This window comes from Massilia atriviolacea (genome assembly GCF_003953935.1).
GTDB classification, from domain to species: domain Bacteria; phylum Pseudomonadota; class Gammaproteobacteria; order Burkholderiales; family Burkholderiaceae_D; genus Telluria_A; species Telluria_A atriviolacea.
This window is the reverse complement of sequence record NZ_RXLQ01000003.1, coordinates 513,627-570,394: the sequence shown is the minus strand read 5'-3', so window position 1 is coordinate 570,394 and position 56,768 is coordinate 513,627. Positions and strand designations below refer to the sequence as shown.

The window sequence follows — 56,768 nt, the reverse complement described above, 5'->3', positions numbered from 1 at the left end:
CGTTTCCGGCAACAGGCGCACGATGTCGGGGTTGGTGTTGTAAAACTTGAGGTTAATATAAGGAATGTCGAGCTGCTTGGCCAGCGCGCCGGAGATCTGTTCCTCGGTGACGAAACCGTTTTCGATAAACACGCGGCCGAGCTTGCGGCCGGTGCGCTTCTGGTCTTGCAACGCCGCACCCAGTTGATCTTCGGATAACAGCTTTTGCTGGACGAGGATTTCGCCGAGGCGAACTTTTTCTGGCCGTGCCATGAAGACCCTTGTTGAATGCTTGTCGAGTGAATAAGACGGCCTTCGCTATCGTTCAAACCGTCATTCCCGCGCAGGCGGGAATCCATTCGTTTCCCGACTGAGCGGCCAAACCTGGACCCCCGCCTGCGCGGGGGCGACAGTTCTGCAGTTAGCGGTGTTCTGCATGCGCAGGCGCGAGACCGTCGAACTATTCTATTCCAGAAACACTCGTTTTTTACATTCAGAATGATTTTGTGTCGTAGTGATGTGCAACCATTGTGCAAGCGACACTGAATGCGCTACAGTCGGAGCCTCGTTCCCTGCTCAACCTTGCCAGACTCGCCAACATTGCCAACATGAGCACACCCGCGCTGCGCTTTCGCCAGCTAGTCAAACGCTACGCCGGCACGCCGGTGCTGGAAGGGATCGACCTCGACATCGCGCCCGGCGAATGCGTGGGCCTGGTCGGGGTCAACGGCGCCGGCAAGACCAGCCTGCTCAAATGCCTGTTCGATTTTGTCGGCGTCGACAGCGGCAGCATCGACATCTTCGGCCGCAGCCACCGCGAACCGGGGGCGCGCAGCCCGCTCGCCTTCCTGCCCGAACGCTTCATGCCGCCCTACTACCTGAGCGGCGCCGAATTCCTCAAGTACATGGCGAGACTGCACGGCCGCCGCTACGATGCCCAGGCCGCCCACGCCATGCTCGACGCGCTCGACCTCGACCATGCGGCCCTGTCCCTGCCCGTGCGCAAGCACTCGACAGGCATGACCCAGAAGCTCGGCCTGGCCGCCTGCTTTCTCGCCAACAAACAAGCGTACGTGCTCGACGAACCCATGAACGGACTCGACCCCAAGGCGCGCGCCTGCCTGAAAGAGCGCCTGTTGCACGCGCGCAGCGGCGGCGCCACCGTGTTCTTCAGCTCGCACGCCCTGGCCGACATCGAGGAACTGTGCGACCGCATGGCCATCCTGCACGGCGGCAAGCTGCGCTTCACCGGCACCCCGGCCGCCTGCCGCCACGCCTATGGCGCGGCCACGCTGGAACAGGCCTTCCTCGCATGCGTCGGCTGAACTCCATGTACCACAAACACTTCGGCCTGCACCAGTCCCCCTTCGGCATCACGCCCAACCCGGCCTTCTTTTATGCCGGCAACACGCGCGGCGAGATCCTCGACGCCCTGCTCTACGCGGTCGAGCACGGCGAAGGCATCGTCAAGGTCACCGGCGAAGTGGGCAGCGGCAAGACCATGCTGTGCCGCATGCTGGAACACCAGCTGCCCAAGCGGATCGACGTCATCTACCTGGCCAATCCCACCCTGAAGAACACCGAGGTCGCCTACGCCATCGCCGGCGAGCTGGAACTCGATGTGAGCGGCAAGCGCATCGACGAAGTCACGCGCCTGCTGCAGGCGGACCTGATCGCCCGCCACAGCGCCGGCAGGCAGGTGGTGCTGCTGGTCGAGGAAGCCCAGGCCATGCCGCTGGCAACGCTGGAGGAAGTGCGCCTGTTCTCGAACCTGGAAACGGCGCGCCACAAGCTGCTGCAGATCGTGCTGTTCGGACAACCCGAGCTCGACGAACACCTGGACCTGCCCGGCATGCGCCAGTTCAAGGAACGCATCACCCACCACTTCGTGGTGCCGGCCATGCCGCCCGACGTGATTCCCGACTTCCTGGCCTTTCGCCTGCACGCGGCCGGCTACAACGGCCCGGCCGTGTTCAGCGCCGCCGCCACCAGACGGATCGCGCGCGTGTCGCAAGGCATCGTCCGCCGCATCAATATCCTGGCCGACAAAGCGCTGATGGCGGCCTACATCGACGAGTCCGACAAGGTCGAAGCGCGCCACGCCCAGGCCGCCATCGCCGACTGCGCCTTTGCCAGCACACAACGGCGCCCGGGCAGGACGCTGGCCCTGTCCGTCGGCGGCCTTGCCACGCTCGCGTTGCTGGCATGGCTGGTTTCGCGCAGCATCTTCTTCCATTAGGCGTGTGCCAATTGCCCCACGCTTACTTTTCGGCCATTATTGTGCCTTGGCACTCAAGAGCGCACCAATGACCCTGAAAAAACCCGTTTCCTCGCTGGGCACCGCCGGCACCGCCATTGTCTGCGCCGTCTTGAGCGCGTGTGCCACGCCCACCATGACCGGTTCTCCCTCGCATGTGACGGAAACGCCGCGCGCGGCCGGGCGCATTCCCGACCCGGTGCTGCACAGCGCGCCGCTGCCGCCGCCCAGGGCCACGCCCAAGGTCGAAACCTACAGCGTGACGGTGCACAAGGTGCCGGTGCAGTCGCTGCTGTTTGCGCTGGCGCGCGACGCCCGCCTGAACGTGGACATCCACCCCGGCATCGAAGGCACGGTCACCCTGAATGCGCTCGACCAGACCCTGCCGCAGTTGCTGACCCGCATTTCGCGCCAGGTGGACATGCGCTACGACATCGACGGCAGCACCCTGACCGTCTTGCCCGACACCCCGGTGTGGCGTAATTACAGGGTCGATTACGTCAACATGGCGCGCAGCACCAACAGCAGCGTGAATATCGCCACCCAGATTTCGACCGCCGGCGGCGGTTCGAGTTCCCCGACCCTGACCAACGCCAACGGCACGACGAGCGGCGGCGCGGCGGCCGGCGCTGGCGGCTCGGGCAACAACAATTCGACCACCTCGGTCACCAACCGGTCCGAAAACAACTTCTGGGGCAGCCTGGAAAAGAATATCCGCGACATGCTGCGCGAAACGACGTTGAACGATGCGCCGAGCACGATCTCGTCGCTGCCGCCGCCGGCGGTCCAGGCCGCGCCCGGCGCGCCGCCCGCGGCGCCGAATCAGCCAGCGCAGGCGGCGCCCCAGCCGGTGCCCGACAATGTGCTGGCCGCCTTCAACGCATCGTCCGGCGAGCGCCAGCGCAATGCGCCGTCGGTGATCGTCAACGCCGAAGGCGGCTTGCTGGCCGTGCGCGCGACCGGACGCCAGCACGAAAAAGTCCAGCAATTCCTCGACGTCGTGCTGGGCAGCGCCAAGCGCCAGGTGCTGATCGAAGCGACCATCATCGAAGTGCAACTGTCCGACCAGTACCAGCAAGGCATCAACTGGAGCCGCCTGCGCGAGGGCACGACCGGCTTTTCCGTGAACCAGAACAAGGTCGGCACCGGGCCGCTGTTGTCGAACGTGGCGGTCGGCACCTCGCCCGGCGTGTTCAGCCTCAATTACGTCAACCCGGCCTCGGCGCTGGGCAATATCAGCGCCGCCATCCAGCTGCTCGAATCGTTCGGCAAGGTCAAGGTGCTGTCCAGCCCCAAGATCAGCGTGCTGAACAACCAGACCGCGATGCTGAAAGTGGTCGACAACAACGTCTTTTTCACCATCAAGGTCACGCCCGCCGTGATCGGCGTGAACGGCAACGTCACCACGCCGGCCACCTACGAATCGAAACTCGAGACGGTGCCGGTCGGCTTCGTCATGAGCGTCACGCCGCAGATTGCCGACAGCGACGAAGTGACCCTCAACGTGCGCCCGACCATCACCCGCATCGTCGGCTACGTGCAGGACCCGAATCCGGCCCTGGCCGCCGAAAAGGTCACCAGCCAGGTGCCGGTGATCCAGGCGCGCGAAATCGAATCGATCCTCAAGGTCTACAGCGGCGATATTTCCGTGCTGGGCGGGCTGATGCAGGACTCGGTCGACAACGCCAAGGATGCCGTGCCGGGCGCGGGCAAGCTGCCGCTGTTCGGCCAGCTGTTCGCCTACCGCAACGAAAAAGTCAGCAAGACCGAACTGGTGATTTTCATCCGCCCGGTGGTGGTCAAGAATGCCAGCGTGAATGGCGACTACAAGGATTACCGCTACCTGCTGCCGGACAGCAACGCCGCCTCCGAGCCCTACTCCGAACCCGTGCGCGTGAAGGTGAACTGAGATGAGCCTCCTGATGCAGGCGCTCAAGAAAGCCGAGCGCGCCAAGCAAAACCATGTTCCCGACGAGGAACTGGCCAAGCCGTCCGAAGCCTACGACGAGGTGCTGGCGCTCGCGCCCCAGGAGGAAACCCGCGCGGCGAGCGAACCCCTGACCCTGTCGCCGCTCGATGCCGCGCCGGCCGCCGGGCCGTCAGGCGCGCGCGCCGAGCCGTCGATCGGCGTCACGCCCGAGCCGCCGCCGCGCATGGCTGCGCCCGATCCGCAAGCGGAGCCGCCCCGGCGCTCGCGCAACGCCGCGCCGCCGCTGCCGCCCCGGGTCAAGGCCCAGAAGCGCGCGATGGCGGCGCGGATGGACGCGCGCACCATCCGCATCGCCGTGCTCGGCAGCATCGCCCTGCTGATCGGCGCCGTGTTCGGCTACATCTACTGGCACGCGGTGTACGGCCCCGGCTCCAGCCGGGGCTTGCCGATGGTGCCGATGCCGGGCCAGAACCAGCCGCTGGCGAGCTCCGCCGATGCCCCCGGGGTGCCGGTCGTGGCCGCCCAGCCAGGCGCGGAGCTGCCGCCCCAGCCAGTCCAGGCCGTCGTGCCGGACACGCCGCCGCCCTCCTCGCGCGACCGGATTCCGCCGGACGAGGCGATGCGCCTGGCGCAGTTGCAGCAGCAGGCGACACAGAATGCGGCAGCGCCCGCGCCGCCACCGGCCAGCCCGCGCGCCACGGTAGCGGCCGAGTCGGGCGGGATCCGCGTCGCGCGCGCCAGCAAGCCCGAGCAGGTCAACCCCGCGCTCCAGAATGGCTTTACGGCCTACAACAACGGCGACCTGCTTGCCGCGCGCCAGAGCTACCAGACCGTGCTGCGGCAAGACCCGAACAACCGCGACGCCCTGCTCGGCATGGCCGCCCTGGCCGCCCGCGACAACCAGGCCGAACAGGCCGCCGGCATCTACACGCGCCTGCTCGAACTCGATCCCAACGACAACGACGCGCTGGCCGGCCTGTCCAGCGTGCGCCAGGGCGACCCCGGCCAGTCCGAAGGCCGGCTGCGCCGCATGGCCGAGCGCAATCCCGACTCCGGGCCGCTGCTGTTCGCCCTCGGCAACCTGTACGCGCGCCAGGGCCGCTGGCCGGAAGCCCAGCAGCACTACTTCCGCGCCTATTCCGCCAATCCGAACAACGCCGACTACGCCTTCAACCTCGCCATCGGCCTGGACCGCCTGAACCAGGGCAAGCTGGCGCTGGGCTACTATCAGCGCGCGGTCGAGCTGGCGGCGCAGGGCGCGGTCAATTTCGACCGCGCGGCGGCGGCCACGCGCGCGCGCGAACTGGGCGCGCCCTGACCGCATGAGCGAACCGGCGAAATTCCCCCTCGGTAAACTGCTGATCCAGAAAGGGGTCATCAGCGAAGACCAGCTGCGCATCGCCCTGATCGAGCAAAAGCGCAGCAATGAGCCGCTCGGCAAACTGCTCATCACGCTCGGCTTCGTGACCGAGGCGACGGTGCGCGAAGCGCTGTCGGAAAACCTGAACCAGCAAAGCGCCGACCTGACCAGCCTGGTGGTCGACGCCATCGCCCTCAAACTGATCCCGAAAGACGTCGCCAAACGCTACCGCGTCTTCCCCATCGTGTACGAGCGCGATACCGACAACCTGATCCTGGCCATGGCCGACACCAGCAACATCGTCGCCCTGGACCAGATCAGCGCCATGCTGGTCAAGGGCATCACGATCGAGGCCATGCTGGTCAACGAATCGGACATCGCGCGCGCCATCGACCAGTACTACGGCTTCGAGCTGTCCATCGACGGCATCCTGCTGGAGATCGAAACCGGCGAAGTCAATTACGCCGCCATGGCCGCCACCACCGACGAATACAGCCAGCCGATGGTGCGCCTGATGGACGCGTTGCTGGCCGACGCGGTGCAGAACGGCGCCTCCGATATCCACTTCGAGCCGGAACAGAGTTTCCTGCGCATCCGCTACCGCATCGACGGCATCCTGCGCCAGATCCGCAGCCTGCACAAATCGTACTGGCCGGCGATGGCGGTGCGCCTGAAGGTGATGAGCAATATGAACATCGCCGAATCGCGCGCGCCGCAGGACGGGCGCATCTCGATCAAGTTCTCGGGGCGCCAGATCGACTTCCGCGCCTCGGCCCAGCCGACCACCCACGGCGAGAACTTCGTGCTGCGCGTGCTCGACCGCCAGAAAGGCCTGGTGCCGCTGGACGGCCTGGGACTGGGCGCAGACGAGCTGCATCTACTGAAGCTGATGATCGCGCGCCCGCACGGCGTGATCCTGGTGACCGGGCCGACCGGCAGCGGCAAGACCACCACCCTGTACTCGATCCTGAACCACATCAACACCGAGAGCGTCAACATCATGACGCTGGAAGACCCGGTCGAGTACCCGATGAACATGATCCGCCAGACCTCGATCAACGAATCGGCCAAGATGGGCTTTGCCGACGGCATCCGCTCGATGATGCGCCAGGATCCGGACATCATCCTGGTGGGCGAAGTGCGCGACAGGGAGACCGCCGAGATGGCGTTTTCGGCCGCCATGACCGGGCACCAGGTGTATTCGACCCTGCACACCAATTCGGCCATCGGCTCGGTCTCGCGCCTGCTCGACATCGGCATCCTGCCCGACATCATGGCCGGGAACATCATCGGCATCATCGCCCAGCGCCTGGTGCGGCGCCTGTGCCCGACCTGCAAGACCGGGTCGGTGGCCGACGCCATGGAACGGCGCCTGCTCGGACTGAAGGGGGACGATCCGCCGGCCACCATCTGCCACGCGGCCGGCTGCGAAGCCTGCGGCCACCAGGGCTACAAGGGCCGCATGGCGATCATGGAACTGCTCAAGGTGAACGCCGACATCGACGAAGCCATCGCCCGCCGCGCCTCGCTGCGCGAACTGAAAGAGACCGCGCGCGCCGCCGGGTTCCGCTCGCTGGTGGACGACGGCATGCGGCGCGTGCTGGAAGGGACCACCTCGCTCGACGAAGTGGCGCGCGTGGTCGACCTGACCGACAGGCTGGCCTGATGCCGCTGTACGCCTACCGTGCGATGGACCCGGCCGGCCAGCTGGTCCCCGGCGCCATGGACGCGACCAACAGCGCCGACCTGGAACTGCGCCTGCGCCGCATGGAGCTCGACCTGATCGACTTCCGGGTGGCCGGCCAGAAGGCGGTCGCCTTCGGCAAGCGCGTGGTCAGGCGCGCCGATCTGATCAACTTCTGCTTCCACATGGAGCAGTTGACCGCCGCCGGCGTGCCGATCCTCGAAGGCCTGGGCGACCTGCGCGACTCCACCGACCACCCGCGCTTTCGCGAAATCGTCACCGACCTGATCGAGAGCATCGAGGGCGGCCTGACCCTGTCGGAGGCGCTGCGCCACCACGACGAAGTGTTCGACAACACGTTCACGAGCCTGATTACCGCCGGCGAATCGAGCGGCAAGCTGGCCGAGGTATTCCGCAACCTGTCCGACAGCCTGAAATGGCAGGACGAACTGGCCGCCCAGACCAAAAAAATCGTCACCTACCCGATCGTGGTGGCCGTGGTGGTGCTGGCCGTGACCTTCTTCCTGATGATCGTGCTGGTGCCGCAGCTGACCTCCTTCATCAAGAACATGGGCGGCGAACTGCCGTTCCACACCAGGGCGCTGATCGCGGTGTCGAATCTGTTCATCCACTACTGGTACCTGATCCTGGCGCTGCCGCTGCTGGCCTGGTTCGGCGGGCGCGCATGGCTGCGCCGCAGCGACAGCGCGCGCATGCTGGCCGACGGCCTGACACTGCGGCTGCCGCTGATCGGCCCCGTGCTGCACAAGATCATCCTGGCGCGCTTCGCCACCTTTTTCGGGCTGATGTACGGCTCCGGCATCACCATCCTCGAATGCATCCGCCTGTCCGAAGGCATTGTCGCCAACCGCGTGGTGGCGGCCGGCCTGCAGCGCGCCGCGCAACTGATCTCCGACGGCCAGAGCGTCACGCTGGCGTTCCAGAACAGCGGCATCTTCCCGCCGCTGGTGCTGCGCATGCTGCGCGTGGGCGAATCCACCGGCTCGCTCGACAGCGCCCTGCGCAACGTCAGCTACTTCTATAATCGCGAAGTGAAGGAAATGATCGAGCGCGTGCAATCGCTGATCGAACCGGCCATGACGGTCACGCTCGGCCTGCTGCTCGGATGGATCATGCTGTCCGTGCTCGGGCCGATCTACGACACCATGAGCCAGTTGAAAACCTGAGGACGGCTGTGCTGCCTAAACACTTATTCTATGTGACGAACGACCGGCTGTGCGCCTTCGACTGGCGCGCCGGCGTCCTCACGCCCGGCCCCTGCTTTAGCGCCGACCGCGACGGCATGGACGCCTTCGCGCGTCATCTCGAGGGCGCGGCCGACGCGCGCGCCTACCTGGTGGCCGACCTGGTCGAAGAAGACTTTGCGCGCTGCCTGCTGCCGCACGTGCGCGGAAGCGCGGGGCGCAGCCTGGTCGAACGGCGTCTCTCGCACGCCTACCGCGACACCCCCTTGCGCCACGCCGACATCCAGGACCGCGACAGCGAAGGCCGGCGCGACGACCACGTCCTGTTCTCGGCCCTGACCAATCCCGCCATGGTGCAGCCGTGGGTGGCCGTCATGGAGCAGCGCCAGGTGCCGCTGGCCGGCCTGTATTCGGCGGCCCACCTGTCGGCCCAGCTGGTGCGGCGCATGGGCATCGCCCAGGACCACCTGCTGCTGATCGCCGAAGAAGGCGGCGGCCTGCGCCAGAGCTACTTCCAGGGGCCCTACCTCAAGTTCAGCCGCCTGACGGTGCTGGCCGCGCACGACGACCCGGTCGACGCCAGCGCGCTCGAAACGGCCAAGATGCGCCAGTTCCTGACCAGCACCCGCCTGCTGGAACGGGGCGAGACGCTGCATGTGGTGGTGCTCGCGCCAGCCGAGCGTGTGGCGGCGCTGGAACGGCGCTGCGAAGACGACCCGGAACTGGCCTTTCACTTCATCGACATCGACAGCGCCTGCGCGCGCCTCAAGCTGGCCGCCGACCAACCCAGCGCCGAACAGCTGCTGCTCGGCCTGCTGGGACGGGACGCGCCGGCCAGCCAGTACCCGCCCGGCGCGGCCGGCCGCTTTTACCGGATCTGGCGCGCGCGCCTGGCCCTGAACTGCGCCAGCGCCGCGATCGCGCTGACCGGCGCGCTCTGGCTCCTGGGCAGCGTATGGAGCGGCGTGCGCGACGGCCAGGAGGCAACGCGCCTGCTGGCCGAGGGCGCGCAGTTGGACGCGCGCTACCGCGCCATCATGGCGACCCTGCCGCCGACGGCAGCGCGCAGCGCCAACATGAAGGCCGCGGTGCGGCTCGACGGCCTGCTCGCCGCCAGCGCGCCCGCCCCGGCGCCGCTGATGGCCCTGGTGAGCCGCTCGCTCGAGCGCGCACCCGCGATCCGCCTGCTGGCGCTGGACTGGCGGGTGCGGCAGCCGGCGCAGGCGCAGCCGGGGATGGATGCCGGGGCACTGACGCCGGGCGCCGGCGATGGCGCCGCCGAACCGATCCCCGCCAGCGTGGCCGGGTTGCCGGGCGCGCCGGCGCAGGTGCTGCGGATCGACGGCGAAGTCGAATTCGGGCCGTCCGATTACCGCGCCATCGTCGACAGCGTGAACCAGTTCGCGCGCGACATGGCCGCCAATCGCGGGGTGGCGGTGCACATCGTCGAAGCGCCGGTCGACGTGCGCCAGAGCGTCAAACTGAGCGGCAAGACCGACAGCGGCGACGCCGCGTCCGTGAAACCGCGCTTCGCCATCAACGTGACATGGACACCATGATGGCCAAACCGAACTCCCTGCGCGGCAGGCAGGCCGACACCAGCGCCCCTACCTGGCGCGACGAACTGGCCCTGGTCGCCGCCCCGGCCAGGCTGTGCGCCGGCGTGCTGCTGGTGAGCGCGCTGCTGGCCGGCGCCGCATCGTGGCATGGCGCGCAGCAGGCGGCCGCGCTGGCGCAGGCGGCCCAGGTGCGCGGCGCGGCGGCCGGCCGCTACCAGAACGTCGAATCGGAAAAGCAGGACATCGCCATCTACCAGCCGCGCTTCGTGGAATTGCAGGCGGGCGGCCTGATCGGCGACGAAAACCGGCTGGCCTGGATCGAAGCGATCAAGTCGATCCAGGGCACGCGCCGGCTGGTCTCGGCCAGTTACGACATCGAACCGCAGCAGGCGCTGGTCTTCGCGGCCCCGATGGCGCTGGGCGACTACCAGCTGCGCGGCAGCCGCATGCGGATCGAACTGGGGCTGGTGCACGAACTGGACCTGTTCCACTTCATCGACGACCTGCGTGGCGCCGGGCGCTTTACGGTCCAGGACTGCAACATGAAACGCACCGACGCACCGGCCGAATCGATCGGCGTGGCGCGCCTGACGGCCAACTGCACGCTGCTGTTCCTCACGCTCGGCAACGCCGCGCCGGCGAAAGGAGCGCCATGAAATCGGCCATCGCCGCCTGCCTGCTGCTCGGCGCAGCCACGGCCGCCCACGCCCAGATCGGGCGCCTGTTCACCACCCCGGCCGAACGGGAGCAGCTCGACATCGCGCGCGGGCTGGTGGCACCGCCGGCGCCGCCGGCAGCCGCAGCGCCCCCCGAACCGCAGCCGGTCACGGTCGACGGCTTCGTGCGGCGCAGCAGCGGCAAAGCCACCGTCTGGATCAACAAGGAAGCGCAGGACGGCGCGCGCAAGCGCTTCAGCGGACCGGCGCAGGCGCCGCGCGTGACAGTCACGCTGCCGTCGGGGCGGACCGTCTCCGTCAAGCCCGGGCAGACTGTCGACGCCAACGCCGGCACCGTCACCGACGTGGACGAGGGTCGGCCATGAAGCGCGCGCAGGAAGGATTCAGCCTGGTCGAAATGGCCGTGGTGCTGGTCATCGCCGGCCTGATGATCGGCGGCTTGCTCACGCCGCTGGCGGTGCAACTGGAGCAGCGCAAGATCAGCGATACCCGGAAGACCATGGAGGAAGCGCGCGAAGCGCTGATGGGATTCGCGCTGCGCAACGGCTACCTGCCCTGCCCCGCCGTCTCGCCCACCAACGGCCTGGAAGACCGCAGCGGCGGCGGCTGCCGCGACGGCAAGCGCCAGGGCGTGCTGCCGTGGGCCACGCTCGGCCTGCCCAAGCTCGATAGCTGGGGGCGCGCCTTCCGCTACAGCGTCGCGCCGGCCTTCAGCAACAGCCAGGCCATGTTCACCCTGCAAAGCCCGCGCGACATCACCATCGGCACGCGCGATGCGCGCGGCAACCTGGTGGCGGCCAGCGCCGTCAACGATATTCCGGCGGTGATCGTCTCGCACGGGAAGAACGGCGCCGGCGGCTATGGCGACACCGGCATCCGCACGCCCGACACCAGCATCACCAACATCGACGAGCGCACCAACGCCGGCAGCACCGGGATCGCCTTCGTGGCGCGCACGCCGAGCGACAGCGCCAGCGTGCCGGGCGGCGAATACGACGACCTGGTGACCTGGCTGTCGCCGAATGTGCTGTTCAACCGCATGGTTGCCGCCGGAACGTTGCCGCGCTAGTGTCCCGGGTCGGAAATTGCTTGATGATTCGATGTGGCGAAATCGTGCCGGGACAGGGAGCGAAGCGCAGAGGGGCCGGGGCCTGGCGAGCATGTGGGACGCAGTATCGGTGCGATTGTCGTCATAGTTATTCAACCAATTTCTGACTCAGGACCCCAGGCCATGCCCGGACACATCGCCACCATCGCCGCCTATACCCTGCTCGAAGCGCTGCGCAACCGCCTGGCCCGGGTACTGGGCCTGCTGGCGGTCGGCGCGCTGGCGCTGGGCGGGTTTCTGGGGCAACTGGCGCTGACCGAAAGCGCCGCGCTGCAGGCGGCCCTGCTGGCGGCGCTGCTGCGCCTGTGCTGCGTGCTGCTGGTGGCCAGCTTCGTGGCCGCCAGCGTGGCGCGCGAGACGGGCGACAAGGGGCAGGAACTGCTGCTGGCGCTGGCGATGCCGCGCGCCGCTTACGTCCTCGGCAAGCTGGCCGGCGCCGGCCTGGTGGCGCTGCTGCCCGCGCTGCTGTTCGGCGCCATGGCCTCGATGCTGGCGCCGGCCGCGTGGTGCGCCGCGTGGGCGCTGTCGCTGTGGTGCGAGCTGTGGATCGTGGCCGCATTCAGCCTGCTGTGCGTGCTCACGTTCGGACAGGTGACGTCGGCCCTGGCGGCCACGCTGGCGTTCTACGTGCTGGCGCGCGCCATCGGCAGCCTGCAGGCGCTGGCGCAGGATGGCGCCCCATTCGCGCGCATGACGATGGATGCGCTGGCGGCCCTGCTGCCGCATCTGGACCAGTTCACGCGCAGCGAATGGCTGGTGTACGGCGGCGCGCAGCTGGCGCCGCTGCTGGCGCAGACCGCGATCTGCGTCGGCTTGCTCGGCGCCGCCGCGCTGGTCGATTTCTACCGCAAGGACCTGTGATGGCCAGCCGCGTGCCGCTGCCCGCGATGCTGCTGCTGGCCGCCGCGCTGGCGCTGCAGCTGGGCTATCGGTGGGCGCGCGCGCCGCAGCATGGCGCAACCGACAGGCTGGCGCAGGCGCCGCCGCTGGCCGTGCTGCGCCTGGCCAGCCTGGGCGAACCGGTGGCGCTGGCCAAGGGCATGACGCTGCACGCGCAGGGCCGGGACGACGCAAATACGCCGCTCAACAGCATCGATTACCTGGCCTTGCGCAGCTGGTTCGAGCGCATCGTCGACCTCGACCCGCGCGGGCAGGCGCCGCTGCTGGCCGCCAGCCAGGTGTACGCCGCCAGCAGCGACCCGGCGCGCGTCCGCATCATGCTCGATTTCGTGTACCGGCGTTTTGGCGACGACCCCGACCGGCGCTGGCCGTGGCTGGCGCATGCGGCGCTGGTGGCGCGCCACCGCCTGCACGATCCCGCGCTGGCGCGGCAGTATGCGCACGCGATCCGCACGCGCACGGGCAGCGGCGTGCTGCCGGCGTGGGCGCGCCAGATGGAACTGTTGATCCTCGACGACATGGGCGAGGACGACAGCGCCAGGGCCCTGATCGGCGCCATGCTCGCCAGCGGCCAGGTCGGCGACCCGCGCGAACTGGCTTTTCTGGAAAAGCGCCTGCACGCCATCTCGGCGCGCCAGCGCCAGGCCCCTCCCTGATGCGCTAGAATAATACGCAGGGATAACACAGAGCGGCGTCATCACAGAGAGAACCCCATGCAACGACAACAAGGCTTTACCCTCGTCGAAATCGCCATCGTGCTGGTGATCATCGGCCTGCTGCTGGGCGGCGTGCTCAAGGGGCAAGGGCTGATCGACAGCGCCAAGGTCAAGAACATCATCCAGCAGTCGAACTCGCTGTCGGCGGCGGTGAACGCCTACCAGGACAAATTCCGCGCGCTGCCGGGCGACGACGTGCTGGCCACCACCCATGTGGCGGGTCCGACGACGAACGGCAATGGCGACGGCCAGATCACCGAGTACTTATCGGCGCCACAGCACCTGGCGCTGTCCGGCTTCATTACCGGCGCCTACAACGGCACCAGCGACTTCATGACCAGCGCCCAGGGTGGCGCGGTGTACATCTACAACGACCCCGTGGGCGGGCGCAGCGGCAATGGTTTGCGCTTCGACAACCTGCCCGACTCCTTCGCCCAGCAGCTCGACAGCAAGCTCGACGACGGCGTCGCCACCACCGGCGCCGTGCGCGCGACCGCCCCGTACACCAACACCGGCAGCATCATCACGCGCACCGCCCTGTTTTTCTGACCCGACCGCAAGGACTTATGCTTCCTACCACCCAGCGCCGGCGCGTGTTTTTGATGCGGCACGGCAGCGTTACCTACTTCGATGCCTCCGGCAAACCTTTTCTTCCCGAAACTGTGCCCCTGAACGAGGACGGCCGCGCCCAAGCCAGTGCCGCCGGGCACGCCTTTGCCGCCGACGGCATCCATTTCGACCGCGTGATCGTCTCCGGCCTGCCGCGCACGGTGGAAACGGCCACGCGCGTGCTGGCTGCGACGGGACAAGGGATAGACATCGACATCTGGCCGGAGTTCGAAGAAATTCGCGGAGGGCGGCTGTCGACGATTGCCGATGCGGATTTGAAAGACGCGTTCACGGGCGCCTTCGAAGGCATGGTTGGCGAAAACAAGCGCTTTTTGGGCGGCGAATCGGTGGGCGAGCTGATGGACCGGATTCATCCGGCGGTGACGCGTTTGCGTTCGCAGGACGACTGGGACACGGTGCTGCTGGTCCTCCATGGCGGCGTCAACTGTGCGATCTTGTCGCTGGCCTTGACGGGGCAGCGCATGTTCCTGGGCGGGCTGTCGCAAACGGCCGGCTGCATCAATGCGCTCGACGTAGGCGAGGCCGACGCCGACTGGGTGGTTCGATTCGTCAACTACTCCCCGCCGGCCCCGCTGCAAACGGCCATGCGCAGCACGACGATGGAACAGCTGTACGAGCAATACCGCCTCTCGCGCTAACAATCCGCCAAACAATTCTCCGCAACCGGGGTCAGAGCTTTAACTTGCAATATTTCCAATTAAAGCTCTGACCCCGATTGTAGGAGTTCAGTCGAGTTTCCAAGTGAATGTTCTGACCCCGCTGCAGAAGTTGGGCGCTGATCCGGGCCGTTGGGGGCAGTAAGGGTCAATCAGAGTTGAATCGTTGATTTGCGCCTCCAACCGGGGTCAGAGCTTTAACTTGCAACATTCTCGCTGGCGATGCGGTTTTGCCCTGTGTACGGAAACAATTGCTAATTAAAGCTCTGACCCCGGTGGCAGGAAATTAGTACGGTCGTTCTATTCATGAGCTAGAATAGATCTCACATAACTAGCAGGAGACAAGATGTTCGAGGAAATGATGGGGACCAAGCCGGTCTCGGAGCGCCAGAAATTCGACGTCGATGCCCTCGACGCCTATCTGCGCTCCCATGTGGAGGGCTATCCCGGCGGCCCGCTGGAGGTGGCGCAGTTCAAGGGCGGCCAGTCGAATCCCACCTTCAAGATCAGCGCCGGCGGCCGCCATTATGTGCTGCGCACCAAACCCGGCCCGGCCGCCAAGCTGTTGCCGTCCGCACATGCCATCGAGCGCGAGTTCCGCGTCATGGATGCGCTGCAGAAAGCCGGCTTCCCGGCCGCCCGCCAGTACGCTCTGTGCACCGACGAGTCGGTCATCGGCCGCGCCTTCTACGTGATGGAATTCGTCGACGGCCGCGTGCTGTGGGACCAGTCCCTGCCCGGCATGAGCCCGGCCGAACGGGGCGCCATCTACGACGAACTGAACCGCGTCATCGCCCTCCTGCACACGGTCGACTACGCCGCCATCGGCCTGGGCGATTACGGCAAACCCGGCAACTATTTCGCGCGCCAGATCGAACGCTGGACACGCCAGTACCAGGCGTCGGTCACCGAACCGATCGAGGCCATGGACCAGCTGATGGCCTGGCTGCCGCACAATATCCCGCCGGGCGACGATACCGCCATCGTGCATGGCGACTTCCGCCTCGACAACATGATCTTCCACCCGACCGAGCCGCGCATCCTGGCCGTGCTCGACTGGGAATTGTCGACCCTGGGCCATCCGGCGGCGGATTTTTCCTACCATTGCATGAGCTGGCACATTCCACCCGGACAGTTCCGCGGCATCGCCGGACTCGACCTGGAGGCGCTCGGCATTCCCACCCAGGAAGCCTATATCGCCGCCTATGCGGCGCGCACCGGCAAGACGATCCGCATCGAGGATTTCAATTTTTACCTGGCCTACAATATGTTCCGCCTGGCCGGCATCATGCAGGGCATCATGAAACGCTACGTCGACGGCACCGCTTCCAGCGCCCAGGCCCTCCAGAACGGCAAGGCCGCGCGGCCGATGGCCGAACTCGGCTGGCAGTATGCGCAGCGCGCCATTTCTCTTTCCAAGGAAAACTAATGAACTTCGATTACTCCGATCGCTGCAAAGAATTGCAGGCGCGCCTGCTCGCTTTCATGGACCAGCACGTTTATCCGAACGAGAACGCCTTCAGGCAGGAAGTCGACAACAACGGCACGCACAAGGGCAACCGCTGGATTCCGACCGAGCTGATCGAGCGACTCAAGCCGCTGGCGCGCGAACAGGGCCTGTGGAATCTGTTCCTGCCGAAATCGGCGCGCGCGCCCGAAGGCTTGTCGAACCTCGATTACGCGCCGCTGTGCGAAATCATGGGCCGGGTCGGCTGGGCGCCGGAAGTGTTCAACTGCGCCGCGCCCGACACGGGCAACATGGAAACCATCGAACGCTACGGCAGCGAGGAACACAAGCAAGCCTGGCTCGAACCCTTGCTGCGCGGCGAGATCCGCTCGGCCTTCGCCATGACCGAGCCGGCCGTGGCCTCGTCCGACGCAACCAACATCGAAACCCGCATCGAGCGCGACGGCGGCGACTATGTCATCAACGGGCGCAAGTGGTGGATTTCGGGTGCGGGCGATCCGCGCTGCAAGATTTTCATCGTCATGGGCAAGACCGACCCGACTGCGGCGCGCCATGCGCAGCAGTCGATGATCCTGGTGCCGGCCGATACCCCTGGCATCACCATCGTCCGCCCGCTGCCCGTGTTCGGCTATGACGATGCCCCGCACGGCCATTGCGAAATCGTGTTCGAGAACGTGCGCGTGCCGGCGGCCAGCCTGCTGCTGGGCGAAGGACGCGGCTTCGAGATCGCCCAGGGCCGCCTCGGACCGGGCCGCATCCACCATTGCATGCGCGCCATCGGGGTGGCCGAACGCGCGCTGGAACTGATGTGCCTGCGCCTGAACAGCCGCGTTGCTTTCGGCAAAAAGATTTCCGAGCAGGGCGTGTGGCGCGAGCGCATCGCCGAATCGCGCATCCAGATCGATACCGCGCGCCTGCTGACGCTCAAGACGGCGGCGCTGATGGATACCGTGGGCAACAAGCATGCCCAGGCCGAGATCGCCATGATCAAGGTGCTGGCGCCCAATGTTGCGCAGCAGGTGCTGGACTGGTCGATCCAGGCGCACGGCGCGGCGGGCGTGTCGGACGAGTTCCCGCTGGCCTACCAGTGGGCCGGCAACCGCACCCTGCGCCTGGCCGACGGCCCCGACGAAGTGCACCGCAACGCCATCGCCAAGATCGAGCTGGCCAAGCACATCGCACTGGGCGAAGACCTGGCGCTGCCGGTCACCCGTTCCTGAGCGATCCTGCCCAGCCGGCAATGTTTATGAACCGCGGTCGGCGCTCCGGCCAGGCCTGTTTCTCATCGGAGCCCTGACCCCGTTCAGGAAATGTTGTTGACTGGTCAGGCAGGCGCATTGCCGCGCGCGGCTGGCGTAAACTGCTTTGAAGAACAGGTCTGCTCGGCTACCATCGTTCTCACAGCGGTGCGCGGCGCCGCGTTTCATGCGGCGGAGGTCAGGGCAGTGTCGTTTTCATCGCGTTCCACCCTCCCCTCGATCCGCTCGAAGACCGCGATGCTGGTCCTCGCCTGCGCCGTGCCGACCCTGATCGGCTTCGCCGCCCTGTCCTACGATTCCTTCCAGCGCGAACGCAGCGACCTGCTGCGCGCCGCCGAGCGGCTGGCGCAAAACGTGCTCATGGCGGTCGAACGCGATCTCGACGCCGGCGAAACCGCCGCCCGCGCACTCGCCAGTTCGCCCAGCCTGAGCAGCGGCGACCTGGCCGCCTTCCACCAGCAGGCGCGCAGCATCCTCGGTCCGGAATTTCCCGGCTACGCCTTCGTGCTGAGCGACCGCGATGGCAGGCCGCTGCTGCATACCCGCCTCGCCCACGGCCTGCCGCTGCCGCCCAACGGCAATGCCGACACCATCCGCCAGGTCGCCCGCAGCGGCCTGTCCGCCACCTCCGACCTGTACCGCGCCAGCCCCGCCGATCCCTATACCGTCTCGGTCGAGGTGCCGGTGCGGCGCCACGGCGCGGTGCGCTACGTGCTGTCGGCCCAGCTGCGCCCCGAGCGCTTCAACCAGCTGCTGGCCGAACAGCGCCTGCCGCCGCGCTGGAATGCGCAGGTGTTCGACCGCCGCGACATCTTTGTCGCGCGCAGCATCGCGCCCGCCAGATTCGTCGGCTCCCTGGCCCGCCCCGAAATGGCCGACCTCGCGCGCCGCGTCAACGCCGGCACGCTGGAACTGACCTCGCGCGAGGGCGTGCGCGTGATCTCCAGTTTGCAGCGCTCGCCCAAGCGCGGCTGGTACGCCACGGTCGCCCTGCCGCGCGACGCCGCCTACGACACCATGCGCGAGGCGCTGGCCAGCGTGTTCCTCAGCGTGGCGGCGCTGCTGGTGGTCGGCTTCGCGGCGGCATGGACCATCGGCGGCGTGATCGGACGCTCGGTGCGCTCGCTGTGCGCGCCGGCGGCGGCGCTCGGACGCGGCGAGCCGATGCTGCTGCCGCCGATGCAGATCCGCGAAACGGCCGAGGTGGCGAGCGCCCTGCAGCAGATGGAGGGCGAGCTGCAGCGCTACCGCAACGACCTGGAATCCCTGGTCGCGGCGCGCACCGGGGAGCTGGAACGCGCCAACGCCCTGCTCGAGACGGTGTACGCAACCGCGCCGGTGGGCCTGGCCCTGCTCGACACCGACCTGCGCATCGTGATGGTCAACGACTACCTGGCGGCCATCAATGCGCTGCCGGTAGCGGCGCATCTGGGACGCACCCTGCCCGAGCTGCTCGGCCCGCTCGGCGAGGAATACGAAAAGGCGTACCGCCAGGTGCGCGATACCGGCCTGCCGCTCAAGTCCGTGCACGAATCGCGCCCGGTGCCCGGCTCGCCCGATGTCGAGAGCCATTGGGTGGTCAGCTACCATCCGGTGTTCGGGCCCGATCACGCGCTGGTCGGCATCAGCGCGGTGGTGCTCGATGTCAGCGAACGCAAGCTGATGTCCGAGCGCCTGCGCGACGTCAACGAGCAGTTCCGCGCGCTGTACGAGATGTCGGGCGACGCCCACATGCTGATCGCCCAGGGCGCCGGCTTCATCGGCGGCAACCAGGCGGCCGTGCGCATCTACGGCTGCGCCGGCATCGAGGAATTCCTGACCCTGTCGCCGGCCACCACCTCGCCCGAATTCCAGCCCGACGGCCGCCGCTCCGACGAAAAGGCCGAACAGTTCATCCGCTATGCGATCGACAACGGCAGCCACCATTTCGAGTGGCTGCACATGCGCCGCGACGGCACCCTGTTCAACGCCGATGTGCTGCTCACCAGCGTCAACATCGGCGGCAAGGGCATCCTGCAATCGACCGTGCGCGATATCAGCGAGCGCGTGGCGGCCGACAAGGCCCTGCGCGCCACCAGCGAACGGCTCGAGCAGAGCGAGCGCTTCATCCGCACCGTGACCGACAACGTGCCCGGCATGGTCGCGTACTGGGACGCGGAACTGCGCTGCCAGTTCGCCAACCGCCTGTACCTGGAACTGGTCGGCCGCGACGCCGCCGGGATGCACGGCGCGCGTATGGACGACGTGCTCGGACCCGAGACCATGGCCGACATCGCGCCGCACCTGCGCGATGTCCTGGACGGCAAGGCGACCCACTTCGCGCGCGAGCTGCGCCTGCCATCCGGCGACGTGCGCCATACCTGGGCCAGTTACATCCCCGATTTCGACGAAGACGGCGCGGTGCGCGGCTTCTTCGTGCTGATCGCGGACGTATCGGAACTCAAGCGCACCGAGCTGCGCCTGCAATCGCTCAACGAGCAGCTGATCCAGGCGCTGGAACGGGCCGAATCGGCCAGCAGCGCAAAAAGCGAGTTCCTGGCCAATATGAGCCATGAAATCCGCACGCCGATGAACGCCATCATGGGCCTGGCGCGCCTGCTGGAAGAAGGCAGGCTGGAACGGCGCGAGCGCAGTTACGTCGCCAAGATCAAGATGTCGACCCGTTCGCTGATGGGCATCCTGAGCGACGTGCTCGATTTTTCCAAGATCGAGGCGGGCCAGCTGGTGCTGGAAGCGGCGCCCTTCCGCCTGTGCCAGGTACTCGACAGCATGTCGGTGCTGTTGTCGGCCAACGCCTGGGGCAAGGGGGTGGAACTGGTGTACGCGGTGGCGCCCGACGTGCCGCTGTCGGTGGTGGGCGACGCGCTGCGCCTCGAACAGGTGCTCCTGAACCTGATCGGCAATGCGATCAAGTTCACCGAACAGGGCGAAGTGGTGTTATCGATCACGCGCCGCGGCGAGGACGACAGCATGGTGGTGCTCGATTTTTCGGTGCGCGACAGCGGCATCGGTATCGCGCGCGAACAGCAGGCGCACATGTTCGACGCCTTCTCGCAGGGCGACAGTTCGACCAGCCGCAAATACGGCGGCACCGGCCTGGGACTGGCGATCTGCCGCCGCCTGGTGGGGCTGATGGGCGGCACCCTGGGCGTGCGCAGCGAGCTCGATGCGGGCGCCGAGTTCTATTTCGATGCGACCTTCGGCGCGGCCCATGCGGACGATACGGCCGTGCTGCCCGAGCTGCCCGCCCTGCCCGGCGCTGCGCAGCGCGCGGTGCTGGTGGTGGACGACAACCGCAGCGCGCGCGGCGCCGTGGCGCGCATGGGCGCCGGTCTCGGCTGGGCGGTGGACAGCGCCGCCAGCGGCGCCGAGGCGCTCGAGCGCTTGCGCGCCGCCAGCCGCGCCGGCACGCCGTACGAGCTGATGTTCCTCGACACGGCCATGGCGGAACTGGACGGGATCGCGGTATTGACGTTCGCGCGCGCCGATCCGGCCATCGCCATGCCGCGCTGCGCGATGATGGTGGCCGAAAGCGCGCGCGAGCAGCTGGTCAGCCTGCAGGACGACCTGAAACTCGACGCCATCCTCAGCAAGCCGGTGACGCGGCTGGCGCTGATGGCGGCGGCGCTCGAACTGCTGACCGGCGAAGCGGCGTCCGAGGCGCAGGCCGGGATGCCGCTGGCCGGCCGGCTCAAGGGCATGTATGTCTTGCTGGTCGAGGACAACGCGATCAACCAGGAGGTGGCCCGCTACATCCTGCTGCATGCCGGCGCCGCGGTCGACATCGCGGGCAACGGACGGATCGCGGTCAGCATGCTGGCCGACGCCCCGAGCCGCTACGATGCGGTGCTGATGGATATCCAGATGCCGGTGATGAACGGCTACGAGGCCGCCGAAGCGATCCGGCGCATGGGCATTTCCTCGCTGCCGATCATCGCCATGACCGCCAACGCGATGGAGGAAGACCGGCGCCACGCGATCGCGGCCGGCATGAACGCCCACGTCGCCAAGCCGATCGATGTGGACGACATGGTCAATACCCTGATCCGGGTCGGCATGCGCCACCAGATTCCCGATGCGGGCGCCGATGCGCTCACGCGCACGGCAGCGCCGTCGACGGCCCATGGCGCCGGCCGCGCGCCGCCCGCCGGCATGCCGCGCCTGGACATCCCCGGCATCGACCTGGCATCGACCCTGCCGCGCTTCGGTGGCCATCTCGATAACTTCGTGACCCTGTTCAAGCGTTTCGAAAGTTCGCAGGGCGGCACGCTCGACGAGGTGCGCACCCTGCTGCGCGGCGAGCAGCGCCAGGAGGCGATCCAGCTGGTGCACCGCTTGCGCGGGGTGGCGGCCAACCTGGGCGCGAGCGAGCTGGCGGCGCTGGCCTTCGATTTTGAACAAGCCTTGCGCAGTGCCGGCAGCGCCGAGCTGACTGTGCGCCTGGGCGCGCTCGACAAGGCGCTGCAGGCCGTGTTCGAGACCGCGCGCGCCCTGCCGGCGCCGGCGGCCGCCGGTGTACAGACGGAGGCACACAATCCCGCACAACGCGATGCGGCGCTGGCGGAACTGCTTGCTTTGCTTCAGAATAACAACCTGAAGGCGATGGCGGCCTTCGACGCACTGCGTCCGATGCTCGACGCGGCCCTGCCCCCGGCCGTGGTGGGCGCGCTCGGCGACGCCGTCGCCACGCTCGCTTTCGCCAACGCCGCGGCGCAGGTGCAGGAGATCTTGAAACGAAGGGACCACCCATGAGTTGGACCGATATGGCACGGAACGGGCGTATCCTGATCGTCGACGACGCGATGGAAAACATCCAGATCCTGCACCAGGCCTTGCAGGACGAGCACGAGGTGGTGTTCGCGATGAACGGCGCCAAGGCGCTGCATATCGCCCAGAACCAGCGTCCCGACCTGATCCTGCTGGACGCGATGATGCCGGACATGGACGGCTACGCCGTGTGCCGCGCCTTGCGCGAGTCCGGGGCGACGCGCGACATTCCGATCATTTTTGTCACGGCACTCAAGACACCCGAAGACGAAACGCGCGCGCTGGAAGCCGGCGCGGCCGACTTCATCACCAAGCCGGTCAACGCGGCGGTGGTACGGGCGCGCGTGCGCACCCAGCTGACCGTCAAGCGCCAGAGCGACGCGCTGCGCGAGCTGACCCTGACCGACGGCCTGACCGGCGTGGCCAACCGGCGCGGCTTCGACGAGGCGATGGACACCGAATGGCGGCGCTGCGCGCGCGCCAGGGCGCCGCTGGCCTTGATCATCGCCGACATCGACCATTTCAAGGCCTACAACGACGCCTACGGACACCAGGCCGGCGACGACAGCCTGGTGCAGGTCGGCGCGGCGATGCGGCGCGCGGCGGCGCGCCCGCAAGACCTGGTGGCGCGCTATGGCGGCGAAGAATTCGTGATCCTGCTGCCGCAGGAAGACAAGCGCGGGGCGCAGGTGGTGGCCAACAAGCTGCTCGACGAAATCGCGCAGCTGGCCATCCCGCACGAAAAATCGGGCGCGTCGCCGTGGCTGACCCTGAGCATGGGCGTGGCCAGCCTGATGCCGGCCGACGGACTGACGGCGGGCGGCTTGATCAAGACCGCCGATGCGCTGCTGTACGAGGCCAAGGCGGGTGGCCGCAACCGCTATTGCCTGCAAGTCGATTAGTTCAGCACCAGGGTCCGTCCCGCCCGCGCGCGCGCCGGCTGCCTTGCCCTGGTTGCCGCCGGGACGGCCGGCAGCGTAAACACCTGGACCACGGCGGCCAGCGTGCCCGCCTGATCCTGCAAGGCGCCGGCGGCGNCGGCGGCCAGCGTGCCCGCCTGATCCTGCAAGGCGCCGGCGGCGGCCGCCGCTTCTTCCACCAGCGCGGCATTTTGCTGCGTCACCTCGTCCATCTGCGCGATCGCCTGGTGGATCTGCCCGATGCCGGCGGTCTGCTCCACGCTGGCCGCCGTGATTTCGCCCATCATGTCGGTCACGCTGTCGATGCTGGTCACGATCGCCTGCATGGTGCTGCCGGCCTTGTCGACCAGGGCGTTGCCCTGCGCGACCTTGTCCACCGAGTCGCCGATCAGCGTCTTGATTTCCCTGGCCGCCGCCGCCGAGCGCTGCGCCAGGTTGCGCACCTCGCTGGCGACGACCGCGAAGCCGCGCCCCTGCTCGCCGGCGCGCGCCGCTTCCACCGCCGCGTTCAGGGCCAGGATATTCGTCTGGAAGGCGATCGCTTCGATCACGCCGATGATGTCGACGATCCTGCGCGAGGAGTCGTTGATCGACCCCATGGTATCGACCACCTGCGCCACCACGGCGCCGCCCTGCAAGGCCACCTGCGAGGCCGACATGGCCAGCTGGTTGGCCTGGCGCGCATTGTCGGCATTCTGCCTGACGGTCGACGTCAGTTCCTGCATCGACGCGGCGGTCTGTTCGAGCGAACTGGCCTGGTGCTCGGTGCGGGCCGACAGGTCCATGTTCCCGCTGGCGATCTGGTTCGAGGCGGTCGCAATCGCGTCGGTGCCGCTGCGCACCTGGCCGACGATGTTCTGCAGGCTGGCGTTCATGTCCTTGAGCGCCTGCATCAATTGTCCGGTTTCGTCGCCCGAGCGCACCGCGATGGCGCTGGTCAGGTCGCCGGCGGCCACGGTCTTTGCCACCTGCACCGCGCGGCCGATCGGTCCGGTGATCGAACGCGTGATCCACCAGCCGGACAGGGCGCCGACCAGCAGCGCGGCCAGGCCGAGCACCAGCATGGCCTGGCGCGCCAGGACCGCGCTCGCTTCGATGCGCTGGCCCGCTTCGCCCACCTGCCGCTTTTGCAGGGAGGCCATGCGGGTCACCGAGCCTTGCAGGGTGTCGAGCGCGGGCAGGGTCTCGTCCAGCATGGTGGACACCGCCGCATCGCGCTCCTGCGCGGCGATGCGCTTGCCGACCGCGCCGAACGACGCGACGTAGGCGGCGCGCTGCACCTTGATGTCGGCCAGCAGCGCGCGGCCTTCGGCGCTGCCGGCCAGCTTGTCGAGCACCGCGATGGCGCCGCTGATGTCCTTCTTGTTCGACTCGATCCTGTCGCGCACCCTGGCGCTGTAGGCGGCATCGGGCGCGATGAACAGTTCCAGCGTGGCGCGCGCGTTGGAACGGGTGGTGACGTTGATGACGTTGGCCGCGTCGGCCTGCACCATGTCGCGCTCCATCATGGTGGCGGTCACGCCGCTGATATTGGCCAGCAGCGTGAGCGCGGTGGCGATCAGCGCCGCCATGATCAGCAAGATGATGCCGAAGGCGCCGCCCAGGCGCGCCCCGATCCGTAAGTTTGCAATGTTCATCCGACTACCCAGGGTGATGCGGGCGCGCCGGCGCTGGCCGGACGCCGCGATGTTAATGGAAGCGATTCGCGTGTGAAGCCGCCCGCAGGTCTTGGGCGAACGGCAGGAGACGGGCATGCGGCGCTGCGGCGGCATGCAATCAATGTTTCTATAAGGCAATGGTATGACGACTGACGGGCCCCGTCAACCAACGCAGATCAAGGAAATCGCGATTCGCTCCCGATCAATATTCTTCCCAGTCGTCGTGACCGGCGGCGGCCACTTCGCGCGCACGTCCGGCGGCCGGGCGCGTGGCGCCTTCCACCGGCACCCGGGCGGGCGGCACGCGCCGCATCGGGCGGGCACTGGCTTCGACCACGCCCGCCGGCAGCTTGAACACGCTGACCACGCCGGCCAGGGTGGCGGCCTGGTCCTGCAGGGCGCCGGCGGCCGCCGCCGCTTCTTCCACCAGCGCGGCGTTTTGCTGCGTGACCTCGTCCATCTGCGTGATGGCCTGGTTGATCTGCTCGATGCCGGCGGTCTGCTCCACGCTGGCCGCCGTGATTTCGCCCATCATGTCGGCCACGCTCTTGATGCTGGTGACGATGGCCTGCATGGTCGATCCGGCCTTGTCCACCAGTTCGCTGCCCTGCGCGACCTTGTCCACGGAGTCGTCGATCAGCATCTTGATTTCCTTGGCGGCCGCCGCCGAACGCTGCGCCAGGTTGCGTACTTCGCTGGCGACGACCGCGAAGCCGCGCCCCTGTTCGCCGGCGCGCGCCGCTTCGACGGCCGCATTCAAGGCCAGGATATTGGTCTGGAACGCGATCCCTTCGATGACGCTGATGATGTCGACGATCTTGCGCGAGGACTCGTTGATCGACCCCATGGTGTCGACCACCTGCGCCACCACCGATCCGCCCTGCACCGCCACATGCGAGGCGGAGATGGCCAGCTGGTTGGCCTGGCGCGCGTTGTCGGCGTTCTGCTTGACGGTCGACGTCAGTTCTTCCATCGACGACGCGGTTTCTTCGAGCGAACTGGCCTGCTGCTCGGTGCGCGCCGACAGGTCCATGTTGCCGCTGGCGATCTGGCTCGACGCGGTGGCGATCGCGTCGGTGCCGTTGCGGACCTGGTCGACGATGTTGCGCAGGCCCGCGTTCATCTCGCCCAGCGCCGTAAGCAGTTGCCCGGTTTCGCTCGACGAACCGGGCGCGATCCGGGCACTCAGGTCGCCCGCCGCCACCGTCCTGGCCACCCGCACCGCGTCGTTGATCGGGCGCGTGATCGAGCGCGTGATCCACCAGCCGGCCAGCACCCCGATGACCAGCGCCGCCGCGCCCTGCCACAGCATCAGGGTATGCGCGCTGGCGATGCTGCGGCCGACGTCCGCGCTGGCCGAGACCACCAGCCCTTTCTGGAACTGCGCCAGGGCGTTGACCGAGGCCTGCAGGGCGTCGAGCAGGGGCAGCGTTTCGGTGCGCATCAGGACGGCCGCTTCGTCGCGCCTGTCGCCGGCGATCAGCTTGTCGATGCGGGTGTACGAGGCCACGTAGGCGACGCGCGCGGCGGTGATCCGGTCCAGCAGCGCGCGCCCCTCGCGCGTGTCGACCAGTTTGTCGAGCCGCGCGAGAGCGTCGCCGATCAGTTTCTTGTTCGCTTCGATGCGCGTACGGATATTGGCCAGTTGCGCCGGGTCGGTAACGATGAACAGTTCGAGCGTCCTGCGCGCATTGGCGCGCGTGCCGACGTTGACTTCGTTGGCGGCATCGGCCTTGACCCATTCGTGTTCGACCATGCGCCTGGTGCTCGCGCCCGCGCTGTTGAGAAGGGTGATGCCGGTGGCGACCAGGGTCCCCATCAGCAGCAGCACCAGGCCGAAACCGGCCCCCAGACGAACACCGATCTTCAAGTTCGCAATTTTCATCCGGACTCCTGGCTGATGACAGCATCACTGAACGACGACACCTTACCCGTCGGTTCATACTAGTCGAATGTGCGGCCGGAATCGGCCCATGAGAGCTGCTAGGTGCGGTGCGGGTAGGAGTGGTGTAGGCGGGACCGGGCGGCCCCGCCGGGTGCATCACGAATAGCGGCGGATCAGCAGTTCGGCCACGCAGACCGGCTTGGCGCCGCCCTCGCGCTCGACGACGACGCTCCATTCGAGCTGCGCGCCGCCCTCGATCGGCTCGACCTGCTGCAGGGTCAGGCGCGCGCGCACGCGGCTGCCGACCGGCACCGGAGCCGGAAAGCGCACCTTGTTCAGGCCATAGTTGACGACCATCTTCGCGTCCACCATGCGCAGCGCGCGCTCGAACAGGCCGGAGATGAGCGACAGCGTCAGGAAGCCATGCGCCACCGGGCCGCCGAAGGGCGACTCGCGCGCGCAGCGTTCCAGGTCGACGTGGATCCACTGATGGTCGTCGGTGGCGTCGGCGAACAGCTTGACGCGCTCCTGGGCGATCTCCACCCATTCGGACACGGCCAGCTCCTGTCCCACCAGCGCCTGCATCTCGGCCAGGCTGTGAAATTCACGCATCGCCGTCCTCCTTGGGACGCCGCCCGAACATGCCCATGCCTTCGATGATGCAGGCGACCTCGCCGCGCTGGTTCAGCGCCTGCCAGGTCGACCAGACCACGCCCCGGTCGGGGCGCGAGGACGACGCTTTGACCGCCGTGGTGATGTAGCTGACGGTCAGCGTGTCGCCGGCGCGCACCGGCTGCTGCCAGCGGACTTTGTCCAGCCCCGGGGAACCCATGCTCGACGAGGCGCCCAGGACGCTGTCGACCACCATGCGCATCATCATGCTGCAGGTGTGCCAGCCGCTGGCAATGACCTCGCCGAAGATCGAGGCGCTGGCCGCGTCGCGGTCGACGTGGAAGGGCTGCGGGTCGAACTGGGTGGCGAAGGCGACGATCTCTTCTTCCGTCACGCTGCGGCAGCCGAGGGGGATCTCCTGGCCGACGTAAAAGTCCTCGAAATACCATGTGCCCTTCTTCATGCCGCCTCGCCCGCCGCGAAACCCGGCTGCGCGATGAAGCGCTGCAGGTGATGGTCGGAGTCGCCCAGCGAAAGTTCGATCATGGTCAGGCGCTTGAAGTGGTGCGCGGCCGGCAGTTCGTCCGTCACGCCCATGCCGCCGTGCAGCTGGACCGCCTGCTGGCCGACGAACTTGAGCGCCTGGCCGACGCGGAACTTGGCCGCCGACACGGTGCGGCGGCGCTCCTGCGCATCGCCCGACGCCAGGCGCACCGCGGCCAGCAGCGCCATTGAGCGCGCCTGTTCGAGGTGGATGTACATGTCGGCCATGCGGTGCTGGAGCGCCTGGAATTTGCCGATCGGCGCGCCGAACTGGGTGCGCGTCTTGAGGAAGTCGAGGGTCCCGGCGAAGATGGCTTCCATCGCGCCCAGCGCTTCGGCGCACAGCAGGCCGGCGCCGTAATCGGCGCCGGCGTCGAGCAGGTCCCAGCCCTGGCCTTCGGTCCCGATCAGGCTCTCAGGCGGAACCTCGACATTGGCAAAGGCGATCTGTGCGGCGCGCTGGCCGTCGAGCGTGCGGTAATCGCGCACGGTCACGCCTGGCGCATCGACCGGCACCACGAACAGCGACACGCCCTGCGCGCCGCGCTGGGGGCCGCCGCTGCGCGCGGAGACAATCAGGCTGCCGGCCTGGCCGCCGTGCACGACCACGCTCTTGTGGCCATTGAGCAGATAGCCGCCGGCATTGGCGACGGCGGTGGTGGCGATGTCCGACAGGTCGTGGCGCGCCTGCTTTTCGGCCAGCGCGCACGCCAGTTTGAGTTCGCCGCCGGCCACCCGGGCCAGCAGGTCCGGATGCCTGCCGCCCAGCGTGAGGAAATGCGCGCCGAGGACCGTGGCGAAGTACGGTTCGACCACCAGCCCGCGTCCCAGCTCCTGCATGACGACGAACATGTCCACCGCCGTGCCGTTGAAGCCGCCCTGCTCTTCCGGCACCGGCAGCGCCAGCATGCCCAGTTCGGCCAGCGCGGACCATGCCGCATCCGAGCTGCCGGCGTCGGAGTGGACGATCTTCTTGCGCGCCTCGAAACTGTAATCCTTGGTCACCCAGCGCTTGAGGGCATCGGCGAAGGCCAGCTGTTCTTCCTTGAAGTTGAAATCCATGTCAGTCCCTCACAGGCCCAGGATCATCTGGGTGATGATATTGCGTTGAATCTCGTTCGAGCCGCCATAGATGGAGGTCTTGCGGACATTGAAGTAATGCGCGGCCAGCGGCGCGGCGTCGTCGTCGTCGAACACGCTGTGCGGCGTTTCGGATTCGAGGTAGGACGGGTCGAACGGCAGCGCCATCGGGCCGACCGCTTCGACCATCAGTTCGGTCAGCGTCTGCTGGATCTCGGTGCCGCGCACCTTGAGCACCGACGCTTCCGGTCCGGGCGCCTTGTGCTCCTGCGCCAGCACGCGCATGACGGTCATCTCCAGCGCCATGAGTTCGATGTCGAGCGTGGCCACCTTGGCGGCGAACAGCGGGTCGTCGATCAGCGGCTTGCCGTTCTTGTTGCGCGTCGCGGCAAGGCGCTTGAGCGACGCCAGTTCGCGCTTGGAGCGGCCCACCGCGGCGATGCCCGTGCGTTCGTGTCCGAGCAGGTACTTGGCGTAGGTCCAGCCCTTGTTCTCCTTGCCGACCAGGTTGTGCACAGGTACGCGCACGTTATCGAAGAAGACTTCGTTCACTTCGTGGTCTTCGTCGAGCATGACGATCGGACGGACCGTGACGCCGGGACTGTGCATGTCGATCAAAAGGAAGGAAATGCCTTCCTGCTTGCGCACGCCGCCGTCGGTGCGCACCAGGCAGAAGATCATGTCGGCATGCTGGGCCAGGGTGGTCCAGGTTTTCTGGCCGTTGACCACGTAAACATCGCCATCGCGTTCGGCGGTGGTCTTGAGCGAGGCGAGGTCGGAGCCGGCGCCCGGTTCCGAATAACCCTGGCACCACCAGTCTTCGCACGAGAGGATGCGCGGCAGGAAGTGGGCTTTCTGTTCGTCGCTGCCGAAGGCCATGATGACCGGGGCGACCATGTTCACGCCGAAGGGCAGGATCGGCGGGGTGCCGGCGCGGGCGCATTCGTCGTCCCAGATGTGGCGCTGCACGGGGGTCCAGCCCGGGCCGCCGAATTCGGCCGGCCAGCCCGGCGCCACCCAGCCTTGCCTGGCGAGGATGCGATGCCAGCGCACATAATCGTCCTTCGACATGCGCAGGTGCTTGCGCACCTTTTGCTGCAGGTCGGCCGGCAGATTGGCATCGAGAAAGGCGCGCGCCTGGTCGCGGAACGCCAGGTCCTCGCTCGTATAGTTCAGGTCCATACAGTCTCCTTTGTTATTATCGCCTAAAAATAGCACGACCGTTCGCAATGATTGTACCTGAAAAAATCCGGCTGGGAAGACGGATTTTGCGGGTGCGAATTTTGGGCCACGCGCAGTGGCGCGAGGCGGTAAACTAGGGGTCCGGATTACCTTGATCGCGACATCGAATGAGAACAGACAGCCGCCTTTCCCGCGTGCTCCATGTGCTGCTGCACATGGCCAGGCACGACGGGCCGATGACATCGGAACATATCGCCAGGATGCTGGACACGAACCCGGTGGTGGTGCGGCGGACCATGGCGGGTTTGCGCGAAGCCGGTTATGTGCGCTCGGGCGCGGGCAAGCATGGCGGCTGGTCGATGGCGTGCGATTTGCGCGAGGTCACCCTGCTCGATATTCACCGCGCGGTGGGCGGGCCGCATTTGTTCGCCATCGGGGTGGATAATCAGCATCCCGACTGCGCTGTCGAAAAGGTGGTCAATCAGGCGCTGGGCGATGCGCTGCAGCGCGCGGAGGCGATCCTGGTCGAGAGCCTTGGGAATGTGGTGCTGGCGGACCTGGCGCGGCAATTCGATCGCTTGTGCGTCGCCGGCGGCTGGGACCAGGCGGCGCGCTCAGGCAACGACGCCGAAAAGGCCTAGAGCCGGCCGGCCGCCATCTCAAGCGGACTTCCGTCCAATATCGGCGGGCGCCAGAATGGCGATCTTCGCATGCACTTTCCCGGCAAAATTTCCATCACAAGGACATGGTCGGCCGCCACGTCGCGCCGTTAAACCGCTATGATCACGGAACTTTTGCAACGCGACAGGAAGAAACGGACTTCACCCGAAGTGCGTCCCGTCAGTGTCAATTTTAATCACCACAAGAATCAAGCCCTGAGAGCCCTCAGGATACAAAGGAGAAAAAGTATGTTCAATCACGTGATGGTCGGCTCGAACGACATCGAGCGCTCGAAGCGCTTCTACGACGCGCTGCTCGGCATGCTCGGCGCGGGCGAACCGATTCGTAACGTGGCCCCGTCCGGCCACACCCGTCTTTTCTACCGGCATGATGGCAACACGTTTTGCATCACCGAGCCGATCAATGGCGAACAGGCGACCTGTGCCAACGGCGCGACCATCGGCTTCAAGTGCAGCTCGCCCGAGCAGGTGACCCAATTCCACGACGTCGCGCTGGCGCATGGCGGCGTGACATGCGAAGGCCCGCCGGGCTTGCGCGAAAGCGACATGGGCGCCCTGTATCTGTCGTATGTGCGCGATCCGGACGGTAACAAGCTGTGCGCGCTCCACCGCCCTAAATAATCCCTAGCGCCACGCCGGCCGGCAAGGAAGGAAGGGATGCCATTTACCTTGTGCCACCCGGCCATCGTGCTTCCCTTGCATCGCTATGCGAAGGGTGTCACCTCCCTGCCGGCGCTGGTGATCGGCAGCATGATGCCGGACTTCGTCTACTTCTTTTCCTTCGGCGTCAGCGGCAGCTTCAGTCACAGCCTGCCCGGGCTGTTCCTGTATTGCGTTCCAGCCGGCGCGCTGGTCGTCAGCGTCTATGACACGCTGTTAAGGCAGGCATTGCTTGCCTGGCTGCCGAACGCTGTCAGCGCCCGCCTCGCCTGGCAGGTTCCTCGACGATGGCACAGCACCCGGACGGTGGGCATTGTGCTGCTGTCGCTCGCGATCGGCGCGGCGACCCATATCGTGTGGGACGGTTTTACCCACCCCGGTACCGTGTTCGTCAATCACTTTGACGTGCTGCGCACGCTGGTCCCGATCGGCGGGCACGAGATACGCTTGTTTAAGATCGTGCAGCACGTGAGCAGTCTGCTCGGTTTCCTGGCGATCGCCGGCTGTACCCTCGCCTGGTTCTCACGGACCGAGCCGGGTCCACCGCCTCCCCTTTCTATCGGCAACCGGCACAGGCTGCTGGCTTTGGCCTTAGTCATTGCGGCAGCCGCAGCCGGCGGCGCATGGGGCATGCTGGTGCGCGAGGCGACACGCACCGAACACCAGCTGTTCAACGCGATAACCGCCGCCATGGCGAGCGCAGCCGGCACGATTCTGCTCCTTTGCCTGGCCTGGCAACTTTGCGCGGATAAAAGGATCGTTGAAAGGATCGTTGAACACCCCAAGACTTGAGCGATCGACCATGTTATGCGCCTTGCCACAATCACTGTACGCATGTACAGTATACGGGTGCCGCATGCGCACGACAAATTCACTTCTGGAGTGATTCACCATGATTGACCACATGACTTTTCGCGTGAGCGATATTGGACGCGCCAAAGCGTTTTACAGCGCCGCACTTGCGCCACTGGGCTATGCCCTTTGCTTCGAAGGCAACTACGGCGCGAACATGCTGGGGTTCGCCTTTCCCGACCCGTCCGAGCCGGACGGCAAAAAGGCCGATGTCTGGTTCATCGATGGCCCATCGCCATTCGGGGGCCCGGCAGCGACCAGCGGCTGCCACCTTGCCTGGCGGGCGGAAACGCGGGCGCAGGTCGATGCGTTTTACCAGGCCGCCATCGGCGCCGGTGGCAAGGACAATGGCGCTCCGGGCCTGCGCCCGGACTATCATGCGCATTACTATGGCGCCTTCGTCATCGATCCGGAAGGCAATAATATCGAAGCGGTCTGCCACTTTCCGGAGTGAGCCGCCGTACGGTGCGCAGTTGAGGTTCAGTACCGGCAGAAACGACGACGGGGCCTGTCAGGCCCCGTCGCTGTACTTTACCGCCTCCCTGCTCAGTTACCCGCTTTGACCGCCGGCAGATACGGCATCAGGCGCGCCGCCATGCGCGTGTCGGTCTTGAGCATGTCGATCTCGTCGGCCAGGATGTGCGCCGCTTCCTGCAGCATGACATCCTTGGCATCCTTGGCCGCTTTTTCGGCGGCCAGTTCGGATGCCAGGTTGCGCTCGTCGGCCTGCAAGCCGTCGTCCTGACGGTTCGGCTTGGTCGGCGCGGCCTTGGCCGTCTTGGCCGGCGGCGCCAGCTTGCTGCGCGCATCCTTGGCGTCGGTGACGTCGGCCGGGTCGTCGGTCACGGCGGCGCGCAGGGCCACCTGGCGCGCTTCGCGCTGCTTGGCCTTCGCTTCCAGCGCATCGCGTTCCTTGCGGCGCACCGCTTCATTCAGCGAAATCACGTTTTCCTTGCGCAGCTTACGCAGCTCGGCCATGTCTTCCTGCAAATACTGGAAATCCTTGTCCTTGGCGATGCGGGTTTCGTGACGCTTTTGCAGCGGGGCGATCAGTTGCTTGAGATTGCCCGACGGCGTGTACTGCACCGGCTTGATCGCCACCCACGGCAAGGCATTGTCGTAGCTCGATTCGCCGAAGCCTTCCGGATCGGAGGTGACCGGCATCTTGATGTCGGGCGTGACGCCGCGCAATTGCGTGGTGCCCCCGTTGATGCGGAAGAATTGCGCAATCGTCATCTTGAGCTCGCCGTAGCGGGCTTTTTCGCCCGGGTTGCCACGGTCGAGGTTGACCAGGGTCTGGACCGTGCCCTTGCCGAAGCTCGGCTCGCCCAGCACCAGCCCGCGGCCGTAATCCTGGATGGCGGCGGCGAAAATCTCGGAAGCCGAGGCCGAACCACGGTTAATCAGCACGCCCATCGGGCCATCCCACGCCAGCCCGGCCTGGGTGTCGCTCTCGACCGCCACGCCGCCGTCGGCGCTGCGCTGCATCACGACCGGGCCCTTGTCGATGAACAGGCCGGTCAGCTCGACCGCCTCGCCCAGGGCGCCGCCGCCATTGTTGCGCAGGTCGATCAGGACGTTGTCGACCTTTTCTTTCTTGAGCTCGCCCAGGATGCGGGCCACGTCGCGCGTGGCGCTCTTGTAATCCTTGTCGCCACGGCGGCGCGCTTCGAAGTCCAGGTAGAAGGTCGGCAGCGAAATCACGCCCACCCGGCGCTTGACGCCGCCGTCCTTGACTTCGATGATGGTTTTCTTGGCGGCCTGCTCTTCCATATTGATCTTCTTGCGCACCAGCGCCACCGTCACGGTCTTGCCGTCGGTGCCGGCGTCGACCGGCAGCACGTTCAGGCGCACCACCGATTCCTTGGGACCACGGATCAGCTGGACCACGTCGTCGATGCGCCAGCCGAGTACATCGGTAAAGCCCGGCGAATCGGCCTGGGCCACGCCGACGATGCGGTCGCCCACTTTCAGCTTGCCGGACATGCCGGCCGGGCTGCCGACCACGATTTCGCGAATGACGGTGTAGTCTTCGCGCTGTTGCAGCACGGCGCCGATGCCGTCCAGCGACAGGCGCATGGCGATGGCAAAATTATCGGCCGAACGCGGGCCGAGGTAATTGGTGTGCGGCTCGATCGAGGTGGCGTAGGCGTTCATGAAGGTCATGAACACGTCTTCGCTGTCGACCTTGCCCATGCGGCTGACGTAGTTTTCGTAGCGCTTGTCGAGCGTTTCGCGGATCGATTTTTCATCTTTGCCGGCCAGCTTGAGGCGCAGCCAGTCGTTCTTGACGCGCTTGCGCCAGAGGTCGCGCGCTTCCTCGATGTTCTTGGGCCAGGCGGCTTTTTCGCGGTCGATCTGGAAGGTTTCGTCGGCGGTGAAGTCGAACTTGCCTTTGAGCAGCTCACGCGAATACGCGAAGCGCTCGTTGAAGCGCTGCTGGTACAGGCTGTACATGGAGAACGGCGTGGTCAGGTTTTCGGCCTTGATCGCATCGTCGAGCTTGGTGCGCACGCCCTCGAAACTGTCGATATCGCTTTGCACGAAGTGCAGGCGGTCGCTGTCGAGCGACTTCAGGTAGCGGTCGAAAATCTTTTCCGACATCGCATCGTCGAGCGGGGTGATCTTGTAATGGTGGCGTCCGAAGACCGTGGCGGCCCAGGTGGCTGCCTGGGTTTGGGTGGCAATCGGCTTGAGCGGCGCGGCGCCGGCCTTGGCTGGCTGGGTGACCGCCTTGACGGGCTGCGGGACTGCCGCGTTTGTTGTCGCGGCAAATGCCAGTGCGACCATCAACATATGCTTCTTCATTCGTTGTCTCTCCGAGCGGGAACTGGTGTTATCTGCGGGCGAAACCGGACACTGCAAGGTCGCCCAGCCGCTAAATCGGCTATTCCAGCTGATTCTAACAGGATAGTGGCGTAGTACAGAGCCAGCCACGCGTCGCCGCGAAACCGAGCTTACGGGCTGATGGGTCTACGGGTTCACGGATTTACAAATTGAAACAGGTGTGGGCGGAAGTAAAACAGCAGCCACAGCGCGCCGCCGATGATAAACAGATAAGGCCAGGAACGCAGCGCGATGCGCCAGTCGACTACCGACGGCCAGAAGCGCAGGAACTGGGGCGCCAGCGCCAGCGCGACGAGCAGGTCGAACGCTTCGAACTGCCAGGGCTGGCGCGTGCGCCACCATGCCACGCAGAACGGCAGCAGCACGATCAGCAGCGGCGCCAGCGCCGTCGGCGCGGCGTTGTACCAGCGCACCCGGGTCAGCGTGACCGAGCCCAGTTCCCAGTGCCTGCCGACGCGGCGCGGGATGACGGTAAACGACGCGGGCCGCGCCCCGGTCAGCAGGCCGACCACGTAATGGGCCAGTTCGTGGCAGATGGTGCCGGCGACCGTGAACAGGAAAAAGATGGGATGGGCGCCGGCCAGCACGCGGATCAACAGCGCCAGGGCGGCCGAGGGCGCGAGGTAAAGAAGGATGTCGTTCATGCTACAGGGAATGTGCCGGCGTTCATCGCCGCACTTATACCATAGACCAGCTCGCCAAGACGCTAGCCGCGTACTGTGCGCGTTTCAATAAAACTGGCAATCCCAGCGCCACTGGCCATCGGCCGCGCGGAAAAAGTAGCCGACGCCGTTGTCGCCCCACATCCAGCCGATTTTTTCTTCCGACCCGACCTGGAACACGACGTCGTGGCGGCCGGCGCCGTGCTGGATTTCATACGGATAAGCGCCGACTTTGGTGCCGATAGTGCGCGTAACATCGTCGAAAAACGCCTCGGTCGCAGCCTCGTCCTCATTGACACGGGCCAGGTCGACGGGTTCCCACGCGCCCTCCCAGCCCGGAGCATCGTCGTCCACGCGGGTCCAGCGGACGGGAGCAAGATCCAGTGCACCTTATTCCTTTGCACAAAGTAATATCCCCGATGACAGCGCCGCGATGTGTAAACAGGGCGGCAATGTCAGCGGGGATGGAAACGGATCACGGGTTTGTCTGCCCGGCCCGATAGCGGCCGGACGGCGTCGCAGCGCTCTATTATTTATAGAACGCTTCGACCGTGCCTTTGAGTTTGATGAGCATCGGATGGCCCTTGCGGTCCAGCGCTTTGCCGGATGGGATCTTGATCCAGCCTTCGCTGATGCAGTATTCCTCGACGTTCTGGTACTCTTTACCGTTGAGCTTGATAGCGACGTCGCGTTCGAACGCTGCTTCGTTGTGGAAAGGGCTGCGCGGATCGATCGACAGGCGGTCGGGCAATTGGGGGAGTGTAGTGGTATCGTTCATGGGCGAATTATCTCCCAGATCGGCGATGAGTACAACGCTCTTGCCGCCTTTTGCGTCAATGGCAAGTATGGCATCATGCGCCTTTCGGGCAAGCCGCCCACACTGACAAGGACATCATGACAGCACTGACACGACTCTGGGATGCGGAAGACGCGATGCGCGACGGCCGCCACGACGACGCCCTGCAAGGCTTTATCTGGTTCTACCAGCACGCCCTGGACGAAGATCCCTCGCTGGAAGAACTGCGCTACTACCTGATCGGCATGTGGGTCGAGCTGGGCCGGATCGATCCCAAGGCGCTCGACGCGCTGCGCACCATCCGCGCCGACAAGGCCAAGGCCCTGCTGGCCGGCGACAAGGACCGGGAAACGTTCTGGGATATCGTCATCATCGATGCGGAACTCGACGAGGCGGCGGCGACCTACCAGTTCTACAAGGCGCTGGCCGAAGCGTCGCCGGTGTTTGCCGCCGAGTGCGCGCTGATTGCCATGCCGGCCATTGTCGAAGCGCAGGATTATGCCCTCGCGGCAAAACTGATGCCGCCGGCAGAGCCCTTCGTGCGCGAAATGGCACGCGTGCTGGAACAGGATATCGCGGCAATCAAGCAGCGGCCGTTTTCGCCCGCACCTGAGCGGCGCGCCGAAATCGCCACCTACGTCACCGAAGTACAGCGGGTGCTCACGGTGCTGGCCGGAAACGGCGAACGTGAGGAAGCGGCCAGCATCAAGGCGCTGGCAGTGAGCCTGATCAAAAACCCGTCCGTGCGCAGGGATGTGGCAGCCGGACTGAGCAAGCGATCAAAGGCGCAGCGTACCTGAGGCCATCGATATCGGGAAACTCACGCTGCCGCGTAAGCCTGCAGCAGCGCGTCCTCGTTGGCGGCATCGGCAATATGCAGCAAGACCGTCTGCTTCAATTCCACCACCGGATGCGCGGCATCGTATTTGCAGAAGCCGAACACCTCCTCGATCGGATCGTCCGCATGCCACGAGGTGGGGATGAAATGCTGGTCGGGGATATCGCCGAAGTCGAACGCTTCGATATTGGCCATATCCACCGCGTCATCCCAGGAACTGCAATCGACGCCCCAGGCGATCATGTAGCGGCAACCGGATTTGACGATCCAGGCGCTGACCTGCGCTTGCCATTCGGGCGCGACCGCCGCGTCGGCGATCACCACCATCTTGTACGGCGCCGGCTTGAGCCGCCCTGTGGGCAGCCTGCCGGGTGCGAGATGAATATAGGTGACAGGATGGGACATGCAAACACCTCCTTACCCTCGGGCCAGATCAGCCCGCGTAAAAACACCGGCCGCAAGCCTGGCGATACTGCTCGTTGCCGCCGATGCTGACTTGCTCGCCTTCCCTGATCCGCTTGCCCTGCCCGTCCACGCGGATATTCATCGTGGCTTTTTTGCCGCAGGTGCAGATATTCTTCAATTCCTCGATATCGTCGGCCAGCGCCAGCAAATAGGCCGATCCGGGAAACGGCTCGCCCCGGAAATCGCTGCGCAAACCGTAGCAGATCACCGGCACGCCGCGCACCTGGGCCAGCTGGTGCAATTGCTGCACCTGCGCGGTCGACAAAAACTGCGCTTCGTCGACCAGCACGCACGCCACTTTCGGCACCTCGTTCAGGAAATCGGTGGCGCCGTCGAAGATATCGACCTCGCGCTGCGGGCCAAGGCGCGACGTCACCTGCCCGACGCCATAGCGGCTGTCGATCGCGGCCGTGTACAGCTTGACCTGCTGGCCCTGCTCTTCATAGTTATGCGCTACCTGAAGCAAGGCCGTCGATTTGCCGGCGTTCATCGCCGAATACCTGAAATAAAGTTTTGCCACTGCGTGTTCCCACCGATTGAAGCGCGTCATTATAGCAAGCACGGCCGGCGCTCCTGTTGCACCTTAGCATCAGCGAGAGAAATCGACGACCACCTTGCCCGGCGCATGCCCGGTATGGGTCTGCTCGATTGCCTGCGCCAGGCCGTCGATGCCGGTCACCCGCGCGATGGTCGAACGCACGGTGCCCGCCGCGACCATGCCGGCGATCTCGCCTAACTGCCGGCGGTCCGGGACCATCGTGAACCACAGGCCGCGCCGCCCGCCTGGCACGCGCGCGCCGATGTCGGGTGCGGCCGTGCTGACGATGGCGCCGTCGGCGGCCAGCACCTGCCACGAGCGGTCCAGCGCATCGCCGCCGACCAGGTCGAGCACCAGCGCCACATCGCCCACCTGCTCCTCGAAGCGCTCGGCGTGGCGGTCGAACACGCGGTCCGCGCCCAGCGCCAGGACATGCGCGCGGCTCGCCGCCGATGCCGTCGCCAGCACCACCGCGCCCGCCGCTTTTGCGAACTGCACCGCAAAGCCCCCCACCGCGCCGGAGGCGCCGTGGATCAGCACCTGGCGCCCGGGCAGCAGCGGGCCGGCGGCGCGCAAGGCCTGCCACGCCGTCAGGCCGGCCACCGGCAGCGCCGCCGCCTGCACGTCGTCGAGACCCTGCGGCACCAGCGCCAGCCTGTGCGCATCGATCGCCACCGCATCGGCGTAGGCTCCCAGCCGTCCCAGCGCCCCCATGACGCGGTCCCCTGGCGCAAATCCTGTCACGCCGTCGCCGAGCGCGATCACCTCGCCGGCCAGTTCGATGCCGAGGGCGGCCGGCAGCGCCAGCGGGAACACCGCTTGCAGATAGCCCTGGCGGATCTTCCAGTCCAGCGCGTTGACGCCGGCGGCGCGCACCCGCACCAGCACTTCGCCGGCGCCCGGCGCGGGAACGTCGACCTGGTCGACCTGCACCAGCTCCTGGCCGCCGTAGGCGTGGATGCGAACAGCGCGGTTCATGCCGCTTCTCCCAGGATTGGATAGTCAAGGTAGCCGGCCGTGCCGGGCGAATAGAAGCTCGCCTGGTCGGGCGTGTTGAGCGGCGCGTCGAGCCGGAAGCGCCGCACCAGATCGGGATTGGCCAGGTACAGGCCGCCGAAGACCGCGGCGTCGGCACGCTGCGCGCCGATGGCCGCGTCGGCGCTGTCCTTCACCAGACCGCCGCCTTGCAGGTAGGCGCCGCCGAACAGCGGCCGCAGCGCCGCGTGATAGTCGAACGATGTCTTGAACAGCGCCACGTGCAGGTAGGCCAGCTTGAGCGGGGCGAGCTCGCGCACCAGATGGACATAGGTCTCCTGCGGCGTGGCGTCGCTGATGTCGTTAAAGCCCATCTCCGGTGCGATCTTGATGCCCACACGCGCGCCGCCTGCCTCGCTCACCATCGCCGCCAGCACGTCGAGGATGAAGCGCGCGCGGTTCTCGAGCGAGCCGCCGTACTGGTCGGTGCGCTGGTTGGTCGACGAGGACAGGAACTGCTCCGGCAAATAGCCCGATGCGGCGTGCAGCTCGACCCCGTCGAAACCGGCGGCGAGCGCATTGCGGGTCGCGACCCGGTACTCGTCGATCACGTCCAGCACCTCGCCGCTGGACAAGGCGCGCGGCTGCGTCAGTTCGAGCGGGCCGGTGGCGGTATAGACCGTGCCGGCCGGCGTGACAGCCGATGGCGCGACCGGCGCCGCGCCGTCCGGCAGCATGCTCGGATGCGAGATGCGGCCGACGTGCATCAGCTGCATGAAGATGCGGCCGCCCTTGCGGTGCACGGCATCGGTGACGCTCTTCCAGGCGGCGATCTGCGCGGCCGAATGGATGCCGGGCGTGCGCACATAACCCTTGCCCATCGGGCCGGGAAAGGTGCCCTCGGTGATCAGCAGGCCGGCGTCGGCGCGCTGTTCGTAGTAGGTGGCGGTGGCCGTGGACGGCACGCCGCTGGCGTCGTCGGCGCGCGAACGCGTCATGGGCGCCATCACGATGCGGTTGGGCAGGGTGAGCTGGCCGAGTGCGAGTGGAGTGAATAAGCTGTTCATCTGATTCCCTTCTGGCTGAGTGAGCAGTCATGGTACATTGCTGCACCTATGATATAAACAGATGAAATCAGCATTCACTGCTGCATAAATGGAGCAATAGACGTGCAACTACTCAACTACATGCAGCTCTACGTGGAAGTGGCGAAAACGCGGAATTTCCGCAAGGCGGCCGACACGCTCGGGATGTCCAGCTCCACCTTGTCGCGCAATATCGCCGCGCTGGAAAAGGAGATCGGCGTGCGCCTGCTGCACCGTTCCACCCGGCGGGTCGAGCTGACCGAGGCCGGGCAGGCTTACTTCAACCGCTGCCAGAGCATCGTGGACGAAGCCAACGTGGCGCACGAAGCGCTGCGCGGCGAGGCGCTGCATCCGAGCGGCACGCTGCGCATCTCGATGCCGGTCGACCTGGCTATCAACTACCTGGCGCCGCTGCTGGCCGACTTCGCCGTCGCCTACCCCTTGATCGACTTCGAGCTCGAAGCGTCCTCGCGCCGGGTCGACCTGCTGGCCGATCCCTTCGACCTGGCGATCCGCATGGGGCCAGCGCCGGCCGCGCCATCGACACTGGTGGCACGCCAGATTGCGCTGCTGGAGCGGCAGCTGTACGCGGCGCCGGCCTACCTCGACCGCGCGCCGCCGCTCGATCATCCCGACGACCTGGCGCAGCACGCGCTGTGCGTCGCCCCGGGCGCGATGCGCGACGGATGGACGCTGTTCAACGGCGCGGCCAGCAGCACGGTGCAGGTCAAGACGCGCTTCGCGATGAACAGCGTGGGCCTGAGCCGCGCGCTGGCCGCCGAGGGCGCCGGGATTGCGGTCCTCGACAGCGTGATCGCGCGCGACGAACTGGCCTCGGGACGCCTGCGGCGGGTGCTGCCGCAATGGAGCCTGGCGCCGATCCAGGTGCACGCGATTACCGATACGCGCCTGGTCTCGGCGCGCACGCGGCTGTTCGTCGATTTTATAAAGGAGCGCCTGGCTGCCCGCAATTCAAGCGGCTAACACACGCGCAGGGTTGCCCACCGCCGTGGCGCCGGCCGGCACGTCGCGCGTGACCACGCTGCCTGCGCCGATGACGGCGTCGTCTCCGATCGTCACGCCCGGCAGGATGATGGCGCCGCCGCCGATCCAGACATTGCGGCCGATCGTGACCGGACGCCCGAACGCCACCCCCGCCTGACGCTGCGCCGGATCGCGCGGATGGTCCGCCGCGTAGATCTGCACGGCCGGTCCGATCTCGGTACCGTCGCCGATGGTCACGCTCACCACGTCCAGGATGACGCAGTTAAAGTTCAGGAAAACGTTCTTGCCGAGCCGGATGTTATAGCCGTAATCGCAGTGGAACGGCGGACGGATCACCGCGCCCTCGCCCACCGCGCCGAACTGCTCGGCCAGCAAAGCGCGGCGCGCCGATACCGGCTCGGCCAGCGCGGCGTTGTAGCGCACCATCCACGCCTTGGCGGCCGCCTGGTCGGCCTGGATTTCGGGGTCGCGCGGAAGGTAGGCTTCGCCGGCCAGCATCTTCTGTTTTTCGGTCAGGCTCATTTGCTCTCCAATTGGCCGGGGTGGTATTTGCGTTCGAGGTGCTTCTCGATATCCGCCTTGTAGAACAGGACATCCTTGAACTGTCCCTTGCTGTACATCTCGGCCTGGTCGCTGAAATGGGGCGAGGCCGGATTGGCGCTGTTGCCGCCGGCCAGAATGCTCCTGGCGCGCACGCGCGGCCCGAACTCCACGACCGCCACGAAGCTGTTGCCACGGTCGCCGTAAATGCGCCTGGTGTTTTGCGGCGCCACCATGCCGAAGGCGGCCAGCGAGCCCCAGTTGGCCGACGCGAACGCCACCGGATAACTCGGCTTGGCATCGTCGTACTGCTGCCTGACGTCGCCGCTGATGCGCTGGAAGCGGTTGATATCGCCCCACGGCGTCTGCCAGCTGCCGAAATCGGCCTCCAGCTTCGCCGTGGCGCGCACCAGCGCCTGCAGGCGCTCGGCCGGCTCCAGGCTGTCGCGAATGTAGTCGAGCGTCGGCACGCCCCTGGCCCTGGCGGCGGCACTCGCCTTGTCGACCATGTCCTGGCCCCAGTAGATGGCCAGCGAGGTCGGGACCGAATCGACGCTGTAGCGCCGGTCCCACCCGCGCAGGGTGAGCATCTGCGGCGCCAGCTGCGTCTTGAGCGCATCGCCGTCGGGCAGTGCGTCGTATGCGGCGGCCAGCGAGGCGATCAGCGGGTCGAAGGCGATCAGGTGGCTGTCGTAGGCGGCGGCGATCAGGGTGTCGAGCGTGAAGTCCTTGCGCTTGTCCAGCACGGCCACGGCATGCAGGCCGCGCGCGTTTTCCGGCAGCGACCACATATACAGCGGGTAATCCTGCTGGCGCGGGCTGCTGGCGCCCGACGCCGCGAACGGCCAGTTGTTGGTGTTCTGGATCCAGCCGCTGGCAGGATTGTGCAGCGTGATGGTCTCGTCGATGGCGTGCAGGCCTTGCCACTCGGTGGCCGGATTGCTGCCGTCGACGGGCTTTTTCCAGTCGAAAGCCGTATCGCGCCGGGGCACGAAGTTCCCATGGAAGTAAGCGATGTGGCCGTCGGCGTCCGCATACACGGTATTGTTCGACGAGTTGGTGCGCAACTCCATCGTCTTGCGGAACTGCCTGTAATTGCGCGCCTTGGTGCGCGTGTACGATTGCGTCAGGGCCTTGAGCGGTTCTTCCATCAATTTGACCGACACCCATTTGCCGCCCTCCTCGCGCACCACCGGACCATGGTGGCTGAAGTAGGCGGTCACGGTCTTGCTGGCCATGCCGCCTGGCGTCTTGTAGGGCAGATTCAGCGTCACTTCGCGCAGGGCGCGCTCGCCGCTGCCGTATTTATAGACGTACTTGCCGTCCTTTTCGCTCACCGTTTCGAGGTATTCGTCGATCACGTCGCCGCCGCCCGAGGTGTGCATCCAGCCCGCCTTGTCGTTGAAGCCCTGGTAGACGAAGAACTGGCCCCAGGTCACGGCGCCGTAGGCGTTCAGGCCCTCGTCGCTGACCATGTGGACTTCGGGGCGGAAGTAAAACGAGGTATGGGGATTGATCAGCAGGAGCGCGTGCCCGGACAGGCTCAGTTTGGGGGCAATGGCAAAGCCGTTGGAGCCGCGCGGTTCCTTGTCCAGCGCATTGCCGGCGTCGGCCAGCGCCGGCCCGGGCTTCTTGCCGTAGAACTGTTCCAGGGCCTTCAGGTCGATCGATTCGATGTCGCCGCCGATGCTGCCTTCGCTGAACGCCAGCGCCATCCACGGCTCGAAGTGCGTGATCAGCCTGGGTTTGACCTCGGGATGCGTATGCAGGTAGAAGTTCAGGCCATCGGCAAAGGCGACCATCAGCTTCTTGAGCCACGCCGGGCTGGCCGCGTATCTGGCCTGCATGTCCTCGGGCGTGATGAACATCTTCATGCGCAGGTCGCGCCAGACTTCGGCCTCGCCTTCGACTTCGGCCAGGCGCCCCAGTGCATTGATGTAATTGAGTTCGACCCGGTTGAAATCGTCCTCCGCCTGCGCGTACAGCAGGCCGAAGACGGCATCGGCATCGGTCTTGCCGAAGACGTGGGGAATGCCCCACTTGTCGCGCATGATGGTCACGCGCTGCGCCGTCTTGTGCCAGCGCGCCTGTTCGGCTGACACGCCGGCGCGCTTGTCCGGCGCGGCCAGGGCGGGCAGCGCGGCGCCGACGGTGGCGCAGCCCAGCAAGGTCGAAACGAGAAAAGGTCGAAACATCGATGCATCTCCTGACGATATTCAATGGCGCGCTGGCGCCGGCGTTCTGCTAGGCGGTGGGCTCGCCCAGTGCCGCGAGACGCTCCTTGAGAGCCTGGTTTTCGGCGCTGAGGGCGTCGACCTTCTCGCGCAGGGTTGCCACCTGGGCGCGCAGTTCGGTTCCGGCGTCTGCTGGCGGTTCCTTGGGCGGACGGCTCGCCGCCTTCTGTTCGCGCACCTGGCGCGCCGCCTGCTGCAGCTCCTTGCGTCCGCCGGCGACGGCCGCGATCTGCACCGATTCCGGCAACGACGCCACATTGGCGGCGGCGTTGATCGAAATGGTCCCCGAGCGCACCGCTTCGACCAGCTGCGGCGTGGCCGCTTTCTGGATGCGTTCGATCTGGCTGATGGTATTGCTCGACACGCGGGCGGCCTTGGCCACGTCTTCGCGCGTGTTCCAGGGCGGCGACTCGGGCACCCTGGCCGCTTCCGGCGCGCTTTGCTCGGATGGTGTCGATTTGGACGCTTCCGGCTCGGCGGCGCGCTGCGCCACGCGCGCGGCGACGATGTCCTTCTTGCGCAGCGCGAGCACGCCGCGCTGGTAGTCGGACACGCTGCGGCGCGCCAGGTGGTTATCGATCATCCACAGCATGACGTCATCGAGCGAAGCGAAGGTCGCGTTCTGGACGGTCTTGAATTCGATGGCGTGCTTCTGGCAGATCTCGTAGCGATTGTGGCCGTCGATCAGCACATCGTTCCACAGCACCAGGGCGTCGCGACAGCCCTCGGCCAGCAGGCTGCGTTCGAGCGCGGCGTATTCGTTGGCGGTGAGCGGGTCGATGAAGGAACGCAGTTCCTCGTTGATAGTGATGTTCAATTCGTGTCCTTGTAAGTACTGCGGCGGGCCGGACTGCGGCGCGCCGCCACGAATGCTACACGATCCCGCTTGGGAGGGGAATGCGAAACGAGCTGGCGGAAGATGGGGAGATTGGGGAAAGGTGGCGGAGCTTTGAACTTGGCAAAACCGCCGCCATCGCTGGTGCCCGGACCGGAATCGAACCGGCACGCCCTTGCGACTCCGGGATGTCACGTCTGGCGACTTTTGCTTTTAAATCGGCGGCATATATCGATTTCAATCGTCATCACCTGCAAACAGCTTCAGCTCAGTCCGGTTGCCTGCTCTGCACATCATTAACTGGCCTGCCGCGTCAGGGGCAGTGTAGATTTCCCGGTCCGGCGGCGCGTGCTTCGGACTCGCAGCCGCTTAATCAGGCTGTACGTATTGTATTGCTTAAATTTCCTTACTCAAAATTCCTGGTAGCCCGCCAGCGTTGTCAGTCCATTGACCGACTTGGAACTATTCCGAGAATTGCGCATCTAACCCTGAAATCAGGTGGAGAAATTTTATTTATTCATCAAAAGTGGTCGGACAGTGATTGCATTTGTTGTGTTCGCTTAAACAAGCCGGATTATGCCCAACACAACCATAAGGAAATATAAACGCACAAATTCAGGTGAAAAACATTCACCAGAAGCGTTAAAGTACTGGCTGATAAATTCGATGTCATTCAATTCCTTGGCTCGGATGATGCAAAATCAAAAAACTCCGATGAACTCCATCGTGACGTCGGCCAATTCTCAGCGGCAGTGAATGGCTCGATACATCGTCTTAAAGGCAAAATGAGTCACCCTCCGATGCATTACTCGTGGGGTTGTGACGATGACGATGATTTACCGCAGAGAAGCCAATGCGACGGCGGCGATGAAGGACCCGGGGGAGGATGGGATTGGGGGCCAGGAGATGGCGGCTACGAAACTCGATACAGATGTACTATAGGGCCAGTTCCTATCTGCACAATCACCGAAACATTGCCACATCCGAGTCCCTATCCAGAAGACTGCGGCTTACCGGCTATGGGTCCCAGTTCGCCAACGATCTGCGGCATTACCGGCTTCTTCTGCGCAGCTCCGGGACAGCTCCCGCTTCCTCCGGCGGAAACCGTCGAGTAACGTAAGCAAAAATGCGATAAAAAATATGATCGGGACATGGACGAATGCAAGGCATACTCTCGAGCAATGGATTCGCGATCTTACGCCGCATGCAGAGAGAGAGCGGCTGCTTATTTGGCAGAATTCCTTCGTGCTGCTGAGCAGCCATGATTTTATTTAATCACAATGCCAGGCAGGAAAGCAGAATCTGATCGCCTGGCCCTCAGGAATCTCTATGACACTCCCACGAATTGAAATCTACTTGAACGAGCAATCCGGAATTTCGATTGTTCATGTCAAAAAGAATCAAGATGCATCGATCATCAATCTTTCATTGAACAGACTAGAGGCAGCAGGCTCGAATGATGGCGCCATCATGTTAGGAAAACCTTTGTTAGCCATATTGAAGATGTGGCATCCTGAAGCGCTTCAAGACGTTCCTGCTGAGGCGCCTATGTCGCGCGCCGAGATCAAGGCATCGGTGGCCCAGGAATTGATTGGGATGTCTATTTCGGAGCGTACAGATTTTTATGTCTCCACAATTGACAAACTACTTACCGAATCAAGCCAAGAACTGGGTACTGATTTCCTCATAAACAGTTGGCCGGTTTTACGTGCACGTATTGAGAGTTTTAAAACCTTGGATTAGGCAATCGTCCTTTCATCCGCCGCAGCTTGGATCATCCTGGATGGGTGCGTGGGCTTCGTGTGCGTAAGCGTCGCGGCGTGATTGCCGCAAGCGCGCTTTATCTGGATGGCTCGAGCAGGTGTCCGCATCGACAGTCACCCCGAGATCACGGCTTCTGATCCTCGTGCCGGTGGTAGCTACCTGCTGCTGGGCGGTCTGTCCGCGCGTCTCAGCCGACACCGTGGCAGTATCGGCGGCCTCGACTGCCGCGTTCTGGATGGTGCCGCGCCGCTGGGGTGGTGATGGCTCGCTTTGCGCGCAAGTCCAGCAGCGCGTGGTCGCCCGCACCGCAGATCATCCATCAGCCGGGGTCGCCAGACCGCGAACAGCACAGATAACAAAGGGAATACGCTAATTCGAGATCAGCGGCCTTCGCGCCAAGGCTGGTAGCGATCCGAAGAAAGCAGTGGAATTGCAGGTGCACAGCACAAAGTGGACATGCGACGCCGACAATGATGGCCCACTACCTGCGGCATCGATGCGGCAAACTGGTCAAGACCGCAAAGAAGTTTTGCGGAACTCGGCCATTTTGCGGAGCTGCCACGAATTTTCAGCTATCAGAAAATTCGCCAAGTCCTTGATTTTTGTGGTGCCCGGAGCCGGAATCGATAGACCTTACAAATCAACGGCTTGCGCTTCGCATTGGCAATTTGCCGCCAATTTATTCTCAGCCGTTTTAAGCAGCAGCTCGGTGAGCTCAGCGTCTCGACGTCGATAGTATGCCAGCAATTCAGCGCTGACCAGTTGCAGCGGAGAGACACTATCGTCCCGGACGGTCATTTTGAACAGCAACGTGCCTAGAGGGTCGTCGGCGTCAGGGCGGTCGTCCGTCACAGGCACCCCGCGATCACGGCTTCCAGCTGGGCCTCGTACTTGAGGTGCAGCGGCAGGTCGCGCGCCAGGGCCAGCACCTTCTCGCCCGCGCTGGCATCCGGCGCCAGGGTGCGCGTGGCGAAGGTCGGCCGGGCCGGCGCCGCCGTCACGCATGGGCGGTAGACCGGCACCTTGACCTCTTGCACGACCGGCGCCGTCGCGCAGGCGGTGAGCAGCAACAGGACCACCAGGATCAAATACTTCATCGGGTAGCCTCCAAGATCAGATCGACGGTCGGCATGGCCTCGTCGCAGGTGGCCGCGCGCGCCGCGGCAGCTTTCGCCAGAACCGCATCGAGGCGCCGGGCGGATGCCGCGGCAACCTTCTGCGCCGCGGCGCCGCGGTCGTCGGCGGCCAGCTTCGCCGCGCCCGCGGCTTCCACCGCGGCATTCTGCAACTGCACCGCGGTGCGCAACTGGGCGCTGACAGCTTGTTCCGCGGCGAGGTCGGCTAGCGCCTTGTCGCGCGCGCTGGCCGCGGCCCACCAGCCGGTGCCGCCCGCGGAAGCGACCACCAGCAGGACCGCCAGCAAAACTACCGCGGCGATTTTCCAGATACCGGCCACCGCGCCCGCGGCCAGCGTGCTCAGGGCGCTCATTGGGCCGCCACGCATTGCGCATGCGAGCGCTGGCGATCCGTCCATACGCCCGCGCACCGCTTGTTCCCCGGCGTCGAACAGTCGTAGCCGGCGGCGAACCGGTACAGCAGGATCGCATCGCAGGCGGCCCGGTAATCGCCCACGTTCAGGCGCTTGACGATGGTGCTGCCGCAGAACGCCGCCGAGCCGATGTTGTAGGTCAGGTCGACATAAACGTCGTACTCGGCCTGCGTCAGCGGCGCGCGCACGCACTGCTTGATGGCACCCTCGTAGGTCCGGACGTCGAGCAGCGCGCGCTGGGCGGCCTTTACCGGCGTGGTACGGTCGCCCATCTTGACGCCGCCGGTGGTGCCGAAGCCGATAGTCGGCACGTCGCCTTTCGTCGGGATGACCACCGTATCGGTGTAGCCCTCGCGCGTAAGCATGCCCACGAACGCGCCGGCGCTCAGCACCAGAACACCGATGCCCATGCGGATATTATTCGCCATCGCTCGCCTCCGTGATCCGATCCGACTCGCGCTTGCGCCGCACCAGGCGGTCGCGCAGCAGCAGCGTGATCTGCAAGGCCATGTAGATGATCGTGAGCACGGCCACCCAATCGGCCAAGGCCATGTTGAAGAGCTGGCTGTAGGCCGTGACGGCGGCGGGCGGGGAGAGTTTTGCTACAGCCTCAAGGGCTTGGTTCGTTGGGTCGCGCATTCTTGACTTTCAATGAAAAGGCCACCCGGAGGTGGCCTATAATGGGGAAAACTACAGGGGGGGAAACATGTCTTTCGATCCAATTCAGCTTGGCGCTACCTTGGCCTTCATCATCAATGCCTGGTTAGCGGGGCGGCGCGGCGAGTAGGCGACGCTGCCGGTCCTCCTCCCCCTCCATTCCCATCAGCGCCGCCGGCGAAAGCATCAGGCCGCGCGCGCGCAACTGCGCAGGCGCCCGCGCCGGCCCGGCGATGTTCAGCGGGACATTCATCGCACGGTTCGCCTGCATGCCGAGCGAGATGTTTTGCAGCGGCTGAGCAATCATGCTTTGGCCGAACGGGATTTTAGACAGGAACGGCAAATCCGCAATTCGGTCGAGAAGCATGGCGCCGCCGGTACCAGCTGTGTTCGAATTATTCACTGCACTGCCGGCCGGCTGGAACTGCTCGTAGCTGGCAACCCTGCCGATGGCCTTCATCTGCGCGATTTGCTCAGGCGCAAAGAACAGCTTAAGCTTGCGGTCCCCGATCTGAGACAGCGCCTTGTTGTAGGCCGACTGGCTGAAATTGCCTACCTCGTCGGCGGCGCCGTTCAGCGCGCGCGTCTTGAGGAACGACGTGATCTGCTCGCGCACCGCGTTCATCGCCTCCGGACTTTTCTTGATCGAGTTCCGCATCATGTTGACGTCCATCACATTGGCGTTGCCACCACTGCCGACGATGAACTTCTGGACGAATTGGTCGGGCTCGATGCCGTCGCGCACCGCTTGCAGGGCGGGCGTCTTCTCGACAACGCCCATCCACTCCCGGTTCACGCGCCGCGCCCTGTTGAAGGCGTTGATTGCGCTCTGACCCATGCTTTCCTGCGCCGGAGCGCCTAAGCCGCCTGGCACGGTCAACTGGTTGCTTCCGCTTGGCGCCGGCGTCGGCCGCGCCCCGACCAGAGGCGTTTCGTCCAGCGCCTGGCGAACCAAGCCCAAGGCCGTGCGAACATTGCCGTCGCTGCTGTTCCGCTGGACCTTGGCGATGCCGGTTTTGAACTGCTCGGCAATTTCCACGGTAAGCGGCGTTTCTCGATTGGCAAACTGGTTCAGCTTGTTGCGGATATCTGGCGTCAAAAAGCTTTCGACATTTGCCTCGTGCAGCAGGTCTCCGGCCCTGTTCGTGAAAGTGTGCGGATCAAGCTCGGCGCTTCGGCCGGAATTGTCGCGCGCCCGGTCGTACAGCTTTTTGAGAACGCCTTGCACCCTATCGTTGCGCTTCTCAAGGGCACCGATGACCCGGCTTCCGCCTGCGTACGCATCGTCGGCCGCGCTGGCGCCCAGGTCGTTGAGGCCGGTCGTCAGCTGCCGGTTGTTGGCGTTCTGCGTCTGCCCAAGCTGCTGGGCCGCCGGGTCTTTGCTGTTGATGCCCAGCTTCGCCAGATTCTTTTGACGCGTCACGGTTGCCGGGTCCAGGGTCAAGCCGGCCGCTGTTGGCGTGGTTCCGGTCAGGCGGTAATCGGCCAGCCTGCGCACCGCGTCAGGCGACAGGTCTGGGCTGATCTTGTACGCCTTCGCCACGTCATCGCGGATGCTCTGCGCCACCTGGCCCGGCAGGTCGCCCAGTTTGATTCCGCTTTGCTCCAGCGCGTTGTTGATCTTGATATCGATCTGGATTTGCTGCTGAGCCGACGGCACGGGCGGCACCGCCGGGCGCAAGCGGTTGCCAATGGCGCCGGCTGCGCGTTGGGCGCCGCCGATGGCAAATGGCGCCGCCACCCCGGCGCCCAAGGACGCCAGCAACTGCGACCCCTCGTTGCCGCCAGTCTCGCGCGTGTAGCCGCCGGCTGCGCCAGCAGCAGCGCCCGATGCCAACTGCTTAACCGGGGCTGCCGCCAGCCCGCGCGCTACAGCTTGCGTCGTGCCGCTTGTCATCGTCGCGGCCTTGCCAGCTGCGCCGATAATGCCGGCGGAACCGGCTGCCAAGCGAGCAGCATCGCCAACGACGCGCTCTTGAGCATTTTCCGGACTTGGCAGGCCCATGACGTTTGCCAGCGTGCCGCCGGTGTCCGCGCGCGGTTTATTGCCCAGGATCGGCGCGGCCAGCGTACGCAGCGGGTTACCGACGAAGCTGTCGAACGTGCCCCCCAGCCCTTCAAGGCCGTAGCGTGCAGCCAGTCCTGTTTGACGCGGCACGCTCGACACGAAGTCGTTGAGCTGTTCGCCGAAACCCTTTTCCTTCGGCGTGGGCGCGTCGAACAGGTCCGCAGACAGGTCGCGCCCGCCTTGCTTCGGCTTTGCTGCCGGCGCCGGGCCGAACAGCTCGTCTGATAAATCACGTCCTGCCATTATTGACCTCCAATCGTGTAGCCCCTGGCGCGCGCCGCCGCCGTAACCTCGGCCGTGGTGCGCCCGCTTTTGCGTGCCGTTTCTGCGATATCGGACAGGGAGATGCTTTTGCGCGCCTCCGGTGCTGATGGCGATGCTGACTGCTGCTGCGCGCCGCCGGCATATCGCTGGTTGATTTCCTTGATCGACTGGAGCGCCACCTTTTTCAGCGCAGCCGGCACCGTAGGATCGCCGATCTGGCCGGCCATCTGACGGTACAGCATCACGTCCTTGTCGGACTGCGGGCCTTCCATGCGCGGCTGGTTCATCATAATTGAGCCTTCCAGCACCTTGAGCTGTGCGATGTTCTGCGCGCCCGGCGTGGCTCGCCCGATGAATTGGTTGGCCTGGTCAATACTGGCGCCAGCGTAAGACCCGGTGGCGCCGTCGAGCAGCTTCTCGGCGCTGTCAATTACCGACACGAGGCCCTGCGCCTGTTTTTCCCGTTTGAGCGTCTGCTCGCCTCGAACCGGCTGGCCGTCCATGCCGATGGCTGGGCGCGCCTGACCGGTGGCCTTGTCGATCAGCATCGGGCCGTTCAGCGGGTCGTTGATAATCTGCGTACGCTGGCCCTGGCGGGTGAGCTCGTTCAGTTCGCGCGCACGCGAGTCAGTCATGTTCTGGCCGCGTGCGGTGAGCGCATTGCTCGCCAGCGATTCCAGCGTCTGTTTTTTGCCGATCGATGCCTTGATCTGCCCGGTGTAAGGGTCGATCATGTCGTTGCTCTGGCCGCTGTCCACCTTCTCCAGCTTGCGTGCGACTTCCAGCGGCACCGGCTGGCCGACGTTGCCGTCCTCGTAGTACGGCGCATACATGACCTTGCCGCCCACCTGCACCTCTTGCCAGTTCTTCACCTTCGGCTGGAACTTGAGCGCCGACGTTTCCTGCGCGTCGGCCTGCTGCTGAAAGCCGGCGCGGCGCAGCTCGTCGGCCAGCTGCATGCGCTCGGCGTACGGTGTCGATGCGCCGGCGCCGCCGGGGGCGAACTGTTGCGGCGCGGCGCCAGGTTGAGGCTGGCCGCCCTGCATCGGCTGCTGCATGCCGCCGCCGGCTTGCGCGCCGCCCATCTGGCGCTTGGAGAAGAAATCTTGCAGGCGCGCCTGCTCGGCCTGCGCGCGCTCCTTCTGCGCCATTTCGGCCTGCATCTCCTTCATCTGCATCTCGCGCATCATCTGCGCCTGCTTCATCTGCTCCTGCTGCATCGCACGGTCCTCGACGGCCTGCTTCCCCTGCACATACCCGCCCATGCCCGTGCCGAGGATTTGCCCGATGCTGCTGCGCTGGCGCGACGGCCCGGACCGTTCCGACATCTGTGCGGCAGCGGACAAAAGACCCATCGTCTGCGGGTCGGAAAACATATCAAGAAGTCCCATATTTCGTCCTTAGTATCGTGGCTGTACGTTTTGGGCGCTCGGGCCGCCGTTGGTGCCGCCGCCGAACAGGCCGGCAATGCCGTTCAGCAGGCCGGAGCTTTGCAGGCCGTTGTAGAGGCCCAGGCCAGCCGTTGCGCCGGCGATGATGTTGCCGGTTTTGTTCTCGTACAGCGGCTGCGAGGTGGTCGTCGACTGGTTTGCGCTCAGGTATGGAGCGAGCAAGCCGTTGACCTTCGCGGCATTGTTCAGGCCATAGGCATCCTGATTGCCTGCGATCTGGTAGGCGTTATTCAGCAGGCCGCCCAGCCCGGACATGCCGTTTTGCAGGTTCTGGCTGTTCAGGTTGTTCTGGCCCATCTGCGCGTTCAGGTTGTTGCTGGCCGCCTGGTTCTGCGCGTTCTGGTTGTTCGCTCCGACCGCCAGTTGCGCACCCTGATTCGCCAGGTTGGTTTGCTGCTGCCAGCCGCCATTCGTCAGCCCCACCTGCATGCTGTTGTTCTGGTTTTGCAGATCGCGCTGCTGCTGGAGCTGCGCATTCGTCTGGTAGGTTTGCAACTGCGACTGCATATTCGCCATGTTGGCGGCCTGCTGGTTATTTGCGCTGGCAATGGCCGCCTGGTTCTGGTTCCCGCTCAGCCCTTGCATGGCCGACAGCGCGCGGTTCGAATCAGTCTCGTACGCGCCGGCCTGCGCGGCAACGGCGGCGTCCGTGTTGTACTGGCCGAACTGCGCCAGCGTGCGCTGCTGCTCGCGCGCGAAGTCGCCAATTGCGCGCCCCTCGGCGATACCCTGGCGCGAACCGCCGTACTGTCCGGATGCGATGGCGCCGCCCCGGATGCCCGGCATGATCTGCTCCATCAGGTTGCGCGTGCTGTCGGCTTGCTGCGACTGAAAGGCGTTCGTCGACTGGTTGATGCCCTTCTGAATGGCGCCGGTCAAATATGGGTTTGCGCCGGCCGGACCGTTGATCATTTTATCGAACGGGTTCGTCAGGTCCATGTTGTTCTGCGCCGGGCCGCTCACGCCGACGCCCTGCACGTCACTTGGACGCTGCATGAAAGCGCCGTTTTTGATCGCCTCGGGCGCCTGCATCGATGCGGCCTGCGCCATCGGCGTGTTACCCATCAGCGATGCCTGCATTTGCGGCGCCGTACCCGGCTGCATCTGCTGGTAAGCGCCGTTGCGAATCGTGGTCATGTCGCCCTTGGCGTCTTGCAGATACGCCCCGGCGGCGTTGCCGTAATCCTTTGTCGCCTGCGACTGAGGCGTGTCGAGATAGTTCTTGTAGCGGTCGAGTAAGCCGCCAGTGGCTCCGTTGCCAAACAGCATCGAGTCGATGCGCGGATCGAGCGAATTTTTGGTCGTGGTGGTGTCGGCACCGGCGCCGCCTGTATTGTTGCCCGCCAGCGCGCCGGCGGCAGTGAGGCCGAGCTTTACCGCGCCACCCGGACCGCCGACCGCATCAAGCAGGCCGCCTGCTGGCTTTGGCGCCTCGCCCTGATTTGGCGGTTTCTCGCCGGATGCCGGTTGCGTGCTGGTTGGCGATTGAACACCTCCGAGCAGCCCGGCGCCTGCGCCAGCAACACCACCCACAGTGCCAGCCAAACCAGCCCCGGCGCCGGCCGTGGAACCGTTGATGATGACTTGCGGAATCGCACCGCCTACCGTTCCTGCGGCGCCGCCAGCGACGCCGCCAGCAGTTGCCCCGGCCGCGCTGCCACCAACCGAGCCGGTCGTGCCTGCGATGCCCTCCGACGCAATCGCGCCCGCACCGGAGCCGGTGCCCCCCACGCTGCCCAGCAGGCCCTGACCTACGCCAGAAAGGGCCTTGCCGCCGAAATAGCCGGCCACCACATCGGCCACGCCGTGCAGCTGCCCGGCCGGCCCGGTGTCGAGGCCCTCCGACGCTGCCAGGTCGTAGTAGCGCTGCCCTGGACTGCCGTACAGATTCACCAGCGCCTCGTTGTCGCTGCCGGTTGCCGCGTTCCAGACCTTGGTAGACAGCGGGTCAATGCCCGTGAACAGCCGCGTAGGGTCCTTGACAACGTCCTTGATGAGGTTCTTCGTGAACGAATTTTCGAATCCGACGAGTTTTTTCAGCCAGCCCATATTTTCCTCTTTCCAGTTTGTGAGGTCAGCCTAAAAAGACCCACGTTGTTAATTTGAAGATGTACACGCCCCGGCCGCTGCCAGGGTTCCAGTGCGGCGCGCCAGCGGCGTACCGGATATCGCCGTCGCGCGGCTTGAGCGGGGCGACTGTTTGCGGGTCGAGGTGGCCGGCCGCCAGCAGCGTGATCGCTCCGGACACCTTGTCGAATTCCTCGCGCACGAAGCGCAGCAGATCGTCAGCCGATGCCGGCACCTGGCCGGGCGTGTAATTGACCGTTCCGAGATTTGGCGTTCTCACCATTTACCTCCGTCGATGATCGAAAAATCGTAGCTGTCCAGGCGCCACTGCACGGCCGTGCCCGATTCGAAGCGGATGGCCGGGTAACGGAACGAGGCGAAGCCGTCGCACGCGATGGTCTGGCCGATGACGTGTTGCATGGTCGCGGTCCATTCCGGGTCGGCGAACGGGTCCGTTTGGTGCCCGCCGATCTTGACGATCACCGTTTCGCCAGGGTTGCCGGTAATGCGCGCGCGCACGCCGTTGATCGTCTTGACCCGCTCGTCGTCGCCGAAGCTCAGCGCGCGCCGCTCCAGATAGGAGGATGCGAGCGCGCCATTGAACGTCGCCGAGCTGTCCAACAGGAATAGGTTCGGCCCGGCCGCCGCCATCAGCACGCGCGCGGTGTTCGGCGTGAAGTCGGGGCCGTTCCATGCGGTCAGGTCCGAATCCCAGCTGTCCTGATCGGCGGCCCAGCTTCCGCTCAGTGTGCTGTCGACCGGGCCGTAATTCGCGTGGTGCAGGCTCGGGATCGTGCGGTAGCTGACCGTGCGGTCCTTGTAGTTCCAGACCAGTGCTTTGTTCGGGATCGTGTTGCCGATGCTCGGGTAGCAGACAAACACCTCGTTGAGAAACGGGTTCTTGAACACGAAAGCCCGGTCGGCGCTGGACACGTCCATGTCCTGAAACAGCGCGCGTCGGGCGGCCTTGTCGAGCACCTGGGCAGGCGACTGGCCGTCGTGGATCACGACGTCGGAACCGGTCAGCACGAAGTGGAGGCCGTCGATTTCCACGATGCAGTTGCGGTTCATGGCACCGGACAGGCCGAGCACCTTGGAGAAGCGGAACACGAAATCGCCGCCGATCTTGTCCATGCGCCAGACCGATTGCTCCTTGTAGATCATGAAGCTGTCGCGCAGCTGCAAGCCGTCGATGATCTGGTCGCCGCCTTCTGCGAGGTCGTATTCGCCCGCGTCCTTCGTGCCGTCGTCTTTGTCCCATGAAATCGGGATGCCGCCCGGGTCTGCCGGGTGCGACCACTTCACCATGTAGGGGAAGGTGTTGCCACCCCTGCTTACGTGCAGAGCAACGAGGTAGTTCGAATACGCGCGCAGCGACTTGCAGGTCGTGTTGTCCGGCCAGTTATCCAACTTGACGCACCGGTTCGCCACGTTCAAGTCCCAGCGCTGCGGCGGGTCGACCAGATTGCCCGCGTTCAGGATCGGGATGCCCGACAGAACCGTGCTGGTCCATGCGTTCGGCGCGCCCGCGTAGTTCACGTCGACGCCGCCGGTCTGCCGCGTGATGTTCGTGTGCACATCGGTGCCGCTGACGGCCGTGACGGCGTAGATTTTGGCCTCGCCGGCATACAGCCAGTAGCGTGTTGCGCCGACGTTCACCGGCACCACGTGCAGCGGCGTGACAGCCGGCGTGCCGTACACCGGGCCGTGCCCGTAGAACTGGCGCACCGAGCCGTCGAGGAAACGCATGTTGCTTGCGTCCGTCCATGCCTGCGGCGGCAGCTTGTGCGGCGAGATGTCCTTGATGACGCCAGCCGCGCCGGCGTCAGGGACTTTGAAAATTGGCATAGATGGCCTATTCGAAATAGGTAAGCGTGATAATTGAGCCAAGAGGGGCAACA

The 56,768-nt window shown here is 65.6% G+C and carries 54 protein-coding genes (2 of these 54 cut by a window edge); 26 read left to right on the top strand and 28 right to left on the bottom strand.

The annotated features are described in order from the left end of the window. Positions 1–252 carry the start of a GspE/PulE family protein gene (locus tag EJB06_RS07885; RefSeq protein WP_126073455.1) on the bottom strand. The gene continues 1,452 nt to the left of window position 1, outside the view, so the window shows 252 of its 1,704 coding nt (coding positions 1–252); the start codon lies at positions 250–252; the stop codon falls past the left edge of the window. A 335-nt stretch (positions 253–587) separates the two neighbouring features. On the opposite strand from EJB06_RS07885, the gene EJB06_RS07880 reads away from it, so the two are divergent. The 18 genes from EJB06_RS07880 (at position 588) to EJB06_RS07795 (ending at position 23,057) form a co-directional block, all read left to right on the top strand. Further along, the gene (locus tag EJB06_RS07880; protein ID WP_126073454.1) at positions 588–1,304 is read left to right on the top strand and encodes an ABC transporter ATP-binding protein; all 717 of its coding nucleotides are present in this window, start codon (positions 588–590) and stop codon (positions 1,302–1,304) included. A 5-nt stretch (positions 1,305–1,309) separates the two neighbouring features. Beyond that, a complete protein-coding gene (locus tag EJB06_RS07875) occupies positions 1,310–2,218 on the top strand; it encodes an ExeA family protein (protein ID WP_126073453.1) in 909 nt (302 codons plus the stop codon). 67 nt (positions 2,219–2,285) lie between these two features. Further along, the gene (locus tag EJB06_RS07870) at positions 2,286–4,145 is read left to right on the top strand and encodes a secretin GspD/PilQ domain-containing protein (RefSeq protein WP_126073452.1); all 1,860 of its coding nucleotides are present in this window, start codon (positions 2,286–2,288) and stop codon (positions 4,143–4,145) included. Between the two features lies 1 nt (position 4,146). Next, positions 4,147–5,484 (top strand): tetratricopeptide repeat protein, encoded by a 1,338-nt coding sequence (locus EJB06_RS07865; RefSeq protein WP_126073451.1) that lies wholly within the window; start codon positions 4,147–4,149, stop codon positions 5,482–5,484. Between the two features lie 4 nt (positions 5,485–5,488). Beyond that, entirely contained in the window at positions 5,489–7,192 is a 1,704-nt protein-coding gene (locus EJB06_RS07860) for a GspE/PulE family protein (RefSeq protein ID WP_126073450.1), read from the top strand. Further along, positions 7,192–8,397: a type II secretion system F family protein gene (locus EJB06_RS07855; RefSeq protein ID WP_126073449.1), complete on the top strand. Its 1,206-nt coding sequence runs from the start codon at positions 7,192–7,194 to the stop codon at positions 8,395–8,397. The genes EJB06_RS07860 and EJB06_RS07855 overlap by 1 nt, the downstream gene beginning before the upstream one ends. A 32-nt stretch (positions 8,398–8,429) precedes the next feature. Continuing rightward, positions 8,430–9,974: a hypothetical protein gene (locus EJB06_RS07850; protein ID WP_126073448.1), complete on the top strand. Its 1,545-nt coding sequence runs from the start codon at positions 8,430–8,432 to the stop codon at positions 9,972–9,974. Next, on the top strand, positions 9,962–10,630 hold the full coding sequence (locus tag EJB06_RS07845; RefSeq protein WP_126073447.1) for a hypothetical protein: 669 nt from the start codon (positions 9,962–9,964) through the stop codon (positions 10,628–10,630). Before EJB06_RS07850 ends, EJB06_RS07845 begins: the two co-directional genes overlap by 13 nt. Beyond that, positions 10,627–11,016 carry a hypothetical protein gene (locus EJB06_RS07840; protein WP_126073446.1) on the top strand — a complete coding sequence of 130 codons (390 nt, stop codon included), beginning with the start codon at positions 10,627–10,629 and terminating at the stop codon, positions 11,014–11,016. The genes EJB06_RS07845 and EJB06_RS07840 overlap by 4 nt, the downstream gene beginning before the upstream one ends. Next, positions 11,013–11,720, top strand: coding sequence for a prepilin-type N-terminal cleavage/methylation domain-containing protein (locus EJB06_RS07835; protein ID WP_126073445.1), 708 nt, complete (start codon positions 11,013–11,015; stop codon positions 11,718–11,720). The genes EJB06_RS07840 and EJB06_RS07835 overlap by 4 nt, the downstream gene beginning before the upstream one ends. Positions 11,721–11,882: 162 nt before the next feature. Then, positions 11,883–12,620, top strand: coding sequence for an ABC transporter permease (locus EJB06_RS07830; RefSeq protein WP_126073444.1), 738 nt, complete (start codon positions 11,883–11,885; stop codon positions 12,618–12,620). Continuing rightward, positions 12,620–13,315, top strand: coding sequence for a hypothetical protein (locus tag EJB06_RS07825; RefSeq protein ID WP_126073443.1), 696 nt, complete (start codon positions 12,620–12,622; stop codon positions 13,313–13,315). Before EJB06_RS07830 ends, EJB06_RS07825 begins: the two co-directional genes overlap by 1 nt. A gap of 57 nt (positions 13,316–13,372) precedes the next feature. Further along, the gene (locus tag EJB06_RS07820) at positions 13,373–13,924 is read left to right on the top strand and encodes a prepilin-type N-terminal cleavage/methylation domain-containing protein (protein WP_126073442.1); all 552 of its coding nucleotides are present in this window, start codon (positions 13,373–13,375) and stop codon (positions 13,922–13,924) included. 53 nt (positions 13,925–13,977) lie between these two features. Further along, positions 13,978–14,643, top strand: a complete 666-nt coding sequence (locus tag EJB06_RS07815; protein WP_126073441.1) for a histidine phosphatase family protein — start codon at positions 13,978–13,980, stop codon at positions 14,641–14,643. A gap of 364 nt (positions 14,644–15,007) precedes the next feature. After that, positions 15,008–16,090 carry a phosphotransferase gene (locus tag EJB06_RS07810; protein WP_126073440.1) on the top strand — a complete coding sequence of 361 codons (1,083 nt, stop codon included), beginning with the start codon at positions 15,008–15,010 and terminating at the stop codon, positions 16,088–16,090. Further along, entirely contained in the window at positions 16,090–17,349 is a 1,260-nt protein-coding gene (locus EJB06_RS07805) for an acyl-CoA dehydrogenase family protein (RefSeq protein ID WP_126073439.1), read from the top strand. Before EJB06_RS07810 ends, EJB06_RS07805 begins: the two co-directional genes overlap by 1 nt. 225 nt (positions 17,350–17,574) lie before the next feature. Beyond that, a complete protein-coding gene (locus tag EJB06_RS07800; protein WP_126073438.1) occupies positions 17,575–22,140 on the top strand; it encodes a response regulator in 4,566 nt (1,521 codons plus the stop codon). After that, entirely contained in the window at positions 22,137–23,057 is a 921-nt protein-coding gene (locus tag EJB06_RS07795; protein WP_126073437.1) for a diguanylate cyclase, read from the top strand. Before EJB06_RS07800 ends, EJB06_RS07795 begins: the two co-directional genes overlap by 4 nt. Here the strand turns inward: EJB06_RS07795 and EJB06_RS07790 are convergent. The 6 genes from EJB06_RS07790 to EJB06_RS07765 all read right to left on the bottom strand — a co-directional run bounded on the left by EJB06_RS07790 (position 23,054) and on the right by EJB06_RS07765 (position 30,035). After that, positions 23,054–24,712, bottom strand: a complete 1,659-nt coding sequence (locus EJB06_RS07790) for a methyl-accepting chemotaxis protein (protein ID WP_126073436.1) — start codon at positions 24,710–24,712, stop codon at positions 23,054–23,056. The two genes, EJB06_RS07795 and EJB06_RS07790, sit on opposite strands and share 4 nt — an antisense overlap. A gap of 223 nt (positions 24,713–24,935) precedes the next feature. Then, the gene (locus EJB06_RS07785) at positions 24,936–26,618 is read right to left on the bottom strand and encodes a methyl-accepting chemotaxis protein (protein WP_126073435.1); all 1,683 of its coding nucleotides are present in this window, start codon (positions 26,616–26,618) and stop codon (positions 24,936–24,938) included. A 156-nt stretch (positions 26,619–26,774) separates the two neighbouring features. Next, positions 26,775–27,230, bottom strand: a complete 456-nt coding sequence (locus EJB06_RS07780) for a MaoC family dehydratase (protein WP_126073434.1) — start codon at positions 27,228–27,230, stop codon at positions 26,775–26,777. Next, positions 27,223–27,693, bottom strand: a complete 471-nt coding sequence (locus EJB06_RS07775) for a MaoC family dehydratase (protein WP_126073433.1) — start codon at positions 27,691–27,693, stop codon at positions 27,223–27,225. The genes EJB06_RS07780 and EJB06_RS07775 overlap by 8 nt, the downstream gene beginning before the upstream one ends. After that, positions 27,690–28,835 (bottom strand): acyl-CoA dehydrogenase family protein, encoded by a 1,146-nt coding sequence (locus EJB06_RS07770; protein WP_126073432.1) that lies wholly within the window; start codon positions 28,833–28,835, stop codon positions 27,690–27,692. Before EJB06_RS07770 ends, EJB06_RS07775 begins: the two co-directional genes overlap by 4 nt. A gap of 9 nt (positions 28,836–28,844) precedes the next feature. Then, complete coding sequence (locus EJB06_RS07765; protein WP_126073431.1) at positions 28,845–30,035, bottom strand: acyl-CoA dehydrogenase family protein; 1,191 nt, start codon at positions 30,033–30,035, stop codon at positions 28,845–28,847. A gap of 167 nt (positions 30,036–30,202) precedes the next feature. On the opposite strand from EJB06_RS07765, the gene EJB06_RS07760 reads away from it, so the two are divergent. The 4 genes from EJB06_RS07760 to EJB06_RS07745 all read left to right on the top strand — a co-directional run bounded on the left by EJB06_RS07760 (position 30,203) and on the right by EJB06_RS07745 (position 32,681). Beyond that, positions 30,203–30,676: an Rrf2 family transcriptional regulator gene (locus EJB06_RS07760; RefSeq protein WP_126073430.1), complete on the top strand. Its 474-nt coding sequence runs from the start codon at positions 30,203–30,205 to the stop codon at positions 30,674–30,676. Between the two features lie 267 nt (positions 30,677–30,943). Next, on the top strand, positions 30,944–31,336 hold the full coding sequence (locus EJB06_RS07755; RefSeq protein ID WP_126073429.1) for a VOC family protein: 393 nt from the start codon (positions 30,944–30,946) through the stop codon (positions 31,334–31,336). Between the two features lie 36 nt (positions 31,337–31,372). Next, positions 31,373–32,167, top strand: a complete 795-nt coding sequence (locus tag EJB06_RS07750) for a DUF4184 family protein (protein ID WP_126073428.1) — start codon at positions 31,373–31,375, stop codon at positions 32,165–32,167. Between the two features lie 100 nt (positions 32,168–32,267). Then, the gene (locus EJB06_RS07745; RefSeq protein WP_126073427.1) at positions 32,268–32,681 is read left to right on the top strand and encodes a VOC family protein; all 414 of its coding nucleotides are present in this window, start codon (positions 32,268–32,270) and stop codon (positions 32,679–32,681) included. 92 nt (positions 32,682–32,773) lie between these two features. On the opposite strand, the gene EJB06_RS07740 is transcribed toward EJB06_RS07745, so the two are convergent. The 4 genes from EJB06_RS07740 to EJB06_RS07725 form a co-directional block, all read right to left on the bottom strand. Continuing rightward, a complete protein-coding gene (locus tag EJB06_RS07740) occupies positions 32,774–35,035 on the bottom strand; it encodes a carboxy terminal-processing peptidase (protein WP_126073426.1) in 2,262 nt (753 codons plus the stop codon). 173 nt (positions 35,036–35,208) lie between these two features. Next, a complete protein-coding gene (locus EJB06_RS07735; RefSeq protein WP_126073425.1) occupies positions 35,209–35,718 on the bottom strand; it encodes a hypothetical protein in 510 nt (169 codons plus the stop codon). 84 nt (positions 35,719–35,802) lie between these two features. After that, positions 35,803–36,090, bottom strand: a complete 288-nt coding sequence (locus EJB06_RS07730; protein WP_198420778.1) for a DUF1963 domain-containing protein — start codon at positions 36,088–36,090, stop codon at positions 35,803–35,805. 175 nt (positions 36,091–36,265) lie between these two features. Next, complete coding sequence (locus EJB06_RS07725; RefSeq protein WP_126073423.1) at positions 36,266–36,514, bottom strand: DUF3297 family protein; 249 nt, start codon at positions 36,512–36,514, stop codon at positions 36,266–36,268. Between the two features lie 116 nt (positions 36,515–36,630). Here EJB06_RS07725 and EJB06_RS07720 point away from each other — a divergent pair, with 116 nt between their 5' ends. Then, positions 36,631–37,332 (top strand): hypothetical protein, encoded by a 702-nt coding sequence (locus tag EJB06_RS07720; protein ID WP_126073422.1) that lies wholly within the window; start codon positions 36,631–36,633, stop codon positions 37,330–37,332. Between the two features lie 20 nt (positions 37,333–37,352). On the opposite strand, the gene EJB06_RS07715 is transcribed toward EJB06_RS07720, so the two are convergent. The 4 genes from EJB06_RS07715 to EJB06_RS07700 all read right to left on the bottom strand — a co-directional run bounded on the left by EJB06_RS07715 (position 37,353) and on the right by EJB06_RS07700 (position 40,415). Next, the gene (locus EJB06_RS07715) at positions 37,353–37,775 is read right to left on the bottom strand and encodes a DUF7684 family protein (RefSeq protein WP_126073421.1); all 423 of its coding nucleotides are present in this window, start codon (positions 37,773–37,775) and stop codon (positions 37,353–37,355) included. Positions 37,776–37,803: 28 nt separating this feature from the next. Beyond that, positions 37,804–38,355 (bottom strand): thymidine kinase, encoded by a 552-nt coding sequence (locus tag EJB06_RS07710; RefSeq protein WP_126073420.1) that lies wholly within the window; start codon positions 38,353–38,355, stop codon positions 37,804–37,806. A gap of 69 nt (positions 38,356–38,424) precedes the next feature. Then, the gene (locus EJB06_RS07705; RefSeq protein ID WP_126073419.1) at positions 38,425–39,351 is read right to left on the bottom strand and encodes an NADP-dependent oxidoreductase; all 927 of its coding nucleotides are present in this window, start codon (positions 39,349–39,351) and stop codon (positions 38,425–38,427) included. Beyond that, a complete protein-coding gene (locus EJB06_RS07700; protein ID WP_126073418.1) occupies positions 39,348–40,415 on the bottom strand; it encodes an alkene reductase in 1,068 nt (355 codons plus the stop codon). The genes EJB06_RS07705 and EJB06_RS07700 overlap by 4 nt, the downstream gene beginning before the upstream one ends. A gap of 102 nt (positions 40,416–40,517) precedes the next feature. On the opposite strand from EJB06_RS07700, the gene EJB06_RS07695 reads away from it, so the two are divergent. Continuing rightward, positions 40,518–41,417: a LysR family transcriptional regulator gene (locus tag EJB06_RS07695; RefSeq protein WP_126073417.1), complete on the top strand. Its 900-nt coding sequence runs from the start codon at positions 40,518–40,520 to the stop codon at positions 41,415–41,417. Here the strand turns inward: EJB06_RS07695 and EJB06_RS07690 are convergent. Genes EJB06_RS07690 through EJB06_RS07680 form a run of 3 tightly spaced genes read right to left on the bottom strand, consistent with a single transcriptional unit; the run spans position 41,406 to position 45,029 of the window. Further along, complete coding sequence (locus tag EJB06_RS07690) at positions 41,406–41,960, bottom strand: sugar O-acetyltransferase (protein ID WP_126073416.1); 555 nt, start codon at positions 41,958–41,960, stop codon at positions 41,406–41,408. The genes EJB06_RS07695 and EJB06_RS07690 overlap by 12 nt on opposite strands. Then, entirely contained in the window at positions 41,957–44,173 is a 2,217-nt protein-coding gene (locus EJB06_RS07685) for a penicillin acylase family protein (protein ID WP_126073415.1), read from the bottom strand. Before EJB06_RS07685 ends, EJB06_RS07690 begins: the two co-directional genes overlap by 4 nt. 49 nt (positions 44,174–44,222) lie before the next feature. Further along, the gene (locus EJB06_RS07680) at positions 44,223–45,029 is read right to left on the bottom strand and encodes a hypothetical protein (RefSeq protein ID WP_126073414.1); all 807 of its coding nucleotides are present in this window, start codon (positions 45,027–45,029) and stop codon (positions 44,223–44,225) included. A gap of 80 nt (positions 45,030–45,109) precedes the next feature. Between EJB06_RS07680 and EJB06_RS07675 the strand changes: the two genes are divergently transcribed. Further along, positions 45,110–45,652 carry a hypothetical protein gene (locus EJB06_RS07675; RefSeq protein WP_126073413.1) on the top strand — a complete coding sequence of 181 codons (543 nt, stop codon included), beginning with the start codon at positions 45,110–45,112 and terminating at the stop codon, positions 45,650–45,652. A gap of 751 nt (positions 45,653–46,403) precedes the next feature. Beyond that, on the top strand, positions 46,404–46,790 hold the full coding sequence (locus EJB06_RS07670) for a hypothetical protein (protein ID WP_126073412.1): 387 nt from the start codon (positions 46,404–46,406) through the stop codon (positions 46,788–46,790). Positions 46,791–47,659: 869 nt separating this feature from the next. On the opposite strand, the gene EJB06_RS07665 is transcribed toward EJB06_RS07670, so the two are convergent. From EJB06_RS07665 to EJB06_RS07620, 10 genes are all read right to left on the bottom strand, one after another. Next, positions 47,660–47,908, bottom strand: coding sequence for a hypothetical protein (locus tag EJB06_RS07665; RefSeq protein WP_126073411.1), 249 nt, complete (start codon positions 47,906–47,908; stop codon positions 47,660–47,662). Next, positions 47,905–48,300: a hypothetical protein gene (locus tag EJB06_RS07660; RefSeq protein ID WP_126073410.1), complete on the bottom strand. Its 396-nt coding sequence runs from the start codon at positions 48,298–48,300 to the stop codon at positions 47,905–47,907. The genes EJB06_RS07665 and EJB06_RS07660 overlap by 4 nt, the downstream gene beginning before the upstream one ends. Beyond that, positions 48,297–48,788 carry a lysozyme gene (locus EJB06_RS07655; protein ID WP_126073409.1) on the bottom strand — a complete coding sequence of 164 codons (492 nt, stop codon included), beginning with the start codon at positions 48,786–48,788 and terminating at the stop codon, positions 48,297–48,299. The genes EJB06_RS07660 and EJB06_RS07655 overlap by 4 nt, the downstream gene beginning before the upstream one ends. After that, positions 48,778–48,999 carry a hypothetical protein gene (locus EJB06_RS07650; RefSeq protein WP_126073408.1) on the bottom strand — a complete coding sequence of 74 codons (222 nt, stop codon included), beginning with the start codon at positions 48,997–48,999 and terminating at the stop codon, positions 48,778–48,780. Before EJB06_RS07650 ends, EJB06_RS07655 begins: the two co-directional genes overlap by 11 nt. Before the next feature lie 124 nt (positions 49,000–49,123). Continuing rightward, positions 49,124–51,328 (bottom strand): hypothetical protein, encoded by a 2,205-nt coding sequence (locus EJB06_RS07645; protein ID WP_126073407.1) that lies wholly within the window; start codon positions 51,326–51,328, stop codon positions 49,124–49,126. Further along, a complete protein-coding gene (locus EJB06_RS07640) occupies positions 51,328–52,725 on the bottom strand; it encodes a hypothetical protein (RefSeq protein WP_126073406.1) in 1,398 nt (465 codons plus the stop codon). Before EJB06_RS07640 ends, EJB06_RS07645 begins: the two co-directional genes overlap by 1 nt. Before the next feature lie 24 nt (positions 52,726–52,749). After that, positions 52,750–54,849, bottom strand: coding sequence for a hypothetical protein (locus EJB06_RS07635; protein WP_126073405.1), 2,100 nt, complete (start codon positions 54,847–54,849; stop codon positions 52,750–52,752). A 25-nt stretch (positions 54,850–54,874) separates the two neighbouring features. Continuing rightward, positions 54,875–55,147, bottom strand: coding sequence for a hypothetical protein (locus tag EJB06_RS07630; RefSeq protein WP_126073404.1), 273 nt, complete (start codon positions 55,145–55,147; stop codon positions 54,875–54,877). Further along, complete coding sequence (locus EJB06_RS07625; protein WP_126073403.1) at positions 55,144–56,715, bottom strand: hypothetical protein; 1,572 nt, start codon at positions 56,713–56,715, stop codon at positions 55,144–55,146. Before EJB06_RS07625 ends, EJB06_RS07630 begins: the two co-directional genes overlap by 4 nt. Before the next feature lie 7 nt (positions 56,716–56,722). Next, a protein-coding gene (locus EJB06_RS07620) for a hypothetical protein (RefSeq protein ID WP_126073402.1) crosses the window boundary here: on the bottom strand, positions 56,723–56,768 show its 3' end. The gene runs 599 nt beyond the window's last position; 46 of the gene's 645 nt are visible here — the last part of the coding sequence; the start codon falls outside the window, past its right edge; the stop codon is at positions 56,723–56,725.

Excerpts from the sequence above, each read along its gene's own strand:
- EJB06_RS07880 (WP_126073454.1), top strand. The coding sequence starts at position 588 with ATGAGCACACCCGCGCTGCGCTTTCGCCAGCTAGTCAAACGCTACGCC.
- EJB06_RS07875 (WP_126073453.1), top strand. The coding sequence starts at position 1,310 with ATGTACCACAAACACTTCGGCCTGCACCAGTCCCCCTTCGGCATCACG.
- EJB06_RS07870 (WP_126073452.1), top strand. The coding sequence starts at position 2,286 with ATGACCCTGAAAAAACCCGTTTCCTCGCTGGGCACCGCCGGCACCGCC.
- EJB06_RS07865 (WP_126073451.1), top strand. The coding sequence starts at position 4,147 with ATGAGCCTCCTGATGCAGGCGCTCAAGAAAGCCGAGCGCGCCAAGCAA.
- EJB06_RS07860 (WP_126073450.1), top strand. The coding sequence starts at position 5,489 with ATGAGCGAACCGGCGAAATTCCCCCTCGGTAAACTGCTGATCCAGAAA.
- EJB06_RS07855 (WP_126073449.1), top strand. The coding sequence starts at position 7,192 with ATGCCGCTGTACGCCTACCGTGCGATGGACCCGGCCGGCCAGCTGGTC.
- EJB06_RS07845 (WP_126073447.1), top strand. The coding sequence starts at position 9,962 with ATGGACACCATGATGGCCAAACCGAACTCCCTGCGCGGCAGGCAGGCC.
- EJB06_RS07840 (WP_126073446.1), top strand. The coding sequence starts at position 10,627 with ATGAAATCGGCCATCGCCGCCTGCCTGCTGCTCGGCGCAGCCACGGCC.
- EJB06_RS07835 (WP_126073445.1), top strand. The coding sequence starts at position 11,013 with ATGAAGCGCGCGCAGGAAGGATTCAGCCTGGTCGAAATGGCCGTGGTG.
- EJB06_RS07830 (WP_126073444.1), top strand. The coding sequence starts at position 11,883 with ATGCCCGGACACATCGCCACCATCGCCGCCTATACCCTGCTCGAAGCG.
- EJB06_RS07825 (WP_126073443.1), top strand. The coding sequence starts at position 12,620 with ATGGCCAGCCGCGTGCCGCTGCCCGCGATGCTGCTGCTGGCCGCCGCG.
- EJB06_RS07820 (WP_126073442.1), top strand. The coding sequence starts at position 13,373 with ATGCAACGACAACAAGGCTTTACCCTCGTCGAAATCGCCATCGTGCTG.
- EJB06_RS07815 (WP_126073441.1), top strand. The coding sequence starts at position 13,978 with ATGCGGCACGGCAGCGTTACCTACTTCGATGCCTCCGGCAAACCTTTT.
- EJB06_RS07810 (WP_126073440.1), top strand. The coding sequence starts at position 15,008 with ATGTTCGAGGAAATGATGGGGACCAAGCCGGTCTCGGAGCGCCAGAAA.
- EJB06_RS07805 (WP_126073439.1), top strand. The coding sequence starts at position 16,090 with ATGAACTTCGATTACTCCGATCGCTGCAAAGAATTGCAGGCGCGCCTG.
- EJB06_RS07795 (WP_126073437.1), top strand. The coding sequence starts at position 22,137 with ATGAGTTGGACCGATATGGCACGGAACGGGCGTATCCTGATCGTCGAC.
- EJB06_RS07785 (WP_126073435.1), bottom strand. The coding sequence starts at position 26,618 with ATGAAAATTGCGAACTTGAAGATCGGTGTTCGTCTGGGGGCCGGTTTC.
- EJB06_RS07780 (WP_126073434.1), bottom strand. The coding sequence starts at position 27,230 with ATGCGTGAATTTCACAGCCTGGCCGAGATGCAGGCGCTGGTGGGACAG.
- EJB06_RS07775 (WP_126073433.1), bottom strand. The coding sequence starts at position 27,693 with ATGAAGAAGGGCACATGGTATTTCGAGGACTTTTACGTCGGCCAGGAG.
- EJB06_RS07770 (WP_126073432.1), bottom strand. The coding sequence starts at position 28,835 with ATGGATTTCAACTTCAAGGAAGAACAGCTGGCCTTCGCCGATGCCCTC.
- EJB06_RS07765 (WP_126073431.1), bottom strand. The coding sequence starts at position 30,035 with ATGGACCTGAACTATACGAGCGAGGACCTGGCGTTCCGCGACCAGGCG.
- EJB06_RS07760 (WP_126073430.1), top strand. The coding sequence starts at position 30,203 with ATGAGAACAGACAGCCGCCTTTCCCGCGTGCTCCATGTGCTGCTGCAC.
- EJB06_RS07755 (WP_126073429.1), top strand. The coding sequence starts at position 30,944 with ATGTTCAATCACGTGATGGTCGGCTCGAACGACATCGAGCGCTCGAAG.
- EJB06_RS07750 (WP_126073428.1), top strand. The coding sequence starts at position 31,373 with ATGCCATTTACCTTGTGCCACCCGGCCATCGTGCTTCCCTTGCATCGC.
- EJB06_RS07745 (WP_126073427.1), top strand. The coding sequence starts at position 32,268 with ATGATTGACCACATGACTTTTCGCGTGAGCGATATTGGACGCGCCAAA.
- EJB06_RS07740 (WP_126073426.1), bottom strand. The coding sequence starts at position 35,035 with ATGAAGAAGCATATGTTGATGGTCGCACTGGCATTTGCCGCGACAACA.
- EJB06_RS07735 (WP_126073425.1), bottom strand. The coding sequence starts at position 35,718 with ATGAACGACATCCTTCTTTACCTCGCGCCCTCGGCCGCCCTGGCGCTG.
- EJB06_RS07725 (WP_126073423.1), bottom strand. The coding sequence starts at position 36,514 with ATGAACGATACCACTACACTCCCCCAATTGCCCGACCGCCTGTCGATC.
- EJB06_RS07720 (WP_126073422.1), top strand. The coding sequence starts at position 36,631 with ATGACAGCACTGACACGACTCTGGGATGCGGAAGACGCGATGCGCGAC.
- EJB06_RS07715 (WP_126073421.1), bottom strand. The coding sequence starts at position 37,775 with ATGTCCCATCCTGTCACCTATATTCATCTCGCACCCGGCAGGCTGCCC.
- EJB06_RS07705 (WP_126073419.1), bottom strand. The coding sequence starts at position 39,351 with ATGAACCGCGCTGTTCGCATCCACGCCTACGGCGGCCAGGAGCTGGTG.
- EJB06_RS07700 (WP_126073418.1), bottom strand. The coding sequence starts at position 40,415 with ATGAACAGCTTATTCACTCCACTCGCACTCGGCCAGCTCACCCTGCCC.
- EJB06_RS07690 (WP_126073416.1), bottom strand. The coding sequence starts at position 41,960 with ATGAGCCTGACCGAAAAACAGAAGATGCTGGCCGGCGAAGCCTACCTT.
- EJB06_RS07685 (WP_126073415.1), bottom strand. The coding sequence starts at position 44,173 with ATGTTTCGACCTTTTCTCGTTTCGACCTTGCTGGGCTGCGCCACCGTC.
- EJB06_RS07675 (WP_126073413.1), top strand. The coding sequence starts at position 45,110 with ATGCGAAACGAGCTGGCGGAAGATGGGGAGATTGGGGAAAGGTGGCGG.
- EJB06_RS07665 (WP_126073411.1), bottom strand. The coding sequence starts at position 47,908 with ATGAAGTATTTGATCCTGGTGGTCCTGTTGCTGCTCACCGCCTGCGCG.
- EJB06_RS07660 (WP_126073410.1), bottom strand. The coding sequence starts at position 48,300 with ATGAGCGCCCTGAGCACGCTGGCCGCGGGCGCGGTGGCCGGTATCTGG.
- EJB06_RS07655 (WP_126073409.1), bottom strand. The coding sequence starts at position 48,788 with ATGGCGAATAATATCCGCATGGGCATCGGTGTTCTGGTGCTGAGCGCC.
- EJB06_RS07650 (WP_126073408.1), bottom strand. The coding sequence starts at position 48,999 with ATGCGCGACCCAACGAACCAAGCCCTTGAGGCTGTAGCAAAACTCTCC.
- EJB06_RS07645 (WP_126073407.1), bottom strand. The coding sequence starts at position 51,328 with ATGGCAGGACGTGATTTATCAGACGAGCTGTTCGGCCCGGCGCCGGCA.
- EJB06_RS07640 (WP_126073406.1), bottom strand. The coding sequence starts at position 52,725 with ATGTTTTCCGACCCGCAGACGATGGGTCTTTTGTCCGCTGCCGCACAG.
- EJB06_RS07635 (WP_126073405.1), bottom strand. The coding sequence starts at position 54,849 with ATGGGCTGGCTGAAAAAACTCGTCGGATTCGAAAATTCGTTCACGAAG.
- EJB06_RS07625 (WP_126073403.1), bottom strand. The coding sequence starts at position 56,715 with ATGCCAATTTTCAAAGTCCCTGACGCCGGCGCGGCTGGCGTCATCAAG.